The following is a 56216-nucleotide window of genomic DNA, read 5'->3' on the forward strand; positions in this document are numbered from 1 at the left end:
GGCCGATCGGCCGATCCCCCGAAAAACTCACACAAAGTTCACTGCTTACCCTCAGCAGGGTGAACTCCGTGACCGAGCTGGCGACATCAGGGCCGTTGCTGCTCGCCGCCGGAGTGGCCCTGCTCGCGGGCGCGATCTCGTTCGCCTCGCCGTGTGTGGTGCCTCTCGTCCCGGGTTACCTCGCCTACCTGGCCGCGCTGGTCGGCGCGGACGCGCCCGCGGTGACGGCGGACGAGGAACGCAAGCGTGGCCGCTTCGCCGTGGTCGGCGCGGCGGGACTGTTCGTGCTGGGGTTCACCGTGGTCTTCGTCGCCGGGCTGGGAAGCCTGGTCTGGCTCGCCGACGCCGTGCTCGGCAACGAGGTCCTGCTGCAGCGCATCGGCGGCGTGGTGACCATCGTCATGGGCCTGGTGTTCCTCGGCCTGGTTCCGTGGCTGCAACGCGACTTTCGGGCCCATCGTGTGCCCCGGGCCGGTCTGGCGGGCGCGCCGCTGCTGGGGGCGGTCTTCGGCCTGGGCTGGACACCTTGCATCGGGCCGACCCTCTCCGGTGTGCTGGCCCTCGCCACGGCGACCGGCACGGCGGGAGCACGCGGGTTCGTGCTGGTTCTCGTCTACTGCCTCGGGCTCGGGCTGCCGTTCCTGCTGATCGCGTTCGGTGCCCGGTGGGCCGTGCGGGCGACCGACTGGCTTCGCCGCAACGGCCGCCGGGTGCAGGTCTTCGGCGGTGGCCTGCTGATCGTGGTCGGCCTGCTGCTGGTCACCGGGCTGTGGGCGGAGTTGGTCGGCTGGCTGCGGAACGCCCTGGTCACGGACACGGTGCTGCCACTGTGACCACCACCGAAACGCCGCCCGAGCCCCGGTACCGCGACACGCCCGTCAAGCGCGTGCTGGCCTTCGCCCGCAACACCTGGCGTGGCCTGACCTCCATGCGTACCGCGCTGATCCTGTTGTTCCTGCTCGCGCTCGCCGCGATGCCCGGCGCGCTCCTGCCGCAGCGTGCGCTCAACGACCAGAAGACGCAGCAGTACATCACCTCACACGGCTGGTGGGGCACCCTGCTCGACCGGCTCCAGTTCTTCGGTGTCTATTCCAGCGTCTGGTTCTCGGCGATCTATCTGCTGTTGATGTTGTCGCTGATCGGCTGTCTCTTCCCGCGCAGCCTCGAGTACTTCCGCTCGATGCGGGCGAAGCCGGTGCTCACCCCGCGCAATCTCTCGCGGATGCCGCACTTCCGCGAGGCCAGGGTCGGCGCGGATGCCGGCGAAGTCCTGGACAAGGCGAGCGCGCGGCTCAAGGGCTGGCGCAGGGCCGAACGCGAGGAACCGGGCGGCGTCCGCACGATCAGCGCTGAGCGCGGCTACCTGCGCGAGACCGGCAACCTGCTGTTCCACTTCGCCATGCTCGGCCTGATCATCGCCTTCGCGCTGGGCAAGATGTACGGGTACGAGGGCCAGGTCGTGGTGCAGGCGGACGGCTCGCAGTTCTGCAACACGGGCGTGCTCAACTACGACTCGTTCAACCCGGGGCTGCGCGTCGACGGGACCGATCTCGACCCGTTCTGCGTCAAGATCGACGACTTCACCGCGCGCTACACCGAGGCCAACCAGCCGGTGCACTACCAGTCCCACATCGAGTACCAGTCCGGCTCGGATCTGGCGAACAACGTGTGGAAGCCCTTCCTGCTCGAGGTCAACTCGCCACTGCGCACCGCGGGGGACCGGCTGTACCTGCTCAACCACGGGTATTCGCCGACGTTCACGCTCACCTATCCCAACGGGGACAAGCGCACGCAGACGATCCAGTGGACCCCGGCGGACACCCAGACCTATCTGACCGAGGGCGCGACGAAGTTCGACCCGCCGGGCGTCACCGACGCCGCGGAGCGGCGCACGAAGCAGATCGCGGTCACCGGCCTGCTCGCGCCGACACCCTTCGTGCACGGCGGGGTGCTGACCTCCACCGCACCCGAGCTGAAGGACCCGATGGTCGCCGTGGACGTGCTGCGCGGTGATCTGGGGCTCGACTCCGGCCGCAGCCAGTCGATCTCCGAAGTCGACCAGTCGATGATCGCCGACGGCAGGCTCAAGCGGGTCGCGCGGCAGAACCTGTCGATCGGCCAGAGTCTCACCCTCGACGACGGCACCAAGGTCAGCTTCGACGGCGTGCGGCAATGGGTCGCGCTGCAGGTCTCGCACGACCCCGCGCAGGACTACGTGCTGGCCTTCGCCATCGTGATGCTGCTCGGGCTCGGCGCTTCGCTGCTGATCAAGCGGCGTCGCGTGTGGATCCGGGTGAGCCCGGGCGAGGACGGGGAAGCCGGTACCGTGGTCCAGGTGGGTGGTCTGGCCCGCACCGATCAGGCCGGGTACGGCGAGGAATTCAACCGAATAGCGGAAGCTGTCGTGAAATGAGGCGACAGCGCCCGTGGTACTCGTGGCAATCACCGCGGAAGCCCCGCGGGAGGGCTAGCGTGACGACCGCGCGGATCGGCCGGCATCGGCTCATTCCGGGCGAGAACAGGAAGAGGCAATGCCGGTGAACGAGACGTTGTCCCAGTACAGCGACTGGTCCTACACCACGGCGACGGCCGTCTACGTGCTGGCGCTGGTGTTCTTCCTCATCGAGCAGTCATTCGGTGCCAAGGGCAGGGTCGCCGCCGAGCGGTCGAAGGCACGGACCCGCGAGCTGGTCGGCGCGGGCGGCCCTCCGGCGGCCGAGTCCGTCACGCCGGCCACGCCGTCACCCGCGGGGGGACGGGCTGAGCGGATCGGCCGGATGGGTGTCTCGCTGGTCGTCCTGGGCGCGCTGCTGCACCTTGCCGCGCTGGTCCTGCGCGGGCTGGCGACGGACCGTGTGCCCTGGGGCAACATGTACGAGTACATCATGGCGGTGACCTTCATCGCCGTGGCGACTTGGCTGGTCGTGCTCAGGAAGTTCGAGGTCCGGCACCTGACGGGCTTCATGCTGCTGCCGGTGGTCATCCTGATGTTCGTCGGCGGAACCGCACTCTACGCGGTCGCCGCGCCGGTGCAGCCCGCGTTGCAGTCGTACTGGCTCTGGATCCACGTCACCGCCGCGATCATCGCCTCCGGCGTGTTCATGGTGCCGGGCGTGGCGAGCATCTGTTACCTCGTCCGCTCGGCCTACGAGCGTGACGAAACCCGCTTCGCGCGCTTCGCGCCGAGGCTGCCCGCCGCCGACGTGCTGGACCGTGTCGCCTACCGGGCGACCGTGTTCGCGTTCCCGCTGTTCACCTTCGGTGTGCTGTGCGGCGCGGTGTGGGCCGAGTCGGCCTGGGGCCGGTTCTGGGGCTGGGACCCGAAGGAGACGACGGCCTTCGTCGCCTGGGTGGTCTATGCGGCCTACCTGCACTCACGGGCGACGGCGGGCTGGCGTGGCACGCGCGCCGCGGTGATCAACATTCTCGGGTTCGCGGTGATGGTGTTCAACCTGTTCTTCGTCAACCTGGTCACCGCGGGGCTGCATTCCTACGCCGGGGTCGGCTGATGACCGGTCCATATCCCGATCCCTACTTCTCCGAGGAAAGCACCGACTCCACCGCACATCCCGCGCAGCCGCGCTACCCCTACCAGGACACGGCCGACGAGCAGGGCCTCCCGCCGCTGCGGCCCGACCCCGCCTACCCGCCGCTCCCGCAGCCGTCCGGGTCGCGGCGGGCCGCCGCCCACGCGCAGAATCCCGTGCGCGTGCCCAAACGGCCTCCGCGATCCGGCTGGCGCCGGGCGCTCTACCTGGGTTCCGGCAAGCTGGTCAACCCGGGGGAAAGCCCGGTCGAACGGTACGAGCGCGAACTGACCCTGCGGGTCAACCAGCCGCTGCGCGGGTGCTTCAAGATCGCGATGCTGAGCCTCAAGGGCGGCGTCGGCAAGACCACGGTGACCACGATCCTCGGGTCGGCGTTCGCGTTGCTGCGCGGCGACCGGGTGGTCGCGGTGGACGCCAACCCCGACCGTGGCACGCTCTCGCAGAAGATCCCGATCGAGACCACCGCGACCGTCCGGCACCTGCTGCGCGACGCCGACAAGATCACCCGGTACAGCGACGTGCGGGCGTACACCTCACAGGGCGCCGGCCGGCTGGAGATCCTCGCCAGCGAGCAGGATCCGGCGGTGTCCGAGGCCTTCTCCGAGGACGACTACCTGCGCACGATCAACCTGCTGGAGCACTACTACAGCATCGTGCTCACCGACTGCGGGACCGGCCTGATGCACTCGGCCATGAAGGGTGTGCTGGACCTCGCCGACGCACTGGTGATCGTTTCGTCCTCGTCGGTGGACGGCGCGCGCAGCGCTTCGGCGACGATCGACTGGCTGGAGGCGCACGGCTACGGCGACCTGGTCAAACGGTCCGTCGCGGTGATCAACTCGGTGCGCCCGCGGGCGGGCTCGGTCGACCTGGACAAGCTGGCCGCGCACTTCGCCGCACGGACCAGGGCGGTCTGCCGGATTCCGTTCGACCCCCACCTCGAGGAGGGGGCGGAGATCGAACTCGAGCGCATCAGCGACGACACCCGGATGGCCCTGCTGGAACTCGCCGCCACGGTGGCGGACGCCTTTCCCCTGAAGCCGTTCTGACTCGGACTATTCCGGGTCGTTGTCCTTGCGGCGCTGCTGCTCGCCGAGCTGGCGGAGGAAGTCCGGGTCGTCGTCCGGAGCGATGGGGGTGTGACGAGCGGACACGCCGACTCGCTCGGGGGCGAAGGCTCGCCACAACAGAACGGCGATGGTGAGCGCTCCGATCGCCGCGAGCAGGTAGATCATGCTCGCTCCCTTTCCCTCGTGCGATGATGAGAATTCTTCTCATCCCGCAGATTGACTGTCACGAGGGTAGCCCTTCGGCGGTGTTGAGGGGATGAGGCACCACGGCCGGCCGTCACGGCAAGGCCACCTTGGGGGGATCGGATGCCATCGGTGCGTGCGCCGGGTTGCCGAGGCCCCTAAGGTGGCCTTCGATGTCTTCGAGCTGATCCGCCTCAGCGGGTGGGTTCGCTGGCGTCCGTGGTGAGCTCGGCGAGCAGCGCGTTCACCTCGGACTCACGGAACCGCCGGTGGCCTCCGGGGGTGCGGATCGAACCGATCCGGCCCGCGGTCGCCCAGCGTGTCACTGTCTTGGGGTCCACCCGGAACAGCGCGGCGACTTCACCGGGCGTAAGCAGCCGCCCTCCCACGGTCGAGGTCATTTTCCGCCTCCTTCACGACGTCCGTGCCCTGACCGGAAGGGTTCCCGGCCAGTCAACGCGGCAATCGTCGCATCTCACCCGGCGAGTACTCGAACGGTTGTGGAAGAGTAAAGGGGTAGTAAGGGACAAATCGCCCAGGCTGGCGGGAGGTCCCCGGATGCCCCTCGGCCAGTGCTTCCGGGAGTGGAAGCTGGGCGTAACCTCGAAGTCTGTGAGTACTCCGCACCTGGCGCGTGACCTGACGCTTTACCTGCTGGCGCGGCTGGGACTGATCGCCGTCGTGGCCGGCGTACTGGTCTTGGTCAAGGTCCCTTTACTGGTCGCGTTCGCGGTCGCCGTCGTCGTCGGCTTCCCCCTCGGACTGCTCATCCTGCGGAAGCTCAACGCCCGGGTCACCGCCGGCCTCGCCGCGCGCAACGAGCACCGCGCCCGCGAGCGGGCCAAGCTGCGGGCACAGCTGCGGGGGGAGGAGTGAAGGCGTGGGTGCGTGAAGCGATCCGCCGCCTGGAGGCCGACGCCAATCGCAGCGCCGACACCCACCTCCACGTCTTCCCGCTGCCGCCGGAGTGGGGTGTCGACCTTTACCTCAAGGACGAGTCCGTGCATCCGACCGGCTCGCTCAAGCACCGGCTGGCGCGTTCCCTGTTGCTCTATGGCCTGGTCAACGGTCAGATCGGGCCCGAGACCACGCTGATCGAGGCGTCCAGCGGTTCGACGGCGGTCTCGGAGGCGTACTTCGCGCGCATGCTCGGCCTGGAGTTCGTGGCCGTCATGCCGAGGAAGACCAGCAAGGAAAAGGTCGCGCTGATCGAGTTCTACGGTGGCAAGTGTCACTTCGTCGACGTCCCGTCGGCGATGTACGGCGAAGCCGAGCGCTTGGCCGCGGAGTGCGGTGACCGCGCGGGTGTCGGCGCCGTGAAGGGTTACTACCTCGACCAGTTCACCTACGCCGAGCGTGCGACCGACTGGCGGGGCAACAACAACATCGCCGAGTCCGTCTTCGCCCAGATGCGGGCGGAACGGCATCCGGTCCCGGAGTGGATCGTGGTGGGCGCGGGCACCGGCGGCACGAGCGCGACCTTCGGCCGGTACGTCCGGTATCGCCGGTACGACACCAAGATCGCCGTGGTGGATCCGGAGAACTCGGCCTTCTTCGGCGCGTGGGAAACCGGCGCGATGGACTACGCGACCGGAATGCCGTCGCGGATCGAAGGAATCGGCCGTCCCCGGGTCGAACCCTCGTTCGTGCCCGGTGTCATCGACGAAATGCTGCCGGTCCCCGACGCAGGCTCCCTGGCGGCGATCCGGTTGCTGCGGGAGCGGACGGGGCACTGGGCGGGCGGCTCCACCGGGACGAACCTCTACGGAGCGTTCCAGCTCATCGCGAGGATGATCGCGGAGGGCCGGACGGGGAGCGTGGTGACCCTGCTGTGCGACGGCGGCGAACGGTACGCCAACACCTACTACGAGGACGGCTGGCTCGCCGAGCAGGGTTTGGACATCGCGCCGCATCTCGCCCGTCTGAACGGCTTCCTCGGCACCGGCCGCTGGGACGGATGAGGCCGGCTCAGGGCCGGTAGATCTCGGAGAGTTCGGCGATGTGGTCGGCCGCGTCGACCCGGATCCTGGCCAGCGACTTCTTGCCGGCGCGCAACGCGTCGAGGAGTTGGTCGGCCGTGCAGGGACGGACGCCGACCCCCTGGGAGTCCAGAGTCGGCTGACCGTTCGAGCAGATGTCCGCCGCCGAACGGATCTGCGGCTGGTCCGCCAGCGCGAGCCGATAGAGCGCCGAGTCGGCCGGATCGTTCTCGTAGTGGCCGTTGTCGGCGCCTCCGGGGCGGTAGACCTGCAGCCGGAAGCGCACCATGTGGACGCTCTCGTCGTAGCCGTCGAGCGCCACGGTCTCCACGCTGTTCGGGAACTTGAGCCGGCTCCGCGTGTCCGCCGACGCCGCCTGCCGCGGGCTCGACGTGACCGTTACCGCGGCGGTCGCCGAGCCGGTCGTGGTCTGCGTTGAACACGCCGCCGTCGCGAAGACGGCCAGTGCCGCGGCCGCGCACACCAGAATCCCGTGCCTGCTCACACTTTCCCTCCTGTTCGAATGGTTCGACGCTTGGACGAGCGAGGGGCCGGATGGGTTGCCGGGAATTCCCTTTTTTCGGGCCGGGCAGGAAATTTCCTGTTACGAGAGGGCCAGCGTGATCGCGGTGAGCACGGACCAGGCCAGCATGACCAGGCCGGTGTCCCGGAGCACGGGGATGAGCCGTGGCCCGGTGCCCCCGCTCGTCACCACTCGTACCGGCCGGATCACCAGGATCGCGCTGATCAACGCGGTCAGCACGGCGGGGTGTGCGGGCGCGAGCAGGATCGTGATCACATACGGCACGGCCATGAGGGCCAGGTAGAGGCGGCGGGTGCCGGCGTCGCCGAGGCGGACGGCGAGCGTGTTCTTGCCCACCTGGCGGTCGGTCGGGATGTCACGCAGGTTGTTCGCGGTCAGCACGCCGGTGGAAAAGCAGCCGACGGCGACCGCGGCGCCCAGGGCGGGCAGGCTGATCGTGCCCGCCTGGACGTAGACCGTACCGAGTACGGCCGCCAGCCCGAAGAACACGAAGACCGCGAGCTCGCCGAAACCCACGTAGCCGTAAGGTTTCCGGCCTCCCGTGTAGAACCAGGCACCGAGGACGCACGCCGCGCCCATCGCCAGAAGCCACCATCGGCCACTGGCGATCACCAGGAGCAGGCCGAGCACTCCGGCCACACCGAGGCAGCCCAGTGCCGCCGCGAGTACGGATTTCGGGGGCGCCGCTCCGGAACCGACCAGCCGTAGCGGACCGACCCGGTTCTCATCGGTGCCGCGGATGCCGTCCGAGTAGTCGTTGGCGAAGTTCACCCCGACGATCAGCGACAGCGCGACGAGCAGCGCCAGCAGCGAGCGCCACCATGAGAACGCTCCCAGTTGGATGGCCGCGCCGACACCCGCCAGCACCGGCGCCACCGCGTTGGGCAACGTTCGTGGCCGTGCCCCCTCGATCCACTCGGTCACCGTCGCCATGACGGCCATTGTGCTCCGGTGGCGGCGGTCACCTGGCCAAGGGGCTCGCCCAGGTCAGCGTGCCGCTGCCGGGGTCGGCGACGGCGGGTGTGGTGGTGACCAGGAGCCCGAGGAGGATCCCGAGGACGGCCGCGAGGATGCCACGTTTCGGCGAGGTCATGCGCCCGAATGAACACCGTCCTCGGGCTTTGTGTCAATGGCGTGGCCGAAGATCCCCGAAACGACCGAGGCGCGGTCGATCTTGCCGGGCCCGCGCAAGGGCAGCGAAGCGACGAATTCCAGGCGTTTCGGCACGGCCGCGGGCCCGGCGGCCTCGCGTACGGCGGCACGAAGACGATCGGCCGCCGGGGCCGTGGCCGAAGCGGCATCCGGCACGACGGCGGCCGCGACGATGTGTCCCCATTCGGCGTCGGGCAACCCCACTACGCACGACTCCCGCACCCCTTCGCAGCCGGCGAGCACACGTTCCACGGCGGCGGCCGAAACCTTGACCCCACCGGTGTTGATCACATCGTCGACGCGCCCGATCACTTCCAGCTTGCCGTCGCGGAACCGGCCCCGGTCGCCCGTGCGGAACCAGCCGCCGGTGAAGACCTCCGACGTCAGGCCGGGGCGGAGCCGGTAGCCGTGTGCCAGTACCGGGCCGGACAAGCGGATCCGCTCGTCCTCGCCGACTTCCGCGCGAACGCCGTCGAGTGGTACGCCGTCGTAGACGCAGCCGCTCGCGGTCTCGCTCATGCCGTACGCGGGAACGATCCGTACGCCGGCTTCGGCGGCCTGTTCGCGCAGTTTGGGGGGAGTGGCCGCGGCACCGATGACGATCGCGTCGAACGCCCTCGCCGCGTCGAGCCCGGCGCCGCCCGCCTCGATCAGCCGGGTGAGTTGTGTGGGAACCATCGCCGTATAGCGAGGGCCCTCACCACGCAGCGCGGTTTCGGCGGCTTCGGCGAACACATCGGGACGGAACGGCCCCGGCGGTACCACCGCGCACGGTGTCCCTGCGAGCAGGGAGCGCACCAGCACCTGCAGACCGCCGATGTAGTGCGCGGGAGTGGCGAGCAGCCATCTCCCGGGGCCGCCGAGACGGTCGTGCGTGGCGGTCGCCGACGAAGTGAGCGCTTTCACGGACAGCAGCACGCCTTTGGGTTCTCCCGTGGAACCCGAAGTCGCGATGATCACCGCGGTACCCGGTTCGACCGGTTGGTCCGGGGCCATGGCCGCCCGCAGTTTCTCCGCCGAGGGGTCGCGCGCGTCGAGGGGCAGCACGGTGGGCCCGCCGTCGAGGGCTTCGGCGAGCGCACTCCGCAGCTCGTCGATCGACGCCGGTTCACCCAGCCACACCTCGCGCACGATGACCTCGGTCTCTCTCAGTAGTAGTAAGGGAACTCCGACCAGTCGGGCGCTCGCTTTTCGAGGAAGGAGTCGCGTCCTTCCACCGCCTCGTCCTGCATGTAGGCGAGCCGGGTGGTCTCCCCGGCGAAGAGCTGCTGTCCGACCAGGCCGTCGTCGATCAGGTTGAACGCGTACTTGAGCATCCGTTGCGCGGTCGGCGACTTTCCGTTGATCTGCCAGGCCCACTCCAGCGCCTCGGTCTCGAGCCGTGCGTGGGGCACGACCGCGTTGACCGCCCCCATGGCGTGCATCTCCTGCGCCGAGTACGCGCGGCCGAGGAAGAAGATCTCCCGCGCGAACTTCTGTCCGACCTGACGGGCCAGGTAGGCCGAACCGAAGCCGCCGTCGAACGAACCGACGTCGGCGTCGGTCTGCTTGAACCGGGCGTGCTCGGCCGAGGCGAGGGTGAGATCGCACACGACGTGCAGCGAGTGGCCGCCGCCCGCGGCCCAGCCGGGCACCACCGCGATCACCACCTTCGGCATGAACCGGATCAGCCGTTGCACCTCCAGGATGTGCAGCCGGCCCGCCCGTGCGGGGTCCACCGTGTCCGATGTCTCGCCGGAGGCGTACTGGTAACCCGACCGGCCGCGAATACGCTGGTCACCACCGGAGCAAAAAGCCCAGCCCCCGTCCTTGGCCGAGGGGCCGTTCCCGGTGAGCAGGACGCAGCCCACGTCGGGGCTCATCCGGGCATGATCGAGCGCGCGGTGGAGCTCGTCCACCGTGTGCGGCCGGAAGGCGTTGCGAACGTCCGGACGATCGAACGCGACGCGCGCGACACGCTTGCCCGAACGGGCCTCGGCGGAGCGGTGATAGGTGATGTCGGTGAAGCCGAAACCTTCGACCTCGGTCCACGCGGCCTGGTCGAACAGCTCGGAAACGCGGTTGTCATGCACCTGGTGGACAATAGAACAAGCAACGAGCCGTAAGCCCGGCCCGCGGGCCTGTCGTCGGCCCCGAGAGCGTGTGTGGGGGCAGCAGTCCGGAGGAGGAGACCGCGTGACGCCAAAGTGCAGGCTGCCGGCGACGCGGTGCCGTGCCTCGGGCGCGACCGTGCGATCGGGGGCCGGCCGGTGAACCCGTCCACCGCCCAAGCACGCGTGATCGTCGACGAACTCGTCCGCAACACCGTCTCCCACGTCGTGCTCTGCCCGGGATCGCGCAATGCGCCGCTTTCCTTCGCGCTGCACGACGCCGCCACCGCCGGGCGGCTCCAGCTCCACGTCCGGATCGACGAGCGGGGAGCCGCCTTCCTGGCGCTCGGGATCGCCGCGCGGACCGGCCGTCCGGTCGCCGTGGTCTGCACCTCGGGCACCGCGGCCGCGAACTTCCATCCCGCCGTGCTGGAAGCCGACCGGGCCGGCGTGCCGCTGATCGTGCTCACCGCGGACCGGCCGCCCGAGTTGCGCGCGGCCGGCGCGAACCAGGTCATCGACCAGCAGCGGCTCTACGGCGACGCGATCCGGTACTACGACGAACTCGCCGTCGCCGAACGCCGCGCCGGACAGAACGCCTATTGGCGAAGCCAGATCTGCCGGGCCTGGAACGCGGCGTACGGCGAATGGCGGTGCGGGCCGGTTCACCTCAACGTCCCGTTCCGCGAGCCGCTCGTCCCGGACGACGAGGGCGACTGGTACGAGCCATTGGAGGGAAGGCCGGGCGGGGCGCGGTGGACCGAGTTGCCCGACTTCGGCGCGCTGCCGTCGTTCGTCGTGCCGTCGGCGCGGTGCGGGCTCGTCGTCGTGTGCGACAGCGGGGTACGGGCGGCCGGCGAATGGGCAGGCCAGCACGGCTGGCCGGTGGTGTCGGAGACCGGCGGACTGGGCCTTTCGGGTGCGGGGGCGATCGGGAGCGGGATCTGGCTGCTCGGCGCCGAGAAGTTCATCGCCGCGCACAAGCCCGAACAGGTCCTCTGCATCGGGCGTCCCACGGTGTTCCGGCAGATCCAGACGCTGTTGTCGGACGCCGATGTCGAGGTGCTGCTGGTGCGGCCGGACGCGGACTGGCCCGCGCCCGCGCACAACGTCCGCCAGGTGGGGCAGTGGTTCGACGAGCCGTCGAAGCCGGCCGATCCGGACTGGCTGAAGAGCTGGCGGCGGGCCGACCGCGCCGCGCTCGCCGCGGTCGGCGGAGCGCTCGAAGCGGAGCCGTGGCCGAGCGGCCTGCGGTTGGCGGCGGAGCTGGTCGACGCGCTTCCCCCGGACGCGCTGCTGGTCGTCGGCTCGTCCAATCCGGCGCGCGATGTCGCGCTCGCCGGTGGCGTCCGTCCGGACATCCTGGTGCACCGCAACCGCGGCGTGGCCGGCATCGACGGCACGCTCTCGACCGCGATCGGGGCCGCGACTGTCCATCGTGGACATTCGTACGCGCTGGTCGGCGACCTGACCTTCCTGCACGACGTGAACGGACTGCTGGCGGGTCCGGCGGAGGACGCGGCGCGCCCGGATCTGACGATCGTCGTGCTCAACGACGACGGGGGCGGCATCTTTTCGTTGCTGGAACAGGGCGCGCCGGAACACGGTGACGCCTTCGAACGGGTCTTCGGAACGCCGCACGGCGCGGATCTCGGGGCGTTGTGCCAGGGTTTCCGGGTCCCGCACGTACTCGCCCGGACGCGTGAGGAGTTCCGGGAGGCTCTTCGGCCGGAACCCGGGGTCCGCGTGGTCGAGGTGCGGGTGGACCGTTCGCGGCACCGGGATCTCCACGCTCGCGTCCGCGCCGCGGTGTCCGCGGCGTTGTAGGTCCACCCGGGCGGGTGGCGCTTTCCCTCCTTTCGTTCGTAGTGGCCTGATCACGGTCCGGATACGTTCGGCACCATGCTTTCTCGCATCAGAGTGGGTTCGGGATTGACCGTCGTCGCCGTGGCGCTCGCCATGTGTACCGCCGGTGCCAGCGCGGCTCCCGCCGCGGGCGCGTCAGGAGTGGGCGACCCGTACTACCCGTACGCGGGCAACGGGGGCTATCACGCGTCGCACTACGACGTCCGGCTGACCTACGACCCCGCGACGGATCTGCTGAAAGGCACCACCACGATCCTCGCCAGGACCACCCAGGAGCTGTCCTCCTTCGATCTCGACTTCGGGCTGCACACCAACTCGATCCTGGTGAACAACGTGCCCGCGAAGTTCCACAGCGATCCCAAGGAGAACGGCGAACTCGTCGTCGTCCCGGCCGCGCCGCTCAAGGCCGGGCAGGACATCACCGTGGTGGTCGCCTACGCGGACACCCCGTCGAAGGTCGTGATCGACGGCTACACGGCATGGAAGAAGACCCCGGACGGCGCGCTCGGCGTCGACGAGCCGCAGAACTCTCAGTGGTGGTATCCGGCCAACGACCATCCCACCGACAAGGCCACCTTCGACATCTCGGTCGAAGTGCCCGACAACGTGGTCGCCCTGTCCAACGGAACATTCCAGGGCAACGCCAAGCTGCGCACGGGCTGGACGTGGTGGCGCTGGCGCAGCAGGGTCCCCGAGACGACCTACTCGACCACGCTGGAGGTCGGGGCCTTCCAGGTGAAACAGGCGACGACTCCGGACGGGAAGCCGTTCATCACCGCCTACGACCCGACCCTGGGCGAATCGGCGGACGCGGCGACCGCGAGCGTCGAGCGGACTCCGGAGATCGACGGCTTCCTGGCCACCCAGTTCGGGCCGTACCCCTTCGAAGCCGAGGGCGGAGTGGTGTCGAACGGGCTGAACTTCGCGCTGGAAGCCCAGACACGCCCTGTCTACAGCGGCAAGTTCTTCGCGAAGGGCAGCAACACGTCGGTCATCGCGCACGAGAACGCGCATCAATGGTTCGGCGATGACGTCTCGTTGGGCCGGTGGAGCGACATCTGGCTGAACGAGGGTTTCGCCTCCTACGCCGAGTACCTGTGGGCCGAGCACGAAGGTGAAGGCACCGCGGCCGAGTTGGCGCAGTACGTCTACGACTCCCACCCGGCCGACGACAAGTTGTGGAAGGTGCTACCGGGTGACCCGGGCGCGGACAAGCAGTTCGACGACGCCGTGTACGACCGTGGGGCCGTGGCGTTGCAGGCACTGCGGACCCGTGTGGGTGACGACGCGTTCTTCAAGATCCTCCGGACCTGGGTCGTCGAGCACCGGGGTGGCGCGGCGCGGATCGACGATTTCATCGCGCTGTCCGAACGTGTCTCCGGAAAGTCGTTGCGGGACCTGTTCACCACCTGGCTGTTCACCGTGGGCAAGCCCGCGGTCGGGCCGAACGGGTCCGCGATGACCGGGGCCACGGTGACGTCACCCCCGAAGGCGTACGCGGAGATCGAGCGCACGCACCAGTTGCTGGGAGCCGCCCGGCACTCCTGACCGGCGTTGTGAAGTCCGTGCCGGCTACGGCCCCGAGGTGACATAAGGGCCTTGCTGCGCCGTTTGGTACCAATCCGACGGCAGCCACGGCGGAAACGGGTGTCTCCCAGCAGATCGGCCGCGGCCCGTGTCCGCCTACTTTCGGTCGGATCGCTACCGGTGCTCGATATGCTCGGTCACATGACACCCGTCCAGCGGCGGTTGCGGATCGCCCGGCGTGCCGTGTATGCCGTCGCCGGGCTGATCAGCGCCCTGTGTGTCGGGTTGCTCCTCGCGGCGATCCGCAACGACAACGCCATCACCGATCACCTCGGCGCGGCGAACGCCGAGGTGACGTCGGTGGCGTTCGACCGCACGATCATCCGGTTCGACACACCCGACGGCGTCGTGCACATCCCCGCCAACGGCGTGCTCTACCCGAAGGGCCTGGCCGCGGGTGACCTGGTGCGCATCGAATACGACACCGCGAACCCCGAACTGGCGCGCGTCGCGGGCCGGACCGCCACGCTCACGTTGCTGCCGCTCGGCATGACCGTGCTGGTCACCTGGCTGGTGGCGGCCGGCCTGCTGTTCTGGATCCGGCATCGCGACCGGCTCCCCCCGGCCACCGCGGTGCCCGCGGGGACCGGCGTTGGGGAGGAAGGTGGCTTTACTACGGATCATCGGTAGTAAAGCCACCTTGCTTGGGAAATCAGGCCGAGGCGGTTTCCCGCCACCAGTCGAGGACTTCTTCGGCCGCGCTCGGTGCGGCCACCAGCAGGCCGTCCGCGGGCAGCGCGGTGCCTGCGCCGCGGCGGTCCAGCACGGTGGCCCCGGCTTCGATCGCGATCGCGACCGAACCCGCCACGTCCCGTTCGTGGTAGCTGTGCAGCACCGCCGCGACCGCGTGCCCGAGCGCGACCTGGGCGATGGACAGCGCCGCCGAGCCGAGGATCCGGACGCCGGCGTGGGCCGCGCCCGCGCGCTGGATGAACTCGCCCATGCCGGGCCACGGGCCCTTCCGGGCGAGTTCGGTGCACACGATCGCACCGCCGGTGGCGCGACGGTCGGTGAGGTGGACGGGCTTGCCGTTCGCGCGGGCCCCGCGTCCGCGCGCCGCCGCGTAGATCTGGGCGCGGTAGGGGTCGGCGACCACCCCGACCACCGGGCCGGACTCGTCGACCAGCGCCAGGCTGTAGGCGCACCACGGGACTCCGGCCACGTAGTTCGCCGTTCCGTCGACCGGGTCCACCACCCACCGGTAGGGCGCGTCGAGCACGCCCACTTCGGCGCCGTACTCCTCGCCCACCACGGGAATCCCGGGGAACTCGGCGGTCAGCACCCGGCGGGTGTGCCGTTCCAGGGTGCGATCGGTGTCGGTGACCCAGTCGAAGGGCGAGTCCTTGACACCGGGGTGGGCGCCCCGCCCCGCGGTCGCGGTGATCACGTCGGTGGCTTCGTTGGCCAGCCGCCCGGCGACTTCGAGGGCCCTCGACAGCAGTCCTGGTTCGACCGGCTGGGGCGGTCGGGCGGAAAGAAGGGTCACGCCCGCCTAGTGTGGCCGCAGCGAGTGTCCGCAACGCTACGTGGAGATGAAGAGCGCAGTTTCAGAAGGTGAGGTTGCCCGTCGTGGTGAGACGCGGCGCGCCCGCCGCGTTCTGAACAACACAGAAGTTCGAAGAGTTAACCTGGGCGTTGGTGCGGACGCCGCGAGGCGGGTGCGATGGTCTGAAATGTGCGAGTCGCCATTGTCACCGAGAGCTTCCTCCCGCAGGTCAACGGCGTGACGAACTCCGTGCTCAGAGTGGTGGAACACCTGCGCGCGGGCGGCCACGACGTCATGATCATCGCACCGGGGCTGGCGGGCCCGGCGGAGTACCGGGGCGCGCCGGTGGTCCGGATCCCGGCGGTGGACCTGCCGGTGGTCAACTCGCTTCCGATCGGACTGCCGACCAGGACCGTGCTCACCGCGATGGCGGCTTTCGGGCCGGACGTGGTGCATCTGGCTTCCCCGTTCGTGGTCGGTGCCCGGGGACTCGCCGCGGCGCGGCGACTCCGGATCCCGTCGGTCGCGATCTACCAGACCGACATCGCCGGATTCGCCACCGCCTACGGTCTCGGCCTGGGCGCGCGGGCGGCCTGGCGGTGGGTGCGGCGGTTGCACTGCAAGGCGGACCGGACGCTGGCTCCCTCCAGCGCCTCCGTGGACGACCTGCGTGCCCATGGTGTGCCGAGGGTGCACCGGTGGGGGCGTGGTGTGGACATCGACCGCTTTTCGCCGGAACACGCGGATCCCGCGTTGCGGCGCGAACTCGCCCCGGATGGCGAGTTGCTGGTCGGCTTCGTCGGGCGGCTCGCACCGGAGAAGGAGGTCGCCCGGCTGGCCGCGCTCGCCGGAATGGAGGGAGTGCGGGTGGTCGTCGTAGGCGATGGGCCGGAGCGCGAGGTGTTGCGGGAAATGATTCCCGGCGCGGCCTTCCTCGGCGCACGCTACGGTCACGACCTCGCGGTGGCCTACGCCAGTCTCGACGTGTTCGTCCACACTGGACCGCACGAGACGTTTTGCCAGGCGGTGCAGGAAGCGATGGCCTCGGGCCTGCCGGTGCTGGCGCCGGACGCCGGTGGACCGAGGGATCTCGTCCTCCCCGGCCGGACCGGGTATCTGTTGCCGGCCGACCGGGCCGGGTTCGAGGCCGGACTTCCGGCGCGCGTGCGTGATTTGCGCGACCCGGTCCTGCGGGCACAACTGGGGCGGAAGGCCCGCCGCGTCGTGCTCGGCCGGACCTGGCCCGCGGTGTGTGAGGAACTGCTCGGGCACTACGACGCCGTGACCGGTGGAGTGGCCAAGGCAGCGTGAGGCGTGCACATCGTTCAGCTGGCGAACTTCTACGGGCCGCGATCGGGAGGGCTGCGCACGGCGTTGCACCATCTCGGCGCGGGTTACGTGGCCGGCGGCCATCGGGTCACTCTGGTGGTTCCCGGATCGCGGTACGCCGAGGAACTGCTGCCCACCGGGGTGCGCCGGTTTTCCCTGCCGGCACCGAAGATCCCGGGCACCGGCGGTTACCGGGCGGTCGATCCGTACCGCGTGCGGACGCTGCTGCGGCGGCTCGAGCCCGACCGTCTGGAGGTTTCCGACCGGCTGACCTTGCGCGGAATGGGCGTGTGGGCGCGGCGTCACGGCGTCCCCGGCATCGTGATCTCCCACGAGCGGCTCGACCGCCTGCTGCGCCAGTTCCTCGTGCCGGAACCGGTGGCGCGGCGGGTCGCCGACGTGGCCAACCGGCGCATGGCGGAAAGCTACGACAAAGTGGTGTGCACGACCGCGTTCGCCCGTGAGGAGTTCGACCGGATCAACGCGCCGAACGTGCAGCGTGTGCCGTTGGGTGTGGACCTCGCCGCGTTCGCGCCGGCGAACCGGGACGACGGCTGGCGGCGGACGCTGAGCCGCGGTGCCGACGCCTTGATCGTCCACTGTGGACGTCTGTCGCCGGAGAAGCACGTGGAGCGGAGCGTGGACACGGTCGCGGAACTGACCGAGTCGGGCGTGGCGGCCCGGTTGGTGATCGCCGGTGACGGCCCTCGCCGCCGCGCGCTGGAGCGCCGCGCCCGCGGCCTGCCGGTGACCTTTCTCGGCTTTCTCGCCGACCGGACAGAGGTCGCCCGGCTGCTGGCCACCGCGGACGTGTCGCTCGCCCCGGGTCCACATGAGACATTCGGCCTCGCCGCGCTGGAGGCGTTGGCTTCCGGCACCCCGGTCGTGGTTTCGGCGTCTTCGGCCCTGCGCGAAATCGTCCATCCCGGTTGTGGCATGGCCGTTCCGGACGCTCCGGCGGCGTTCGCTTCGGCCGTTACGGGCCTGCTGGAGCGCCCCGAGGACTTCCGCCGCGCGGCGGCCCGCGCCCGCGCGGAGCAGTTCACCTGGCCACTGTCGGTCCAAGGCATGCTGAACGCACTGTCGGTGCCCGGAACTCTCGCGCCGGACTGATCCCGCGCCGTGGACAGGTGGTGCTCGCCGACCGGTGACCGGCCTTGGCCCTGCGTCCGGCACGACGGAGCATCTAGGCTCGCGGCATGTCCCGAGCCAGTCTCGACAAGGATCCGCAAGAGGTCGCCGCCATGTTCGACGGCGTCGCCTCCCGTTACGACCGGGCGAATTCGGTCATGACCTTCGGTTTCGACCGCCGCTGGCGCTCGGCCACCGCACGCGTGCTGGACGCGCGCCCGGGGGAGAAGGTTCTCGACCTGGCGGCCGGTACGGCCGTCTCCACCAGTGAGTACGCCCGGAACGGTGCCTGGTGCCTGGCCGCGGACTTCTCCCTCGGCATGCTGCGCAACGGGGTCCACCGCGCGGTTCCGATGGTCGCCGCCGACGCGCTGCACCTGCCGTTCGCGGACGGCAGTTTCGACGCGGCGACGATCAGCTTCGGCATCCGCAACTTCGTCGACACCAAGGCCGCGCTGGTCGAAATCGCCCGCGTGGTCCGTCCCGGCGGGCGGCTGGTGATCTGCGAGGTGTCCACGCCCACCTTCGCGCCGATCCGGTTCCTGCACGCGAAGTTCCTGCGGCGCGCGACGACTCTGCTCGGCCGGTTCAGCTCGTCCAACCCCGACGCCTACACCTATCTCGCGGAGTCCATGGCGGCCTGGCCGGACCAGCGGGCACTGGCCCGGATCATCGCCGACGCGGGCTGGGCCGGGGTCGAGTGGATGAACCTGACCTTCGGCGTCGTCGCCATCCACCGGGCCACCAAGCCCTCCCTCTAGACTTGCGCCCATGACTGATGCCCAGGTGATCGTCGTCGGCGCCGGTCCCGCCGGTTCGACCGCGGCCACTTACCTGGCGCGAGCCGGGGTCGACGTCCTGCTGCTGGAGAAGACGGCCTTCCCTCGCGAAAAGGTCTGCGGCGACGGCCTCACTCCGCGTGGCGTGAAACAGCTGATCGACCTCGGTATCGACACCAGCGAGGGAGCGGGGTGGGTGCACAGCCGCGGCCTGCGCATCCTCACCGGAGAGCTCACGCTCGAACTCGACTGGCCCGAGCTGACCAGTTATCCGCCCTACGGCGTTTCCCGCACCCGGCGGGACTTCGACGACCTCTTGGCCAAGACCGCGGTCAAGGCCGGCGCACGGTTGATCGAACGGACCACGGTCACCGGTGCGCTCACCGACGAGCGCACCGGCCGCGTGATCGGCGTCGAGGCGAAGACCGGTCCGGACCGTGAGCCGGTGACCTACCGCGCGCCCCTGGTCCTGGCCTGCGACGGGGTTTCGGCGCGGCTCGCGTTGTCCGTCGGTATCGAAAAGAGCGAAAAGCGCCCGATGGGCGTGGCCGTCCGGCGCTACTACAAGAGCCCGCGCCACGACGAACCGTTCATCGAGGGGCATCTGGAGCTTTGGGACCGGAGCGACCCGCGGGAGCCCCGTCTGCTGCCCGGGTACGGCTGGGCGTTCCCGCTCGGCGACGGCACGGTGAACGTCGGGCTCGGCATCCTGTCCACGTCGAAGGCGTTCCGCAACACCGACTACCGCGCTCTCCTGCGGCAATGGCTGGATTCGACCCCCGAAGAGTGGGGTTTCCGCGAGGAGAACGCGGTCGGCAAGGTCGGGGGCGCGGGCCTGCCGATGGGTTTCAACCGGCGGCCGCACTACCGCGACGGGTTGTTGCTGCTCGGCGACGCCGGCGGCATGGTGAGCCCGTTCAACGGCGAGGGCATTTCGGCGGCGATGGAGTCGGCGCAGCTCGCCGCGGAGCACGTGGTGCAGGCACTGGCCCGCCGGGAAGGGCCGTCCCGTGAGCGCGCGTTGCACGGGTACCCGCGGGCGCTCGCGGATCTGATGGGCGGCTACTACCGGCTCGGCAATCTCTTCGCCAAGGCGATCGGTCATCCGAAGGTCATGCGCGCGGCCACCAAGTACGGGCTGCGGATCAACCCCCTGATCCCGTTGGTCTACAAGGGTCTTTCGGGTTGCTATGACGCGCGCGACGGCGACGGCGTCGACCGCCTGATCGCACTGGCCTCGCGGCTGACTCCGACCGCCTGAGAGCGGATGGGCACGTTCCGGGCAGGGCGACAGCGACACCTCTTGTGTCAACTTCATCCCGTGGCTGTCAAGGTGACTGCAGAGCGCGCCTTTTCTTTCCGCTATCGGGGCGGCAGGGCGCCCATCCACCCGACGTGAACTTGTGTCGGGAAGGAGCGCCCTGTCGACACGATCGCGGGGGGCGCGCAAACTCTCGGAGGAACAGCGTGACCGTGTGAATCATCACAGTCACCTCCGGGTACGGGGAGGTCTCGATGTCTTTGTCCTGGTCTGGGGCAGATGATCACCCGAGCGGACGTATCGGGGCTTGAGCACGGTTTAACCAAAGCCCCCGAGACAACGCTGTGAGCCTCGTCCTACACTGCACGCATGCTTTGTGAACGGCTTCACAACTGCCTCCGGCGGAAGCTTGTGAAGAATTTCACAAACCGGGAAGGTATGCGATGAGGCGGCACCCGGGAGAACCGGACACAGTGTCGTGGAAGGGGCAGTGCTGATGTCGTTGGCCCAATATCTGCCGCTGGTCCTGTTGTTCGTGCTCGCCGCGGGGTTCGCGGTGTTCTCCGTGCTGCTCGGCCCTCTGGTCGGGCCGACCCGCCACAACAAGGCGAAGCTCCAGGCCTACGAGTGCGGCATCGAGCCGTCGCCGCAGCCGCTCGTGGGCGGCGGGCGGATGCCGATCGCGTACTACATCACCGCGATGCTGTTCATCCTGTTCGACATCGAAATGGTCTTTCTCTACCCGTTCGCGGTGAACGCCGACGCGCTGGGCGTGTTCGGCCTGGTGGAGATCGTGTTGTTCATCGCCACCGTCGGCTTCGCCTACGCCTATGTGTGGCGGCGCGGCGGCCTGGACTGGAACTGAAAGCGGGAGAAGGGAGTCCGTCATGGGCCTGGAAGAGAAGCTCCCGAACGGCATCCTGCTGGCGAGCCTGGAGGGCCTGGTCAACTGGGCCCGGAAGAACTCGCTGTGGCCTGCCACCTTCGGTCTCGCCTGCTGTGCGATCGAGATGATGACCGTGGGCGGGTCCCGGTACGACATCGCGCGCTTCGGCATGGAGCGCTTCAGCGCCACGCCGCGGCAGGCCGATCTGATGATCGTGGCCGGGCGGGTGACCCAGAAGATGGCGCCGGTGCTCCGCCAGATCTACGACCAGATGGCCGAGCCGAAGTGGGTGCTCGCGATGGGCGTGTGCGCGTCGTCGGGCGGGATGTTCAACAACTACGCGGTGGTGCAGGGCGTGGACCACATCGTCCCGGTCGACATGTACCTGCCCGGCTGCCCGCCCCGGCCGGAAATGCTGCTGGACGCGATTCTCAAGCTGCACGCCAAGATCCAGGACGAGCCGATGGGGTCGCGCCGCGCCGCACTCAAGGCCGGTCACCGCACCGAACTCGTTCCGTCGTCGATCAAGTACGCGAAGAAGTGATGCGCGAATGCCTGAAGACAAACCGGTGACCGGCGGAGAGCAGTCGAGCGCCGAGCGCCCCGAGTCCGGCCTCGAAGCACGCGGCGCGCGGCCCGCCGAGCCCGTCGTCGCGGGCCGGGCCCGTAAAGGGATGTTCGGGGTCTCCGGCAGTGGGGACACCTCGGGCTTCGGCGGCCTGCGGCTGCCCGCCTTCATCCCGCCCCCGGCCGAGCGTCCCTACGGCGGTTGGTTCGACGAGTTCGCCGACCAGTTCTTCGCCGCGCTGGGCGAACACGGGATCCCGGCGGAAACGGTGCAGCAGATCACCGTCGACCGCGGCGAGATCACCCTCTACCTCGAGCGCGAACACCTCGCGCGGATCTGCCGGATCCTGCGGGACGACGCCGGGCTGCGGTTCGAGCTGTGCAGCTCGGTGTCCGGGGTCGACTACGGGCCGGATGTCCCGCAGCGGCTGCACTCGGTGTACCACCTGACTTCGATGACCTACCGGAGGCGGATCCGCCTCGAGGTCACGCTGGACATCGACGACCCCCACGTGCCTTCCGTGGTGGAGGTCTACCCGACCGCCGACTGGCAGGAACGGGAGGCCTACGACATGTTCGGCATCGTCTACGACGGCCACCCCGCGCTGACCCGCATCCTGATGCCCGACGACTGGGACGGGCATCCGCAGCGCAAGGACTACCCGCTCGGCGGGATCCCGGTGGAGTACAAGGGCGCCGAGATCCCGCCCCCGGACCAGCGGAGGTCTTACTCGTGAGCGACAACCCCCGGCTCTCGGACGTCACGACCGGAACCGACACCACCAACGGGCACGCCCGTCCGCGTGAGCAGGAGAACGGCGCCCCCTACGCCGAATCGCGGGAAACCACCGAAGGCCGCGTCTACCACGTCAGCGGCGGCGACTGGGACGACGTCCTCTCCGACGCCGAGCACGACGAGCGCATGGTCATCAACATGGGCCCGCAGCACCCGTCCACGCACGGCGTGCTCCGGCTCGTGCTGGAGCTGGAGGGCGAGACGGTCACCCAGCTCAGGTCGGTGATCGGCTACCTGCACACCGGCATCGAAAAGAACCTCGAATACCGCACGTGGACCCAGGGCGTCACGTTCGTGACGCGGATGGACTACCTGGCGCCGCTGGCCAACGAGATGGGCTACTGCCTGGCGGTGGAGAAGCTGCTGGGCATCAGTGTTCCGCGCCGGGCCGAGCTGATCCGGGTGCTGCTGCTGGAGATCAACCGGATCGGCTCCCACCTGGTCTACATCGCCACGGGCGGGATGGAGCTCGGCGCGACCACGGCCATGACCATCGGTTTCCGGGAGCGCGAAGAGGTCCTGCACCTGCTGGAGTACATCACCGGGCTGCGCATGAACCACGCGTTCATCCGGCCGGGCGGGGTCGCGCAGGACCTGCCGGAGGACTACCACGAGAAGATCAGCCAGTTCGTCAAGGTGATGGACAAGCGGCTTCCGTTGTACGACAAGCTGTTCACCGGCCAGCCGATCTGGCGCAACCGGCTCAAGGGCGTCGGTTACCTGCCCGTGGACGCCTGCCTCGCGCTCGGCGTGACCGGCCCGATCCTGCGCTCCGCAGGACTGCCGTGGGACCTGCGCAAGATCGAGCCCTACTCGTGCTACGACGAGTTCTCCTTCGACATCCCGACCTCGACCGAGGCGGACTGCTGGGCGCGCTACCTGTGCCGCGTCGAGGAGATGCACCAGTCGCTGCGGATCATCCGGCAGGTGCTCGACAAGCTCGAGCCCGGCCCGGTCATGGTCGAGGACAAGAAGATCGCGTGGCCGGCGCAGCTGTCCATCTCCAGCGACGGGATGGGCAACTCGCTGGAGCACGTGCGCAAGATCATGGGTCAGTCGATGGAGTCGCTGATCCACCACTTCAAGCTGGTCACCGAGGGCTTCAAGGTGCCGCCGGGGCAGGTGTACGTGCCGGTCGAGTCGCCGCGGGGTGAACTCGGCTACCACATGGTCTCCGACGGCGGCACCAGGCCGTTGCGCGTGCACGTCCGCGAACCCAGCTTCGTCAACCTGCAGTCGATGCCCGCGATGTCCGAGGGCGGCCTGGTCGCCGACGTGATCGCCGCGGTCGCCTCGATCGACCCTGTGATGGGGGGAGTGGACCGGTGACAACGAGCGAGATCGAGGTCTTCGGGCCCGACGTCGTGGAGAAGGCGCGGGCGCTCGTCGAGCGGTACACCGCCGATGCCAGGCCGGGCGCCGACGCCCAGCAGCGGGCGATGCGGGCGCGGTCGGCGTTGCTGCCGATGTTGCATCTGGTCCAGTCGGTGCAGGGATACGTCAGCCAGGAGGGCATCGACTTCTGCGCGGAGCACCTCGACATCGCCGCGGCGGAGGTCAGCGCGGTCGCCACCTTCTACACCATGTACAAGCGCCGCCCGTGCGGCGAGCACCTGGTGAGCGTGTGCACGAACACGCTGTGCGCGGCGCTCGGCGGGGACGCGATCTACGCGAAGCTGTCCGAGCACCTCGGGGTGGGCAACGAGGAAACGGCGGGCGAGCCCGGTGAACCGGGGTCGGTGACCCTGGAGCACGCGGAATGCCTTGCCGCCTGCGACCTCGCGCCGGTGCTCCAGGTCAACTACGAGTACTACGACAACCAGACGCCGGAATCGGCGGTCGAGCTGGTGGACGCCCTGCGGAGCGGCCAGAAGCCGGCCCCGTCGCGCGGCGCCCCGCTGACCGACTTCAAGAGCGTCGAGCTGCAGCTCGCCGGATTCTTCCCGGAGGACGAGGAAACCTACCGGTCCCAGGTGGACGGTTCCTCGCAGGCGGTGGAGACCCTCCGGGGTGCGGCGCTCGCCCAGGAGCGGGGGTGGACGGCACCGGTGATGGAAGACGTGCCACTCCCCGAGGCGGGTTCGAAATGACCCGCACCGCGCTCGCGTACGAGACAGTGGAGAAGAAGTAATGGCTGATCCGTTGACTCCGGTCCTCACCAAGCGGTGGCTCTCGCCGAACTCGTGGCGCCTGTCCACCTACGAGCAGCTCGAGGGCTACACCGCGATCCGCAAGGCGCTGAACGGCACGCCCGAGCAGCTCGTCCAGCTCATCAAGGACGCCGGCCTGCGCGGCCGTGGCGGCGCGGGTTTCCCGGCCGGGGTGAAGTGGTCGTTCATGCCGCCGAACGAGGACAAGCCCCATTACCTGGTCATCAACGCGGACGAGGGCGAGCCGGGAACCTGCAAGGACATTCCGCTGATGATGGCGGACCCGCACTCCCTCATCGAGGGCTGCGTCATCGCGGCCTACGCGATGCGTTCGCACCACTGCTACATCTACGTGCGCGGTGAGGCACTGCACTGCTTCCGCCGCTTGGACTCCGCGGTCCGCGAGGCCTACGCCGCCGGATACCTCGGCAAGGACATCCTCGGCTCTGGCTTCGATCTCGATATCACGGTGCACGCCGGCGCGGGTGCCTACATCTGCGGCGAAGAGACCGCCCTGCTGGACTCGTTGGAGGGCAAGCGCGGCCAGCCGCGGCTGAAGCCGCCGTTCCCGGCGGCCGCGGGACTGTACGCGGCGCCGACGACGGTCAACAACGTGGAGACCATCGCCAGCGTGCCGTTCATCGTCAACGCGGGCGCGGACTGGTTCCGGCAGATGGGGCGCGAGAAGTCGCCCGGTCCCAAGATCTTCTCGATCTCGGGTCACGTGGAGAAGCCGGGGCAGTACGAGGCCCCGCTCGGCACCACCCTGCGCGAACTGCTCGACCTGTGCGGTGGCATGAAGGACGGCATCCCGCTCAAGTTCTGGACGCCGGGCGGGTCGTCGACCCCGCTGTTCACCGCCGAGCACCTGGACGTGCCGCTCGACTTCGAGGGCGCGGCGGAAGCCGGCTCCATGCTCGGCACCACGGCGGTGCAGGTGTTCAACGAGACCGTTTCGGTGCCGTGGGCCGTGATGAAGTGGACGAAGTTCTACAAGCACGAGTCGTGCGGCAAATGCACGCCCTGCCGTGAGGGGACCTACTGGCTCGACCAGATCCTCGAGCGCATGGTGGACGGCCGGGGCACCGAGGAGGACATCGACACCCTTCTCGACCTCTGCGACAACATCTTCGGCCGCTCCTTCTGCGCGCTCGCCGACGGTGCGGTCAGCCCGGTCGTCAGCGGTATCAAGTACTTCCGGGACGAGTTCCTGGCCCTGTGCGAGAGCAACAAGACTCCGGGCACCACGGAGTCCGAGCTGGTGGGAGCGCACTCATGACGATGGCGCCCGAAGAGCCCCGCGTCGAAGTCCCCGAGGGGCACGTCAGGCTGACGATCGACGGTGAAGAGGTCATCGCGCCCAAGGGCGAGTTGCTGATCCGCACCGCCGAGCGGCTCGGCACGGTGATTCCGCGGTTCTGCGACCACCCGCTGCTCGACCCGGCGGGCGCGTGCCGTCAGTGCCTGGTCGAGGTCGAAATGGGCGGACGGCCGATGCCGAAACCCCAGGCGTCGTGCACCATGACGGTCGCCGACGGCATGGTGGTCAAGACTCAGCGGAGCTCGCCGGTCGCCGACAAGGCCCAGCACGGCGTGATGGAACTGCTGCTGATCAACCATCCGCTCGACTGCCCGGTCTGCGACAAGGGCGGCGAATGCCCGTTGCAGAACCAGGCGATGACCAACGGTCGCGCGGATTCGCGGTTCCGCGACACCAAGCGGACCTTCCCCAAGCCGCTGCCCATCTCCTCGCAGGTTCTGCTGGACCGGGAACGCTGCATCATGTGCCAGCGCTGCACCCGGTTCTCGGCGCAGATCGCCGGTGACCCGTTCATCGAGTTGCTGGAACGCGGCGCGGAACAGCAGATCGGCACGGCCGAGACGGCCGACGTGCTGGACATGGCTTCGCGGACCACTTCGGGCCAGCCGTTCCAGTCGTACTTCTCCGGGAACACCATCCAGATCTGCCCGGTGGGCGCGCTCACCAGCGCGCAGTACCGGTTCCGGTCCCGGCCGTTCGACCTGGTGTCGGCGCCGTCGGTGTGCGAGCACTGTGCGTCGGGCTGCGCGGAGCGGACCGACTTCCGGCGCGGCAAGGTGATGCGCAAGCTGGCGGGCAACGACCCGGACGTCAACGAGGAATGGCTCTGCGACAAGGGCCGCTTCGCCTTCCGGTACGCCCACGCCGATGACCGCCTGCGGCACCCGCTGGTCCGCGATTCCTCCGGAGCGCTGCGGGAAGCCTCATGGACCGAGGCGCTCCGGGTCGCGGCCGAAGGGCTGCTCAAGGCGCGCGAAGGCAACGGCGCGGGTGTGCTGGCCGGTGGGCGGCTCACCGTCGAGGACGCCTACGCCTACGCGAAGTTCGCCCGGATCGCCTTGCGTACCAACGACATCGACTTCCGCGCGCGGGCCCATTCCGACGAAGAACTCGGTTTCCTGGCCTCGACCGTGGCCGGCACGAACCCGGACAACGGGGTCACCTACGCGAGCCTCGAACACGCGCCGACGGTGTTGTGCGTGGCGTTCGAGCCGGAGGAGGAGTCGCCGATCGTCTTCCTCCGGCTGCGCAAGGCGGCTCGCAAGCGCATGCTCAAGGTGGTCCATTTAGGACAATGGACGACCCCGTCGGTGCGCAAGACCTTCGGTGAACTGCTCGCCTGCGTTCCGGGTACGGAGCCCGCCGCGCTCGATGGGCTCGCCAAGCACGCGCCGGATCTCGAGCAGGCGCTTTCCCAGCCGGGCGCGGTCGTCCTCGTCGGTGAACGGGCGGCCGAGGTGCCGGGCCTGTTCACCGCGGTGCGGTCGCTGTCCGCGCGGACGGGCGCCCGGGTGGCGTGGATCCCGCGCCGCGCGGGCGAGCGTGGCGCGATCGCGGCCGGCGCGGCCCCGGCGCTGCTGCCCGGCGGTCACCCGGTCACCGACGCGGCCGCCCGCGCGGTGGTCGAATCGCGCTGGAAGGCCACGATTCCGGCCGAGCCCGGTCGCGACACCTCGGGCATCCTCGCCGCCGCGGCCGACAAACGGCTGTCCGCGCTGGTGGTCGGCGGTGTCGACCCCGGCGACCTGCCCGATCCGGAGCTGGCACGGCGCGCCCTGGCCAATGCGGACTTCGTGGTGAGCCTCGAACTGCGGCCCAGCGAGGTGACCGAGTTCGCGGACGTCGTCCTTCCCATCGCGCCCGATGTCGAGAAGTCGGGCACCTACCTGAACTGGGAAGGCCGCGCACGCTGGTTCGACACGCGGATCGAGAACGCCGGAGCCCTCTCCGACTGCCGCGTTCTCGACACCCTTGCCGTGGAGATGGACGCGGATCTGTTCACCCAGACTCCCACGGCTTCCGCGGGAGACCTGGCGGCGCTCCAGGCCGAACTGGGATCGCCGCCGTCGTCCGCCGCGGTCGCCGGCGGGACGGTGTCGGCGATGAAGGTCGGTGACGGCCAGGCGCGGCTCGCCACCTGGCGGCAGTTGCTCGACGTGGGGTCGTTGCAGGTAGAAGAGCCGGATCTGGCGGGCACGGCCCGCGAGGTGGTCGCGCGACTGTCCGCCGCTACGGCCGCGGAGATCGGGGACACCGTGACGGTGTCGACCGAGCGCGGGGAAATCACCCTGCCGGTCGAGGTCGCGGACCTGCCCGACAACGTGGTGTGGCTCCCCGCCAACTCGCCCGGTTCCCGGGTGCGCGAGACGCTCGGCACCGGCCACGGCGGCGTGGTGTCGATCAAGGGAGGTGGGGCCGAGTGAACGACGCACAGGTGGCAACGCGCGGCTGTCAACCATTCCAGCACGCGCGCCCCGGCCGTCAGGCCCCGCTATCGGGGCGGCAGGGCGCCCATCCGCGCAGGGCGAGTCGAGTTCGGTCGGAGCGCCCTGGCGAACCGATCGCGGTCGCGCGCAAACTCGCGGAGGTGGAACAGTGACCGGGTTCATGATGCAGGAGCACCTGAGCCGGGCCGAGTTGCTGGCGAACGACCCGTGGTGGCTCATCCTGATCAAGACGGTCGTGATCCTGCTGATCGGCCCGATCCTGACGATCTTCCTGATCGTCTGGGAGCGCAAGGCCATCGGCCGGATGCAGAACCGGCCTGGCCCCAACCGGGTCGGTCCGGGCGGCTATCTCCAGTCCCTCGCGGACGCGCTGAAGCTGCCCTTCAAGGAACAGATCATCCCGGACAGCGCCGACCGCAAGGTCTACTTCCTCGCCCCGGTGCTTTCCGCCGTCCCCGCGCTGATCGCGCTTGCCGCGATCCCGTTCGGTCCCGAGGTGTCGATCTTCGGGCACCGCACCGTGCTGCAGCTGGTCGACCTGCCGGTCGGCGTGCTGGTGATCCTCGCCTGCTCGTCGGTCGGCGTGTACGGGATCGTGCTGGCCGGCTGGTCGTCGGGCTCGCCGTATCCGCTGCTCGGCGGGTTGCGCTCGGCGGCGCAGGTGATCTCCTACGAGATCGCGATGGGCCTGTCGCTGGTCGCGGTCGTGCTGTACGCGCACTCGCTGTCCACCGGGGACATCGTCAACGCCCAGCAGCACGGCTGGTTCTTCTACCTGCTGCTGCCCAGTTTCGTGATCTACATGATCTCGATGGTCGGCGAGACCAACCGGGCGCCGTTCGACCTGCCCGAGGCCGAGTCCGAACTGGTCGGCGGCTTCCACACCGAGTACTCGTCGATGAAGTTCGCGATGTTCTTCCTCGCCGAGTACGTCAACATGGTGATCGTCTCGGCGTTCGCGACCACCCTGTTCCTCGGCGGCTGGCTGTTCCCCTTCGTCAGCGCGAACTCCTCGCTGAACCAGGGATGGCTGCCGCTGATCTGGTTCTTCGCCAAGCTGTTCCTGCTGCTGTTCGGGTTCATCTGGCTGCGCGCCACGCTTCCGCGGCTGCGCTACGACCAGTTCATGAAGTTGGGCTGGAAGGTCCTGGTCCCGGTCAACCTGGTGTGGATCGTGGCCGTGGTCTCCTTCCGCGCGATCGACAACGTCGGCCTCCGGGTCGTGGTCGCGGTGGCCATCGTCGTCATCCTGGCCATCCCACTCGCGCTCAGCGTGGACTCGAAACAGGTGGCGGACGAAGACTCGGTGCCGATCACCGGTGGCGGTTATCCCCTTCCACCGCTGGACCTGAAGGTGCCGCCGGTGCCGGAGCGTGGGGCGCCGAAGAAGAAGCGCCGCCGCGTCGGCACCTCCGGCGAACCCGCGCAGATTGGGAGTTCCGATGGGAATGTTTGATCCGCTCAAGGGTTTCGGGGTCACCTTCTCGACGATGTTCAAGAAGGTGGCGACCGAGGAGTATCCCGAGGCCGGAGCCCCCGCCGCGCCCCGCTACCACGGACGGCACCAGCTCAACCGGCATCCGGACGGACTGGAGAAGTGCGTCGGCTGCGAGTTGTGCGCGTGGGCCTGCCCGGCGGACGCGATCTTCGTCGAGGGCGGCGACAACACCGAGGACGCCCGCTACTCGCCCGGTGAGCGCTACGGCAAGGACTACCAGATCAACTACCTGCGCTGCATCGGCTGCGGGTTGTGCGTCGAGGCCTGCCCGACCCGGTCGCTGACGATGATCAATTTCTACGAGATCGCCGACGACGACCGGCAGCGGCTGATCTACACCAAGGAGGACCTGCTCGCGCCCCTCCTGCCCGGCATGGAGCAGCCCCCGCACCCGATGCGCCTCGGCGACGACGAGCAGGACTACTACGTCAAGGGTCCCGAGCTGGCCCGCGGACGCGGTGTCCCGGCCGGGGAAACCGTCGAGACCTCGAAAGAGGAGGTCATCCAATGATGATGCTCGCGCTCGCGCCGTCCGCGGCCCAGCACGTCGCCGTCGGCGAAGCCATCGCGTTCTGGGTCCTCGGCCCGATCGCGCTGGCGGGCGCGCTGGGCCTGATCTTCGCGCGCAACGCCGTGCACTCCGCGCTGTTCCTCGCCATGACGATGTTCTCGCTCGGCGTGCTCTACATGGTGCAGCAGGCGCCGTTCCTGGGCTTCACCCAGATCATCGTCTACACCGGCGCGATCATGATGCTGTTCCTGTTCGTGCTCATGCTGGTCGGCCGCGAAAGCTCCGACTCGGTGGTGGAAGTCCTGCGGGGACAACGGCTCTGGGCCGGCATCCTCGGCGTCGGCATCGCCGGCCTGCTGGCCACCACGCTCACCCGTGCGCTGGCCAACGTCACCCCGGCGCCCCCGCCCAACGGCACGCCCGGCGGGCTCGGCCGGGCGATCTTCACCGACTACCTGTTCCCCTTCGAGCTCACCTCGGCGCTGCTGATCACCGCCGCGCTGGGCGCGATGGTGCTGGCGTTCACCGACAAGCGCGGTAATCGCCGGACCCAGAAGGAGCTCGTCGAAGCGCGGTTCCGCGGCGAGTACGAGCGCATCTCGCCGAAACCCGGCCCCGGCGTGTTCGCCACGTCCCACTCGGTCACCACCCCGGCCTTGCTGCCGGATGGTTCGGTGGCCGAGGAGTCGCTGTCGGCGATCATCGAGTCCACTCCCACCGCACGGCTGGAAGCCGAGCGGAAACAGGTGGCCGGTACCGAACCGGAGCCGGACGCGCACGCGCTCGTCGGGCCCGAAAGCGTGGAGGAAGAGTGACTCCCACCTACTACCTGTTGTTGTCGGGACTGCTGTTCACCATCGGCGCCGTCGGGGTTCTGGTGCGCCGCAACGCCATCGTGGTGTTCATGTGCATCGAACTGATGCTCAACGCGGTGAACCTCTCGCTCGTCACGTTCGCCCGCATCAACGGCGGGCTCGACGGACAGGTGATGGCGTTCTTCGTGATGGTCGTGGCCGCCGCCGAGGTCGTGGTCGGCCTGGCGATCATCATGGCGATCTTCCGCACCCGGCGTTCGGCTTCGGTCGACGACACCAACCTGCTCAAGTACTAGCACCGCCCGCAACGGAGAGTTGAATGATCGCATCATCGTGGTTGCTGGTCGCCTTCCCGGCCCTGGGCGCGCTGATCCTGCTGGCCGGCGGGAGGCGCACCGACCGATGGGGGCACCTGCTCGGCTGCGCGACCGTCATTCTGTCCTTTGTGTACGGTCTGGTGCTGTTCATCGGCAGTAGCGGCGACCCGGTCGACAAGAACTTCTTCCCGTGGATCAACGTCGGCCAGTTCCAGGTGGACTTCGGGTTCCGGATCGACGCGCTGTCGCTGGTCTTCGTCCTGCTGATCACCGGGGTCGGCTCGCTGATCCACATCTACTCGATCGGCTACATGGCCCACGACACGGCGGACGGGCCGGGCAACGAGGCACACGCGCGGCGCCGGTTCTTCGGCTACCTGAACCTGTTCGTCGCCTCGATGCTGGTTCTGGTGCTGGGCAACAACTTCGTGACCCTCTACCTCGGCTGGGAGGGCGTCGGCCTGGCGTCCTACCTGCTGATCGGCTGGTACACCGACCGTCCGTCCGCGGCGACCGCGGCGAAGAAGGCGTTCCTGATGAACCGGGTCGGCGACGTCGGCCTGGCCATCGCGATCTTCCTGATGTTCAAGTACCTCGGCACCGTCACCTACGCGGGCGTGTTCGCCAACATCGGCCACGCGCCGCCTGCCGCGATCACCGCGATGGCGTTGCTGCTCCTGCTCGGCGCCTGCGGCAAGTCCGGTCAGGTCCCGCTCCAGGCGTGGCTCCCGGACGCGATGGAGGGCCCGACCCCGGTGTCCGCCCTCATCCACGCGGCAACCATGGTCACCGCCGGGGTCTACCTGGTGGCCCGGTCCAACCCGATCTTCAACGACACCGCGACCGGACGGCTCGTGGTCGCCATCGTCGGGGCGGTGACCCTGCTGTTCGGGTCGATCGTCGGCTGCGCCTACGACGACATCAAGAAGGTGCTGGCCTACTCCACGGTGAGCCAGATCGGCTACATGATGCTGGCCGTCGGACTCGGCCCGTTCGGTTACGCGCTGGGCATCATGCACCTGCTCACCCACGGCTTCTTCAAGGCGGGGCTGTTCCTCGGCGCCGGGTCGGTCATGCACGGCATGAACGACGAGGTCGACATGCGCAAGTTCGGCGGCCTGGCCAGGTACATGCCGATCACGTTCGCCACCTTCGGGCTCGGCTACCTCGCGCTGATCGGTTTCCCGTTCCTGTCCGGCTACTTCTCCAAGGACGCGATCATCGAGGCCGCGTTCGGGCAGCCGGGCTGGCAGGGCTGGGTGTTCGGGCTGGCGGCGATGCTCGGCGCCGGGCTGACCGCGTTCTACATGACCCGCCTGATGCTGATGACGTTCTTCGGCAAGGCTCGCTGGAAGGACCTGCGCACCGCCGAGGGCAAGGAATTCCATCCGCACGAGTCGCCCCGCGTGATGACCGTGCCGATGATCATCCTGGCGATCGGCTCGGTCGGCGCGGGCGCGTTCTTCGCGCTCGGCAACCGGTTGAGCGACTGGCTCCAGCCCTCGCTGGGGCCGCTGGAGGAGTCCGCGCACACGGTGCTGCCCGCCGCGGCCATCCCGTGGCTCACGATCGCGCTGGCCGCGCTCGGCGTGCTCGTCGCGTGGCTGGTGGTCGGACGGCGCGAGACCCCGGTCGAGCGGCCCGTCGAGGTGTCCCCGTTCGTCCGGGCCGCCCGCAAGGACCTCTACGGCAACGCGTTCAACGAGACCTTCGTGGCGCGTCCGGGCCTGTGGCTCACCCGCTTCTCGGTGTACTTCGACAGCCGGGGGGTGGACGGTGCGGTCAACGGGCTGGCCGCCGCGCTCGGCGGTGGGTCGGGGCGGCTTCGCCGGTTGCAGACCGGTTTCGTCCGCTCCTACGCGCTGTCCATGCTGGCCGGTTCGTTCGTGCTGATCACGGCCTTGCTTCTGGTGAGGTTCTCATGACCGCCCAGGTTACTAATCCGACCAAAAGTAGGCGGCGACGGTCCGCAGCCGATCTGCTTGTAGACACCCGTGTCCGCCGTGGCTGTGGTCGGATTGGTAACGAACGGCACAGAGTGTTCCCTTCGTCGGACCTTTCCGGTCCCGCCGTGACAACGCTTTGCGAGGAATCATGACCTGGCCGCTCGCCCTCATCCTGCTGCCGCTGGTCGGCGCGCTCGTGCTGACGCCGCTGAAAGGCAACGACCGGCTCGCCACCCGCGTCGCGCTCGCCTTCGCGCTCGTGGAACTGCTGCTGATCATTCCACTGTGGACGATGTATTCACCGGGCGGCGCGCGCCTGCAGGAGACCAGCTCGATGGTCTGGATCCCGTCCTTCGGTGTGCACATCTCCTTCGGCGTGGACGGCATCGCGCTGATCATGATCGCGGTGATCGCGTTCCTGGTGCCGATCGTGATGGGCACCCTGGGCACCGCCGACAAGCTGCCCGAGGGCCGCAGCGTGGCCGGCTACTTCTCGCTGATCCTGGTGCAGGAGGCGCTGACCATCGGCGTGTTCGCGGCGACCGACGTGTTCCTGTTCTACGTGCTGTTCGAGATCATGCTGATCCCGATGTACTTCCTCATCGGCGGTTACGGTGGCGCGAACCGGCAGTACGCGGCGGTGAAGTTCTTCCTGTACTCCTTCCTCGGCGGCCTGATCATGCTGGCGTCGGCGATCGGCGCCTACGCGCTGGTGCCAGGCAAGGGCACCTTCGACTGGGCCACCTTGGTCTCGGTGGTCCACAACGCTCCGTTGTCCACGCAGATCTGGTTGTTCCTGGGCTTCTTCCTGGCCTTCGCGATCAAGGCACCGCTGGTCCCGTTCCACACCTGGCTTCCGGACGCGGCCGGTGAGGCGCCGTTCGGCGTGGCCGTGCTGCTGGTCGGCGTACTGGACAAGGTCGGCACGTTCGGATTCCTGCGTTACTGCCTGCCGATGTTCCCGGCGGCCAGTAGGACCCTGGCCCCGATGGTGCTCGTGCTGGCGGTGATCGGCGTGCTCTACGGCTCGATCCTCGCCGCGGGACAGCAGGACATGAAGCGGTTCGTGGCCTACGTGTCGATCGCCCACTTCGGCTTCATCGCACTGGGCATCTTCGCGTTCACCAGCCAGGCACAGGTCGGCTCGGTGACCTACATGCTCAACCACAGCCTCGCCACCGGCATGCTGATCGTCGTGCTCGGCCTGGTCGTCGCCCGCGGTGGCTCCACCCGCGTGTCCGACTACGGCGGGATGGCCAAGGCGACCCCGTTGCTGGGCGGCATGTTGCTCATCGCCGGTCTGTCCACTTTGTCCTTGCCCGGCACGAACTCGTTCGTGAGCGAGTTCCTGGTGCTGGTCGGGTCGTTCACGACACAGCCGGTGTACGCGATCCTCGCCACCGTCGGCATGGTGCTGGCGGCGGCGTACGTGCTGTGGCTGTACCAGCGCGTGATGACCGGGCCGCTGCGCGGAAACGCGCTGGCGGGTCTCGCCGGAGGCCCCGGTGCCGCGACCGCGCCCGACGTCGCGGCGAAGAAGTCCCTGCGCGATCTCGGAGGCCGGGAGCTGGCGATCCTGGTGCCGCTGGTCGTGCTGATCATCGGGCTGGGGTTCTATCCGAAACCCTTGCTGGACACGGTAAGCCCGTCCGTCGACGCGACCTTGTCGGCCGTCCAGGCAGGAGTGGCGAAATGACTTTCCCCGACTCCGAGGCTTATGAACACGGAGGCCACTGAATGTATCTCGCGCAACAGATCTCGATCCCGCAGATCGAGTATCCGGCGGTCCTGCCGGTACTGATCGTCCTCGGTGCGGCCTGCGTGAGCGTGCTCGTCGAAGCCTTCCTGCCGAAGCCTCAGCGCTGGGCGGCCCAGGTGGTGGTGAGCCTGACCGCGATCGTGGTGGCGGGAATCGCGCTGATTCTCTACGTCAGCGGCTCGCCGAAGGCCGGGCTGACCACGCTGGCCGGTGCGGTGTCGGTGGACAAGCCCGCGCTGTTCCTGTGGGGCACGCTGCTGGCCCTGGCGCTCGGCGCGGTGCTGCTCATCGCCGACCGGACGGTCGAGCGTGGCGGGGCCTTCGCCGCGCAGGCGTCGATCCGTCCCGGCACCGTGCAGGACCAGGCGCAGGCGACCGCCGTGATGCAGACCGAGGTCTTCCCGCTGACGCTGTTCGCGCTCGGCGGGATGATGACCTTCTGCGCGGCGAACGACCTGCTCACCATGTTCATCGCGCTGGAAGTGCTCAGCCTCCCGCTGTACCTGATGTGCGGTCTCGCGCGTCGCCGCCGCCTGCTGTCGCAGGAAGCCGCGGTCAAGTACTTCCTGCTCGGCGCGTTCTCCTCCGCCTTCTTCCTCTACGGCCTCGCCCTGCTCTACGGGTACGCGAACTCGGTGAAGCTGGCCGACATCGCGCGGGCCGCCGCCGGTTCGGACCGCTCCGACATCCTGCTGTTCGCCGGGCTCGGCCTGCTCGTGGTCGGCCTGCTGTTCAAGGGCTCGGTCGGTCCGTTCCACACCTGGACGCCCGACGTGTACCAGGGCGCGCCCACCCCGGTGACCGCGTTCATGGCCGCCTGCACCAAGGTCGCCGCGTTCGGCGGGATCCTGCGGGTGCTCACGGTCGGTTTCGAGTCGACGAGCTGGCAGTGGCGCGGGGTGATGTGGGCGGTGGCGATCGTCTCGATGGTGATCGGCGCGATCCTGGGCCTGACCCAGACCGACATCAAGCGCATGATCGCCTACTCGTCGATCGCGCACGCCGGCTTCCTGCTCGTCGGCACCATCGCGATGACCGGCGAGGGCCTGTCCGGGACGCTGTTCTACCTGCTGGCCTACGGGTTCACCACGCTGGCCGCGTTCGCGGTCGTCTCGCTCGTGCGCGATTCGACCGGCGAGGCGACGCACCTGTCGGCCTGGGCCGGTCTGGCGAAGCGGTCGCCGCTGCTGGCGGGGGTGTTCACCTTCCTCCTGCTCGCCCTCGCGGGTATCCCGCTGACCAGCGGTTTCGTCGGGAAGTTCGTGGTCTTTTCGGCCGCGTTGCGGGACGGCATGGCGCCGCTGGTGGTCGTCGCGCTCGTCTTCAGCGCGGTCGCGGCGTTCTTCTACCTCCGCGTGGTCGTGCTGATGTACTTCTCGCAGCCTTCCCCCGAGGGACCGACCGTGAGCGTGCCGGGCGCGTTCACCACGGTCGCCATCACTCTGGGCGTGGTCGTCACCCTGGTACTGGGCGTCATCCCGTCGATCGCCCTGAACTGGGCGGGCGCGGGCGGCTTCGCCTTCTGAGACTCGACTACGCTGTCGCCTTGATCACCTTGTCCGGGACCGAGCGGCGAACGGCCGCCCATGCCTTCCCATTACGCTGGTGACGACCGGTAGCCGGAGTGCGGAGGGCGAGGACGTTGTCGGTTCAGAGTGAGGCCATCGAGGATCTGCGCGCGAGCGTGGGCCTGCGGATCGCCGATGAGCACTTGCTGCGCACGCTGGCCGGCGGGCTCACTGACGTGGAGAAGCTGCTGCGTGAGACGGCCCGCAGTGAGGTCAAGGAGGTGCACGAGGCCGCCTCGCACCTCGTGGAAGCCGGGGGCAAGCGCTTTCGGCCGCTGTTCACCCTGCTGGCGGCCCAGTTCGGCAAGGGCAACCACGAGGGCGTGGTGACCGCCGCCGCGGCGGTCGAACTGGTGCACCTGGCCACCCTGTACCACGACGACGTCATGGACGAGGCCACCATGCGCCGGGGCGCGACCAGCGTGAACGCGCGCTGGGGCAACAGCATCGCGATCCTGACCGGTGACTTTCTGTTCGCGCACGCTTCGAGGCTGGTCTCCGAGTTGGGCACGGACGCCGCGCGGATCATCGCGGAGACCTTCGCCGAACTCGTCACCGGGCAGATGCGGGAGACCGCGGGCCCGGCCGACGGTGAGGATCCGGTCCGGCACTACCTGAGTGTCATCGCACAGAAGACCGGGTCCCTGATCGCGACCGCGGGGCGGTTCGGCGGCATGGTCTCCGGTGCCGAACCCGAGCAGGTGGAGGCGCTGCGGCGGTTCGGCGCGACCATCGGCACGGCGTTCCAGATCTCCGACGACATCATCGACATCGCGTCGCCGTCGCACGAGTCGGGCAAGACTCCCGGCACCGACCTGCGCGAGGGCGTGCGGACCCTGCCGGTGCTCTACGCGCTCGCGGACGCGGACACGGAGCCGAGGCTGGTGGAACTGCTGGCAGGCCCGATCACCGACGACGACCTGGTCGAGGAGGCCCTGCGACTGTTGCGGGTTTCAACCGGACTTGACCGCGCCATGACAACCTTGTCGGACTACGCTCACCGGGCGAGTAAAGAGTTGTCCACGTTGCCTGCCTCGGCCGCGCGGGACGCATGTGAATCGGTCGCCGAGTACCTGATAGCACGCACAAAGTGACCATCGACGCCGCCGCCTGACGCGGTGTGTCGTGGAGCGTTACTTCAAGCGTGATCACTCCGCGGCCAGATAGGAAGGACCTGACGGATGTCCATCTTCGGACAGGTTTGGTTGTGGAGTATCGCGGCATTCCTGATCGGGGTGTTGCTGACCTGGATGATGCTTGTCCGTCCCGTCCAGGCCCGTAACCGCAAGCTCGAGAGAAGACTGCGAGAAGCCCGTACGGCCGTTTCCGCACCGCCACGCAGGCCCGTGCGCCCGGCCGCCCCGGTCGAGGACAAGCGCCAGCCGGCCGACCGGTACCCGCCGGGGCCCGGGTTCCCCGATCGTTACCAGCCGGATCCCGTCCTGGCCGACGTGTACCAGCCGGATCCGGGGTTGACGGATCGGTTCGAGCCGGAACCGCGGCCGACCGCGCAGTTCGACCGGCATCAGGCCGAGCCTCAGCCGGTCGACGGCTACCTCGCGGAACCGGGGATGCCTCCGGGGTATCGGCCCGAGCCTCAGCCGGCCGACGTGTATCCGGCCGAACCCGGGATGCCTCCGGGGTACCAGCCCGAACCCCAGACGACCGACCGGAACCAGCCGGAATCCGAGCCCTTCTGGGCCACGTTCGACCCGGAACCGGAGCCCGAACCCGAGCCCGAGGCGGGCGAACAATCGCGCGAACTCGCCTGGTTCGAGCAGGAGCGTGCGGCCAAGCCGGGTGCGGACAAATCGGGTGCCGACAAGGAAGACGCTCAACCGCTTCCTTCGCCGGCCACCGAGTTCGTCGGCCTCAACTCGGTGCTGGAGCCGGACAATCCGGCGGACGCCGGCGTCACCTCGGTCTTCAAGAAGATCGACGACGCGCCGGGTGAAGAACGCGGATCCGAGCGGGGCTCGCTGTTCCCTACCGACACCCCCGCCCCCGAGCAGGCTTCGCCCACCTACGCCTTCGGCGGGGACCAGAAGTCGGCAGGCAACGAGGAGGCGACCGAGGTCACCCAGGTGCTACCCCGGCGCAAGCCGCAGAAAACGCCCCGCTCGGCCTTCGAGCCGCCGAGGAAGCGTGCCGAGCCGTCCATGCGGCCGATCGAACGCCGCGAACCGGTGCTCCTCGACGAAGGGGGCCAAAGCGGTTCTCTCTTCGAACCGGTGACTCCGGCAAACTCGGCGCAGGCCTCCGGGGACAAGGCGTCCGCGGAAGGCTCCGCTCGCGAAGCCTCGGTGCCCTCGGGCCCGTTCGGGCCCGGCTCGGCCATGCCGCGTCCCGGCGGCGGGCGTCCGGCCGACGACTTCGCCGTCAAGGCGAGTGTCACGGCGTTGCGGTACTGCACCGAGGACTCGCCCCAGTATCCGCGGATGGTGGCGGAAGTGTGGTTCCGCACCACCGCCGACGCCGAACGCGTCGGCTTCCGCCCGGTCACTTAAACGGAAGGAAGGTGGCTTTGCTAGGCCGGAGGCGGCAACGGCAGCTACTCAGCGCATTAGCCGCCCGCCGGAGGCCCGCCGCACGCGGCCGGACATGCTTTTCGTCCGGCCGCCGATCAGGCAGAGCCTATTCGTAGTAAAGCCACCTTGCTCGTTAAACCACGGTCCAGGTGTCCTTGCCGGTGAGCAGCCCTTGCAGGTCCGGGGTTTTCGCCGACCGCGCCTGTTCGACCTGGGCGCGGGCCTGGTCGTCGTAGGTGGGGCGCTCGACCTGGCGGAAGATGCCGGTCGGGGTGTGGTTGAGGTTCTGGTCGCCGATCCGGGAGAGCGCGAAGGCGTAGGCCGTGTCGGCGATGGCAGGGTCGTGAACGACGAGGTTGTCCTCGCCGATCTCGGAGACCTTGGCCGTTTCCAGGCCGCCCCAGCCGGTCGTGGTGACGCCGTATTCGCCTTCGGGCCCGAACCGGATCGGTTCGCCCGGCTTGAGCGGGATGATGCGGCGGGCGGCCTCGTCGGAGTCCTTGAGGACGTCGAAGGCGCCGTCGTTGAAGATCGGGCAGTTCTGGTAGATCTCCACCAGGGCGGAGCCACGGTGGCGGGCGGCGGCGGTGAGGACCTCGGTGAGGCCCTTCTTGTCGCTGTCCAGCGCGCGGCCGACGAAGGTCGCCTCGGCGCCCAGGGCCAGTGAGATCGGGTTGAACGGCGTGTCCACCGAGCCCATCGGGGTCGACTTGGTGATCTTGCCCGCTTCGCTGGTGGGGGAGTACTGCCCCTTGGTCAGCCCGTAGATCCGGTTGTTGAACAGCAGGATCTTGAGGTTGACGTTGCGCCGCAGGGCGTGGATGAGGTGGTTGCCGCCGATGGACAGCGCGTCGCCGTCACCGGTGATCACCCAGACCGACAGGTCCGGGCGCGTGGTGGCCAGCCCGGTCGCGATCGCGGGCGCGCGGCCGTGGATCGAGTGCATCCCGTAGGTGTTGAGGTAGTACGGGAACCGGGACGAGCAGCCGATCCCGGAGATGAACACGATGTTCTCGCGCTTGAGGCCCAGGGTCGGCAGGAACGACTGCACCGTGTTGAGCACGATGTAGTCCCCGCAGCCGGGACACCAGCGGACCTCCTGGTCGGACTTGTAGTCCTTGGCCTTCTGCGGTTCGTCGGTGGTCGGCACGAGGTCCAGGCCACCCGAGGGCATGCCCAGGTCGATCGCGGTCATGCGACTGCTCCCCCCTCCATCTTGTCGGACACCCACATCCGGTTTACCCGCGTACCCGAAGCTTCGCCATGGTGGGTCATGGACGCCCCGCCACGAGGCCGGTGAACAGGTGTTCCAGCTCTTCGGCCTTGAAGGGCAGGCCCGCGACCTTGGTGTGGGAATGGATGTCGACCAGGTATTTCGCACGCAGCAACAGCGCGAGCTGGCCGAGGTTCATCTCCGGCACGACGACCTTGTCGTAGCGGGCCAGCAGTTCGCCCAGGTTGCCCGGCAGCGGGTTCAGGTAGCGCAGGTGGGCCTGCGCGATGGGCAGGCCCTTCTTCCGAACCCGGCGGCAGGCGGCACCGATCGGCCCGAACGAGGATCCCCAGCCCAGCGCCAGTACCCGCGCCTGGCCGCTCGGGTCGTCCACCTCGATGTCCGGCACGTCGATCCCGTCGATCTTCGCCTGACGGAGCCGGACCATGTGGTCGTGGTTGTCCGGGTCGTAGGAGATGTTGCCCTTGCCGTCGGCCTTCTCCAGACCACCGATGCGGTGCTCCAGACCGGGCGTGCCCGGAACGGCCCACTCGCGGGCCAGGGTCTGCGGATCCCGCACGTAGGGCCAGAACTCGCCGGAGGCATCGGCGGCGTTGGGCTCGGAGGCGAAGGCCACCGTGAGGTCGGGCAGGCTGTCCACGTCCGGGATGAGCCACGGTTCGCTGCCGTTGGCGATCGCGCCGTCGGACAGCAGCAGCACCGGCGTCCGGTAGGTCAGCGCGATGCGCGTGGCCTCCAGCGCGATGGCGAAACAGTCGGCGGGTGTGGCGGGCGCCACGATCGGCACGGGCGACTCGCCGTTGCGGCCGAACATCGCCTGCAGCAGGTCCGCCTGCTCGGTCTTGGTCGGCAGGCCGGTGGACGGGCCGCCGCGCTGCACGTCGATGACCACCAGCGGGAGTTCCATCATCACGCCCAGACCGATCGTCTCGCTCTTGAGCGCGATACCCGGGCCCGACGTCGAGGTCACCCCGAGCGCGCCGCCGTAGCTCGCGCCCAGCGCCGCGCCGATCCCCGCGATCTCGTCCTCGGCCTGGAAGGTGGTGACACCGAAGTTCTTGTGCTTGGACAGCTCATGCAGGATGTCCGACGCCGGGGTGATCGGGTAGGTGCCCAGCAGGATCCGCAGTCCCGACCGCTGCCCGGCCGCCACGATCCCGTACGCCAGCGCGGTGTTGCCGGTGATCTGCCGGTAGGTGCCGCGCGCCAGTTTCGCCGGCGCCACCTCGAAGGTGGTGGCGAAGGACTCGGTGGTCTCGCCGTAGTTCCAGCCGGCCCGGAAGGCCAGGATGTTGGCCTCGGCGATGTCGGGCTTGCGGGCGAACTTCTCCCGCAGGAACCGCTCCGTGCCCTCGGTGGGCCGGTGGTACATCCACGACAGCAACCCGAGCGCGAACATGTTCTTGCAGCGCTCGGCGTCCTTCTTGCCCAGGCCGGTCTCCGCCAGCGCGCCCTGGGTCAGCGTGGACATCGCCACCCGGTGCACCTGGAAGGGCGACAGCGTGTCGTCCTCCAGGGGGTCCGAGTCGTAACCGACCTTGGTGAGGTTGCGCTTGGAGAACTCGTCGGTGTTGACGATCAACGTCCCCCCGTGCGGGAGGTCGGCCAGGTTCGCCTTCAACGCCGCCGGGTTCATCACGACCAGCACGTCCGGCCGGTCGCCGGGGGTCAGAATGTCGTAGTCGGCGAAATGCACCTGAAAGGACGAAACCCCCGGGATGGTGCCCTGAGGCGCCCGGATCTCCGCCGGGAAGTTCGGCAGGGTGGCCAGGTCGTTGCCGAAGGCCGCCGCTTCGGAGGTGAACCTGTCGCCGGTCAACTGCATGCCGTCGCCGGAGTCGCCCGCGAAACGGATCACGACACGATCCAGTTTGGCGATTTCGGTGCGACGGGTGGAGGGCAAGACCCCGTTGCCGTTAGCCGTCGTGCTCATGGGTTGGGCGATCCCTCTCTCGCGGCGCAGATAGCTCTACCTTACTTCGCCTATTTTCCCGCGATGCCGGCATGTGATCCGACTTACTGTGACCTCGGGTCACAGGTGGCTTTCCGGCCCGGACGGTTGCCTTGGTCAACGGTACTTGGTCGTCCGGACCTGTCCGGATGCTGAGACCGGGAGACGTCATTCGCCGGGCACGGGTGGCCGTTCCAGGAGCCGGGACAACACGACGGTGGAGACGGTGCGGTCGACGATATCGAGACCGCGGAGACGTTCCAGTGCCGTTTCGAGCTGGTGGATGTCCGCGGCGCGCAGGTGCACGATCGCGTCGGCGGCGCCGGTCACGGTGTAGGCGGCGACCACCTCGGGCAGGGGCTCGAGCCGGGCCCGGATCCGTGACGGTGCCACGTTGCCGCGGCAGTGCACCTCGACGAACGCTTCCGTGCCCCAGCCGAGCGCCTCCGGGTCGACCACCGCGGTGAATCCCCTCAGCACGCCGGTGCCGAGCAGCCGGTCCACCCGCCGCTTCACCGCCGGGGCGGACAGCCCGACGACCTTTCCCACGTCGGCGTAGCTCGACCTGGCATTGGCCACCAGGCACGAAACGATTCGCTGATCTATCGGGTTCACACGCAATGTTTAGCACGTGATCGCGCATGAAAGGATGATTGTCGACGGTTCGAGCAGCATTTACCGTGGGATCATGCCGGTTCGAGTGCCGACCACCCGCAGGTATCTCATGTGCCCGCCGCGGTACTTCGCGGTCGAATACGCGATCAACCCCTGGATGGACCCGGCGCGGCCGGTGGACACCGAGGCGGCCATGGCGCAGTGGACGGAACTGCGCGACACCTATCGCCGGCTCGGGCACACCGTCGAGGAGATCGACCCGCGGCCCGGCCTGCCCGACATGGTCTTCGCCGCGAACTCGGCGACCGTCGTGCACGGCCGCGTGCTCGGCGCGCGGTTCCGGGCACGGCAACGCGCGGCCGAGGCCGAGCACTACCGCCGCTGGTTCGTCGAGCACGGTTACTCCGATGTGGTGATGCCCGCCCGGATCAACGAGGGCGAGGGCGACTTCGTCTGGACCGGTCGGATGCTGCTGGCCGGCACCGGGTTCCGGACCGACCCGGCCGCGCACGCCGAGGCACAGGAGACGCTCGGCGTGCCGGTGCTCTCGTTGCGCCTGGTCGACCCGCGCTACTACCACCTGGACACCGCGCTGTTCGTGCTCAGTGAGACCACCGAGGGTTCGCCGGGGCAGATCGCGTACTACCCCGAAGCGTTCTCGCCGGGGTCGCGTCAGGTGCTCGCCCGGCTGTTCCCGGACGCGGTCCTCGCCGGTGCCGAGGACGCCGCGTGCTTCGGGCTCAACGGTGTCTCCGACGGGCGCAACGTGGTGCTGCCGGCCGGGGCGGGCGCGCTGGCCGACCGCCTCGCCGACCGGGGCTATTTCCCCGTTCTCGTGGACGCGTCGGAGTTCCGCAAGTCCGGCGGCGGGCCGAAATGCTGCACGCTGGAGATCCGTAAGTAGGCTCCGCCGTCGAATGATCGAATTCCGGTGACCGGTGGGTGTACCGGGTGTCGGGCAACGGACCACAAACCCGGTTTGTCGGTGAATTTCAATTCCCCGGTCCGTTGGTCCCGGAATTGATCACCCAGGGTGACGCGTCTCATTTCCTGCAGGGGCACCGCCCCCGCAACCCCCGCAGGGGGCAAGCCCCCAGACCCCCTTGAGGATTAGGTGGGGCGGGACTGTAACAAGGCCCGGGCGGGCTCCGAATCATCGAATGCACTCCCCGCCACGTTCCCCCAGTCAAGGAGACTTCGATCATGAGCGCCTGCCGCCTCTGCGGATCGGTAAGCCTGGCAGGCGTGGTCGATCTCGGCGCGACTCCGCCCTGTGAACGTTTCCTCACCGCCGAACAACTCGACGAACCGGAAATCACCTATCCGCTGCACCTGAAGGTGTGCACCGGTTGCTGGCTCGCGCAGATTCCTCCGTTGATCACGCCGGAGGACACGTTCACCGATTACGCGTATTTCTCTTCCTACTCCGCCAGCTGGGTGGACCACGCGCGGAATTTCGTGGAAACCGCGACCGGAAAGCTCGGGCTGAACGAGGGCTCGTTTGTCGTCGAGGTGGCCAGCAACGACGGTTACCTTCTCAAGCACGTGGTCGCCAGGGGTATCCGGTGCCTCGGTGTGGAACCGTCGGTGAACGTCGGGGAGGCCGCCCGGGCGGACGGTGTGCCGACCACCACCGCGTTCCTGAACCCGAGGACGGGAGCGGCGGTGCGGGCCGAGCACGGGCCGGCGGACCTCGTCGTGGCCAACAACGTCTACGCGCACATTCCCGATGTGCTCGGCTTCACCCGGGGGCTGCGTGAACTCGTCGCGGACGACGGCTGGGTGAGCATCGAGGTGCAGCACCTGCTCACGCTCATCCAGCAGGTCCAGTACGACACCATCTATCACGAGCATTTCCAGTACTACACGGTGGAATCGGCGCGCCGCGCGCTGGCCACCGGCGGACTGTCCGTTGTGGACGTCGAGCGACTGCCGACGCACGGTGGCTCGATCCGGCTGTGGGCTCGGCCCACCGAGGTCGCCGGTGAGCCGAGCGCCAGGATGACCGAGGTGCTGGCCGAGGAGAAGGCGGCGGGGCTGCACGAGCTGTCCGGCTACGCCGAATTCGCCGCCCGGGTCACCAAGGTGCGCCTCGACCTGCTGCGCTTCCTCGTCGATGCCGCGGACGAGGGAAAGACGGTGGTCGGGTACGGCGCGCCGGGCAAGGGCAACACGTTGCTCAACCACTGTGGGATCCGGAGCGACCTGCTCGCCTACACCGTCGACAAGAATCCGTACAAGCACGGGCGGTTCACGCCCGGTGCCCGTATCCCGGTCCTGCCGCCGGAACGCATCGCCGAGGACCGGCCCGACTACGTCCTCGTCCTGCCCTGGAACCTCAGGAACGAACTGGTTCCCCAACTGTCCTATGTGGAGCAATGGGGCGGCAGGCTGGTCTTCGCAATCCCGCGCCTGGAGGTGCTCTAAGAGTGAAGGTCGTCCTGTTCTGTGGCGGATACGGCATGCGCATGCGCAACGGCGCCGCCGACGACGCGCCCAAGCCGATGGCGATGGTCGGACCGCGGCCGTTGATCTGGCACGTCATGCGTTACTACGCCCACTTCGGGCACACCGAGTTCGTGCTGTGCCTGGGCTACGGCGCGCATCACATCAAGAACTTCTTCCTCAACTACGAGGAGACGGCCTCCAACGACTTCGTGCTCCGCGGTGGCCGGACCGAGCTGCTCTCCACCGACATCGCGGACTGGTCGATCTCGTTCGTCAACACCGGTGTCGACTCGCCGATCGGCGAGCGGCTGCGGCGGGTGCGCGCGCATCTCGAGGGCGAAGAGATGTTCCTCGCCAACTACGCCGACGTGCTCACCGATGCCCCACTGCCGGAGATGATCGAACGGTTCTCGCACCGGGATGCCGGCGCCTCCATGATGGTGGTGCCACCCCAGTCGTCGTTCCACTGCGTGGAACTGGGAGAGGGCTCCATGATCGGCTCGATCACCGCGGTCAACGAGATGCCACTGTGGGAGAACGGCGGCTATTTCGTGCTGAGGCAGGAGATCTTCGACCACATCCCGGAGAACGGGGACCTGGTCGTCGACGGATGCGGTGAACTGGCCAAACGGGGCCGTCTGCTCGCCTACCCCTATCGCGGGTTCTGGAAGCCCACCGACACGGTGAAGGAACGCGCGGCACTCGATCAGGACTACGCGCAGGGCTACCGCCCGTGGGCGTTGTGGGAGCGGGCGGTTCCAGCATGAGGCCGATGCGGGTTCTGTTGACGGGGCACCAGGGGTACCTGGGCAGCGTGATGGCCCCGGTGCTCGCCGCCGCCGGTCACGAGGTGATCGGGCTGGACTCCGGCCTGTTCGCGAACTGCCTGCTGGGACCGCGGCCCGATGACCCGGCGGGCCACCAGGTCGACCTCCGGGACACGACCGTCCGGCATCTGTCCGAAGTGGACGCCGTGATCCACCTCGCCGCGTTGTCCAACGATCCACTCGGCGCGCTCGATCCCGACCTCACCTACGCGATCAACCACCGGTCGTCGGTGTGGCTTGCCCGGCTGGCCAGGGACGCCGGTGTCAGCCGGTTCCTCTACGCCTCGACCTGCTCCGTCTACGGGGCTTCCGGCGGCGACGACCTGGTCGGCGAGGACGCGCCGCTGCGGCCGGTGACGCCGTACGCCGAGTCGAAGGTCCGCGTCGAGGATGACCTGCACGAGCTGGCCGACGAACGGTTCACCCCGGTGTTCCTCCGCAATGCCACCGCGTTCGGCTTTTCGCCGCGGCTGCGCGCCGACATCGTGCTCAACAACCTGGTCGGTCACGCGTTCCTGACCGGCGTGGTGCGAGTGCTTTCCGACGGGACTCCGTGGCGGCCGCTCGTGCACGCCCACGACATCGCCCGTGCCTTCGCCGCCGCTCTGGTCGCGCCCCGGGAGGCCGTGCACGCCAAGGCGTTCAACATCGGCACCGAACGGAACAACGTGACCGTCGCGCAGATCGCCGAGCAGGTCGTCGAGGCGGTGCCCGGCTCGCGGTTGACGATCACCGGGGAGGCCGGCGCGGACCCGCGTTCCTACCGGGTGGACTTCTCGCGGTTCCGCCAGGCGGTCCCGGAATTCGAGTGCGAGTGGACGGTCAAGGACGGCGCCATCGAGTTGGCCGACGCCTACCAGCGGCTCGGGCTGACCACGCACAACTTCGATCGCCGTTTCACACGGCTGGCCTGGCTGCGTGACCAGGTGGAGGCGGGCAAGGTGGACGCGACGCTGCGGCCGCTCCCGTGACACCCCCCGTGCCGGCTCTCGGCGGACTCGCGGAGGAAACACGGTGACCATTCAGGGAGCTGGTTCCTCTCGTCGCTACCAGGGCAGGCATCGCCTTCGTGGCCAGAGACGGCACAGCCTGCCCGTGGGTTCGTGGCCGACCCATGCCGCGAAGGGGACGCTGCGCAGCGCCCGGCGGGCGATGGCGGGGCGAGTGAGCTGGGGACTCGCCGACCAAGCGGTGTCCAGTCTGACCAACTTCGCCGTCGGCAGTTATGTCGCGCGGTCGCTGGGGGCCACCGCGTTCGGCATCTTCGGGCTCGCCATGGTCACTTACAGTGTCTCGCTCAACGTGTCGCGAGGGCTCGCCACCGACCCGCTCATGGTGCGGTTCAGCGGAGTGAGCACCCAGCTCTGGCGGCGCGCGGTGGCACGATCCGGTGGCACGGCCTTGGCCGCCGGTGCGGCAGCCGGCGCCGTGTGCCTCGTCATCGGGGCCTTCCTGCACGGCTCGCTCGCGCACGCCTTCATCTGCCTGGGGATCATGCTGCCGGCGTTGCTGATGCAGGACAGCTGGCGGTTCGCCTTCTTCGCCGCCGGAGCGGGCCGGAAGGCCTTCGCCAACGATCTGGTCTGGGGAATCATGCTGATTCCCGCGATGGTCCTCGCCGACCGCTTCGGCACCATCTCGTCGTTCGTACTGGCCTGGGGGGCCTCCGCCGCCATCGCCGCGGCTTTCGGCTGTATCCAGACCGGAATTTTCCCGCGCGTCGCCGCGACTCGTGACTGGCTACGGGAACAGCGTGAGCTCGCACCGCGCTATCTGCTCGAAAACGTCAGCAACAGTGGTGCCTACCAGTTGCGGATGTACGGTCTGGGCGGGATCGCGGGGCTGGCCGCGGTGGGCACGGTCCGTGGGGCGGAACTCCTGCTCGGGCCGTTCACGGCGGTCCTCATGGGACTGTCGCTGGTCACCGTCGGTGAAGCGTCGCGAGTGTTGCGCAGGGCCCCGCACAAGCTGCGCCAGTTCTGTTTCCTGCTGGGTGCCGCTCAGGCGGTCGCCGCGCTCGTGTGGGGGCTGGCCTTGCTTGTACTGCCCGACCGGGCGGGCTGGTTCGTGCTCGGCCCGGTCTGGCCGCTGGCGTCGGCGTTGATCGTGCCGGCGACGTTGTCCATCGCCGGGGCCAGCTTCATCACCGGCGCGCAGGTCGGCCTCCGCGCACTCGGAGCCGCGCGGCGAAGCATGCCGACGCAGCTGCTGGCGTCCAGCTTCTACGTCGTCGGCGGCCTGCTCGGCGCGGTGGTGGCCGGTGCGGCCGGGTCGGCCTGGGGCGCCGCCGTCGCGACGACGAGCGGGGCGCTCGTGTGGTGGTTCCAGCTTTCCCGCGGACTCAAGGAAAGGACCATGACCGTGCGCGCCAGGCAAAGCGTTCCGCCATCAGGCCCGCGCGAAGTCGAGGAGAGACGAGCATGAGACACATTCCCCGGCTGAGCGTCGGCCTCCCGGTCTACAACGGCGAAAACTACCTCGCCGAGGCGATCGAGGCGCTGCTCGGCCAGACGTATGCCGACTTCGAGCTGATCATCGGTGACAACGCCTCGACGGACGGAACGGAGGAGATCTGCCGTCACTACGCGGCGCGCGATCCGCGGATCCGTTACTTCCGGCAGCCGCGGAACATCGGGCTCGCGCCCAACCACGGTTTCGTCTTCCGGCAGTCGGAGTCCGAACTGTTCAAGTGGGCGTGCCACGACGACCTTTTCGGTCGTGAGCTGCTGCGACGCTGTGTCGACGCGCTCGACGAGTACCCGCACGTGGTGGCCGCGCACGCCTGGACCGCGATGATCGACGGGACGGGCGCGGTCACTCGCGCGATCGCCTACCCGCTCGCGACGGCTTCGCCGAGCGCCGCCGAGCGGTTCCGGAGCATGCTCTTCGCCAACGGTGGTGACGACGACGGCGCGGTCTTCCGGTCGGAGGTGCTGCGCCGGGCGAAGCCACTCGGCAGCCACCACCACGCGGATCGCACCTTCGTCACCGAACTCGCCCTGCAAGGTCCGTTCCACCAGGTTCCCGACTGGCTCTATTTCCGGCGGGACCACCCGGACCGAGCGGAACGCGCCTGCCCGACGGTGCGCAGACGATGCGCGAACCTCGACCCGCGCCGCGCCAACCGGTTCCGGCATCCGGTCGCTCGCCTGTTCGGGGAGTACGTGTGGGCCTACATCTCGATGATCCGGCGCGCGCCGCTGACCACCGCCGAGCGCCGCGAGTGCTACCGCGCCCTCGCGCAATGGACCGTGAGCCGGGCCGGCCGTGACTCCTGGGGAGAGGTGACCGACCAGCCCGCCGCCGAGGTCGACCTCACCGCCATGTCCGTCGCCACGGTCGTCGCCGGACAGGAGGCGGCGTGATCCACAATGGTGGAGCCCTGATCGCCCGGACCCGGAACCGCACGGCGCTGCGAGTCGGTCTGTTCGGACTACTGGGGTCGGGCAACCTCGGCAATGACGGCTCGGCCAAGGCGCTGGTCCGATTCCTCGAGGAGCGGCATCCCGATGTCGTCGTGGATTTCATGTGCATGGGACCGGAGGCGATGCGGGAGCGCTACGGTCTGCCCGCGATCCCACTGAACTGGTATCACGGGAAGCGTCGCTCCGGGTCGCGACTGACCCTGAACATCCTGAAGGCGCTGGGGAAAGCCGTCGACGCGGTCCGGACGGCGCGGTGGGTCGCGCGCCATGACGTCGTGATCGTGCCGGGCATGGGCACGCTGGAGGCGACGCTTCCGTTGCGCGCCTGGGGTTTTCCCTACGCCGTGTGCGTGTTGTGCGTGGCGGGACGGTTGTTCCGGACGAAGGTCTCGCTGGTGGCCGTCGGAGCCATGGTGATCAACAAGCGGTTGACGCGACTGATGTTCACCACAGCCGCGAAACTGGCGTACTACCGGTCCTTCCGTGACGTCATGTCCAAGGAAGCGTTGCGCCGCATGGGCGTCGACACCTCACGGGACGAGGTCTACCCCGACCTGGTGTTCTCGTTACCGATGCCCGTCGCCGAACCGGGTGGTGCGGACATCGTCGGCGTCGGCGTGATGGACTACCACGGCGGTAACGACGACCGCGCCCACGCGCGCCAGATTCGCGCCAACTACCTCACGGAGATCAAGAAGTTCGTCCGCTGGCTGGTCGACAACGGCCATCAGGTCCGGCTGTTCATCGGGGACAGGACCGATCAGGTCGTGGTACGGGAGATTCTCGCGGACGTGCGATCCGGCAGGCCCGACCTCGACCCGGCGTGGGTGACCGCGCCGGCGGTGTCCTCGTTGGACGATCTCATGCGCGAGATGTCGGCCGTGCGCACGGTCGTGGCCACCCGGTACCACAACGTGTTGTGCGCGGTGAAGCTCGCCAAACCCACGCTGTCGATCGGTTATGCGCAGAAGAACGACGTGCTGATGGCGGAAATGGGTCTCGCCGAGTACTGCCAGCGGGCCGATTCGGTCGACTTCCGGTTGCTGGTCGAGCAGTTCACCGCGCTCGAACGCGAACGGGATAAGCTGATCCGCACCATGGCGGAACGAAACCAGGCCAACGCGGGGGAGTTGCGGCGGCAGTTCGACGTCCTTTCGAAGGTGATGTCATGAAGACCGTGCCGGTTCCGCGCGTCGCCGGTGCCTGTTTGTTCGTGCCCACCCCGCATTCGGACGAGCGGGGGTTCTTCTCCCGCACCTTCGACGCGGCCGTCGTCCGCTCGGCGGGCATCGACCCCTGGTCGTTCGTCCAGGACAGCGTTTCCCGGTCACGGCAAGGAGTCGTGCGCGGAATGCACCTGCGTTCGGGGGCGGGCGAGTCGAAGCTCGTCCGCTGTTCCTACGGCGCGGTCTTCGACGTGATCGTCGACCTGCGCCCGGATTCGCCCACCTACGGCAACCGGGAAATCGTCGAACTGTCGGGCCGCACGCAGTTCACGCTCTACGTCCCCGCCGGATGCGCGCACGGCTTCCAGGCACTGACCGAGCCGGCCGACGTGTCGTACCGGATCGACCGCGAACACGACCCTGCCGAAGACGTCACCATCGCCTTCGACGATCCCGAACTCGCCATCCCCTGGCCGCTTCCGGTGACCCTGATGTCCGAGCGGGACGCCAAGGCGCCGACGCTGGCCGAGGTCAGGCTGAAGATGGGCTGGCCGAACCCGCGCTGAGACTGGCCTTCCTCATCCTTGGACGGGCCGGCTTCGTGGATTTCCCGCGCAGGGCGGACGGTTCAGGCCATCGGCCCTCTTCTCTGCCGTTCGGCATAGCATTCCTGGCAAATTCTGCGTGTCCGCAGCGCTTCTGACGCTTCTTCGTGGCGGTAGAGCGGCCCTACCGGCAGTTCGTCATCACACACAGGCACCCACGACCCGATCGGCGCGTTACGCCACGCCGCGGGGTCTATCCCGGTCGGCACCCAGTGCAGGGTCTTGTTGGGGTCCCTCGTGGGCAACTCGCTCATCCACTGGAGGAGATCGGTATTGGCGGAAGTCGGAGGCCTGGCGTTGCCATGCCGGACGCCGTAGACGGCTTCGGCCACCTCCACCCAGAGCGCGTCGTCCGCCATTGTGATCACCATCCGTCTTACAGATGTAACTGCTTGTCACAATGGTACTTGCTACACCTACCTATAGCTACCTATACCTGTATATAACAGCGTATTGGTGACCGGCACTTCCTATGGTCACGTTATGTCATGGGACGACCGGGCCATCCGCATCGACAGGGACAGCCCGACACCCGTATGGGTCCAGGTAGCCGACGACCTGCGGAGTGACATCGCATCCGGCGCGCTCCCCGCGAAGTCGCGCCTCCCGTCCGGGCCGGAACTGGGAGAGATCTACGGGGTAGCCCGCGACACCGCCGTCAAGGCCGTGCGGAAGCTGCGAGATGAGGGTCTGGTCGTGGTCACCAACGGCAAGGGCACGTATGTGGCCGACCAGTGAGCAATGAAGCCTGCGGCCACCGGCCGAGGTCGACTGGTCCGCACCTGACTTTCAAGGGCGGGAATATCACCGAACCGCGTCAGTCCGCGTCAGTCCGCTGCTACCTTGAGTTCGCGGACACGGGCAGGGAGGTACCGAGATGGCGATTATCGAGGACGGCGGCAGCTCGACGGGCCTGTTTGGCGGCGTCATCGGCGCGGCAGTCCAGGCCGTCGATGCCGGGGTCAGCAGCGCGGCTCTCGCTCAGGCGCAGCAGGCCGCACAGGGCCTGAAGGACGCCGCGTCGGCGGGCAAGATCCGCATCAGCGAGGCAGGCTTCAACTCCTTCATGCAAGCCCTCAACGACTGCGACGCGCATCTGCAGGATCTCCGGCGCAACGTATCCACCGTGGCGCAGGCACCGAAACTCGGCACTAGCGACTATGCGCAGAAGGTTGCCGCACACGTGCAGAAGGGCGGCACGGGTCTGACCCAGTCCGCTGATGCGGTAGCGGACCAACTTGGCGAGATTCTGAACACGACTCGGGACGCCCTGAACCAGGCCAGAAAGGCGTACCAGGAGAACGAGCACGGTAACGTCCAGGTTCTCAAGTAGCCACAGTCGACGCGGAGGATACGGGTGCGCCGAGCAGCCCTCACCACAGTCATTGCGGCCGCAGGACTGTTTGTCGCCGCCTGCACCAATACGCAGACGGGGCAGGCTGTGCCGAGCGCCGGCCAGTCGGCCGCGTCGTCATCCGGCACAGTGGTGCCTGGTCTTAGTGGCCTCAAAGCGTGCAGCCTCCTCACCGATGACGAAGCCAAGCAGGCAGTGCCGAACGCCGGACCCCATGTGGACCAGGGGGAACAGGGCGGCCCGGGTACCAGTGACTGCAAATGGAGCGGTTCGGTGACGAATGGTTCTCATGCGATAACGTTCGGCGTCACGGTGCGTCCTGGTCAGAGGATTGATGACATGGTCATCAAACCGGGTGGTGCGGCTTCGGACGCGCGGACAACGGGCGGGCGTCCGGCAAAAGAAATAAAGAGAAACGAAGGAAATGGCACGTGTATCGTCGGCATCGCTGTTGGCTCTGGCCGTGTTGACATCAACGCGGCGACCAGTGATACGACCAATGTCGCGTGTTCCGTGGTGAGTAAGGTCTCCGACTTTGTCGAGCCGAGGTTGCCTGCGTCCTGAGTCGCGGCTCAGCGTCGTGGGATCCGGACGCGCCCCATGAGCCAGGCCGTGGCCGGGACAACCGCGAGGGCGGTGCAGAAGCCGCCGACGGTGTCGGTCGGGTAGTGGGCGCTGACGACGACTTCGGTCCAGCCCATCGCGGCTCCGGCGGGGAGCACCATGGCCACCAGGACAATGGCGGCCGTACGCGTGCCAAGTCGTAGTACGTCGATGGCCAGCAGGGCCAGGAGCAGGGCGAGCGCGGTCGCGAAGGCGGTGTGGCCGCTGGGGAACGACAGGTAGACGCCGTGGATGGTGCGGCCGACCAAGGGCTTGAGCAGCGCGGTCGCCGCGACCGACAGGCCGACGCCGAGAACCGTGAGGACGGCCATCCGGACCCGGTGTGCCACGAGGCAGGCGGCTACCGCACCGGCGGTCAGAATCGTCGAGCCGATCGGTTCGCCGCAGAAGTCGATGAGGACCGCGAAATCGTGCCATGGGGGGCGTGGGCCCGCGAGCGGTTCGGCGTGGTTGTCGAACGCGCCGAGGGTGCCGCCGGCGAAGTACAGCGTCCCCAAGGTGATCACCACGAGCGTGGCGGCGAGCGCGACGATGGTCAGCGCGCGCCGCAGCCTCGGGTCGAGCGCGACGGGCAGCGGGTCGCGGATCTCGCTGCGCGTCACCCGATCACCCCTCTTTGATCGCTGATTCGTAGCCCGACAGTAGGCGCTCCAGGCCTGCGGCGGGGGTGAAGTCGCGTTCGTAGCGGCGCCTGGCCTCGGTACCCATGGTGTGGTTGCGCTCTGACCCGATCCGGCGAAGGCAGTCGGCCAGCGACGCGGGATCATGCGGCCGGTGCAGGAGCCCGGTCACACCGTCCTCGACGAGTTCGGGGAACGCGCCGTGCGCGGGGGCGACCGCGGGCACGGCGGCCGCCATCGCTTCCACCACCACCAGTCCGAACGCTTCCAGCCACGTCGATGGTGCGACCACCGCGACGGATCGGGCGAGCAGTTCGCGGCATTCCGCGGGGTCCTTCAAGCCCAGATATCGCACGTCACCGCGGCTGGCCACCCACTGTTCGACCTCGGTCCGCATCGGACCGGCTCCGGCGATGACCAGCGGCACGCCGAGTTCACCCGCGCACGCTTCCCACGCGGTCATCAGCAGGCGAACGCCCTTCTCCTCGGTGAGCCTGCCGAGGAAGAGCACGTGCTCCCCGGTTCCGTGGCGCCGGGTTCCGGGGTCGGCGACGAAGTTGTGTTTCACGATCATCTTCTCGGCGGGCATCCCGCCCTGGACCAGGATTTCCCGCTGTGCGCCGGAAATGCAGAAGAACCGGGTGATGCCGGACCACCATCGCCGCCGGTTCACCGCCAGTCCGACCGCCATCGGCACGGTCGCCAGCGCCGAGCCGCGATAACACCCGTGCCGCACGGCCGGTATCGGGTGGCTGCCAGCGCATTCGCCGCAGATCCGGCCGTCACGGTAGAGCGTCCCCGGCGGGCAGATCTGCGTGTAGTTGTGCAGGGTCGCCACGGCGGGCACACCGACATCGGTGCAGGCCGCCAGGACCGACGGCGACAACAGCGGAAACGTGTTGTGGATGTGCACCACGTCCGGCCGGTCCCGGTGCAGACGGGCGGTCAAGTCGGCGCGAGCCCGCGCGTTCCACGGAACGCGCAGGGGAACGGTCGCCTTGCGCGGCAGCGACATCGTGGCGATGTCGTCGCTGCGCCGTTCGAAAACGCCGACCTCATGGCCGGCGCCGGCGAGCAACGCGACCTCCTGGTCGACGACGTTGTTCTCCCCGCTCGGTTGTTCCGACCGGTACCGGTTGTGCACCACGAGCACCTTCACGTCGCCGTCTCCCGTCCCGCGAGCAGGGACCCGGCGATGGCCAGGTTCAGCAGATACGGTGACGCGTCACCCAGGCCGGCTTCGGTGTAGGAGGCGCTCAGGCAGTACACGATCAGGAACAACGCGCACGCCCGCGAGAGTGAAGGCGGCTGCAGCAGCGCGACGGTGAGCAGGACGAGCAGGAAGGCCGCGACGAGCACCACGCCCGCGTAACCCTGTTCGTGGAAGACCGCGAGCCAGCTGCTGTCGATGGGCAGTCCCCCATACGACTTGTCGCCGAGCCCGAAGCCGAGCAGGTTTTCCAGCGTGGTGCGCGGTGCGCTGAGCAGTGCGTCCCAGACCTTGGCTCGCCCGGTCAGGCTCGAGAGGTTTTCCTGGCTCTGCCCGCGCTGAAACCATGCGACCAGCAGCGGACCGGCGACCATCGCCACCAGCACGGCCGAGAGCGTGCCCCAGGTGAACACTCTCCGCGCGCGGACGCTGGTCGGGACGAGCGACACGGCGGCGATCACCAGCCCGATGACCAGGCCGAGGGTGGCGGTCCGGGTGTGACTCAGCATCAGCACACCCAGCGCGGGCACGACGATCGCGAGCGCGCTGAACCTGGTGGTTTCCCGGCCCAGCCACAGCAGCAAGGTGAGCCCCGCGGCGATGGCGGCGTAGTGCGCCACCTGGGGCGGGGTGAGCGGCCAGATCGCGTCGATCAACCGGCCCTCGTAGGTGCCCGGCATCGCCTTTCCGGGTGAGATCAGCAGGCCCGCCACCACCGAAGCGAGGACCACGGTGAGCATCCGGACGTGGTAGCGGACGAAGGTCGGCCGCCCGTCCCACCAACGGGTGAGCAACCACAGCGTCGCGATGAACACGAACAGGCGGAAACAGCGGAACAGCGACCCGTACCCGGATTCCAGCCGCAGGCTGGACACCACGCTCACCGCGAGCAGCAGCGAGAGCAACGTCAGGTAGGCGCTGGGCCGGATCCGGATCCGGGGATTGAGGGCCAGCGCCAGCCCGAACGCGGCCATCAGCGATCCCATCGTGATCAGCTGGATGAGCGACCGGGGAATCCGGACG

At 68.6% G+C, this 56216-nt stretch carries 55 protein-coding genes (1 of these 55 cut by a window edge); 40 read left to right on the top strand and 15 right to left on the bottom strand.

Features of this window, described 5'->3' with window-relative positions:
* Positions 1-59: 59 nt before the first annotated feature.
* The 4 genes from ACFSXZ_RS19040 to ACFSXZ_RS19055 all read left to right on the top strand — a co-directional run bounded on the left by ACFSXZ_RS19040 (position 60) and on the right by ACFSXZ_RS19055 (position 4597).
* Positions 60-833, top strand: a complete 774-nt coding sequence (locus tag ACFSXZ_RS19040) for a cytochrome c biogenesis CcdA family protein (RefSeq protein WP_378266359.1) — start codon at positions 60-62, stop codon at positions 831-833.
* On the top strand, positions 830-2413 hold the full coding sequence (resB, locus tag ACFSXZ_RS19045; RefSeq protein WP_378266360.1) for a cytochrome c biogenesis protein ResB: 1584 nt from the start codon (positions 830-832) through the stop codon (positions 2411-2413). The genes ACFSXZ_RS19040 and resB overlap by 4 nt, the downstream gene beginning before the upstream one ends.
* 118 nt (positions 2414-2531) lie before the next feature.
* Positions 2532-3509, top strand: a complete 978-nt coding sequence (ccsB, locus tag ACFSXZ_RS19050; protein WP_378266361.1) for a c-type cytochrome biogenesis protein CcsB — start codon at positions 2532-2534, stop codon at positions 3507-3509.
* Positions 3509-4597: a MinD/ParA family ATP-binding protein gene (locus ACFSXZ_RS19055; protein WP_378266362.1), complete on the top strand. Its 1089-nt coding sequence runs from the start codon at positions 3509-3511 to the stop codon at positions 4595-4597. The genes ccsB and ACFSXZ_RS19055 overlap by 1 nt, the downstream gene beginning before the upstream one ends.
* 6 nt (positions 4598-4603) lie before the next feature.
* On the opposite strand, the gene ACFSXZ_RS19060 is transcribed toward ACFSXZ_RS19055, so the two are convergent.
* On the bottom strand, positions 4604-4783 hold the full coding sequence (locus ACFSXZ_RS19060) for a hypothetical protein (RefSeq protein WP_378266363.1): 180 nt from the start codon (positions 4781-4783) through the stop codon (positions 4604-4606).
* A gap of 212 nt (positions 4784-4995) precedes the next feature.
* A complete protein-coding gene (locus ACFSXZ_RS19065) occupies positions 4996-5202 on the bottom strand; it encodes a BldC family transcriptional regulator (protein WP_378266364.1) in 207 nt (68 codons plus the stop codon).
* A gap of 211 nt (positions 5203-5413) precedes the next feature.
* On the opposite strand from ACFSXZ_RS19065, the gene ACFSXZ_RS19070 reads away from it, so the two are divergent.
* Entirely contained in the window at positions 5414-5677 is a 264-nt protein-coding gene (locus ACFSXZ_RS19070) for a DUF4229 domain-containing protein (RefSeq protein WP_378266365.1), read from the top strand.
* A gap of 8 nt (positions 5678-5685) precedes the next feature.
* The gene (locus ACFSXZ_RS19075; protein ID WP_378266366.1) at positions 5686-6762 is read left to right on the top strand and encodes a PLP-dependent cysteine synthase family protein; all 1077 of its coding nucleotides are present in this window, start codon (positions 5686-5688) and stop codon (positions 6760-6762) included.
* Between the two features lie 7 nt (positions 6763-6769).
* Here ACFSXZ_RS19075 and ACFSXZ_RS19080 read toward each other — a convergent pair whose 3' ends face one another.
* The 5 genes from ACFSXZ_RS19080 to ACFSXZ_RS19100 form a co-directional block, all read right to left on the bottom strand.
* The gene (locus tag ACFSXZ_RS19080) at positions 6770-7285 is read right to left on the bottom strand and encodes a hypothetical protein (RefSeq protein ID WP_378266367.1); all 516 of its coding nucleotides are present in this window, start codon (positions 7283-7285) and stop codon (positions 6770-6772) included.
* A gap of 99 nt (positions 7286-7384) precedes the next feature.
* On the bottom strand, positions 7385-8257 hold the full coding sequence (locus ACFSXZ_RS19085) for a 1,4-dihydroxy-2-naphthoate polyprenyltransferase (RefSeq protein WP_378266368.1): 873 nt from the start codon (positions 8255-8257) through the stop codon (positions 7385-7387).
* A gap of 28 nt (positions 8258-8285) precedes the next feature.
* Positions 8286-8417 (bottom strand): hypothetical protein, encoded by a 132-nt coding sequence (locus tag ACFSXZ_RS19090; protein ID WP_378266369.1) that lies wholly within the window; start codon positions 8415-8417, stop codon positions 8286-8288.
* Positions 8414-9607 carry an o-succinylbenzoate--CoA ligase gene (gene menE / locus ACFSXZ_RS19095; RefSeq protein WP_378266370.1) on the bottom strand — a complete coding sequence of 398 codons (1194 nt, stop codon included), beginning with the start codon at positions 9605-9607 and terminating at the stop codon, positions 8414-8416. The genes ACFSXZ_RS19090 and menE overlap by 4 nt, the downstream gene beginning before the upstream one ends.
* Before the next feature lie 17 nt (positions 9608-9624).
* Positions 9625-10548: a 1,4-dihydroxy-2-naphthoyl-CoA synthase gene (locus ACFSXZ_RS19100; RefSeq protein WP_378266371.1), complete on the bottom strand. Its 924-nt coding sequence runs from the start codon at positions 10546-10548 to the stop codon at positions 9625-9627.
* Positions 10549-10725: 177 nt separating this feature from the next.
* On the opposite strand from ACFSXZ_RS19100, the gene menD reads away from it, so the two are divergent.
* From menD to ACFSXZ_RS19115, 3 genes are all read left to right on the top strand, one after another.
* Positions 10726-12393, top strand: a complete 1668-nt coding sequence (gene menD / locus ACFSXZ_RS19105; RefSeq protein WP_378266372.1) for a 2-succinyl-5-enolpyruvyl-6-hydroxy-3-cyclohexene-1-carboxylic-acid synthase — start codon at positions 10726-10728, stop codon at positions 12391-12393.
* A 75-nt stretch (positions 12394-12468) separates the two neighbouring features.
* Positions 12469-13980 (top strand): M1 family metallopeptidase, encoded by a 1512-nt coding sequence (locus ACFSXZ_RS19110; protein ID WP_378266373.1) that lies wholly within the window; start codon positions 12469-12471, stop codon positions 13978-13980.
* A 180-nt stretch (positions 13981-14160) separates the two neighbouring features.
* Positions 14161-14649: a DUF3592 domain-containing protein gene (locus ACFSXZ_RS19115; RefSeq protein WP_378266374.1), complete on the top strand. Its 489-nt coding sequence runs from the start codon at positions 14161-14163 to the stop codon at positions 14647-14649.
* Between the two features lie 22 nt (positions 14650-14671).
* Here the strand turns inward: ACFSXZ_RS19115 and ACFSXZ_RS19120 are convergent, their stop codons facing one another.
* Complete coding sequence (locus ACFSXZ_RS19120) at positions 14672-15505, bottom strand: inositol monophosphatase family protein (protein WP_378266375.1); 834 nt, start codon at positions 15503-15505, stop codon at positions 14672-14674.
* A gap of 189 nt (positions 15506-15694) precedes the next feature.
* Between ACFSXZ_RS19120 and ACFSXZ_RS19125 the strand changes: the two genes are divergently transcribed.
* The 20 genes from ACFSXZ_RS19125 to ACFSXZ_RS19220 all read left to right on the top strand — a co-directional run bounded on the left by ACFSXZ_RS19125 (position 15695) and on the right by ACFSXZ_RS19220 (position 39093).
* Positions 15695-16816 carry a glycosyltransferase family 4 protein gene (locus ACFSXZ_RS19125; RefSeq protein WP_378266376.1) on the top strand — a complete coding sequence of 374 codons (1122 nt, stop codon included), beginning with the start codon at positions 15695-15697 and terminating at the stop codon, positions 16814-16816.
* Between the two features lie 3 nt (positions 16817-16819).
* Positions 16820-17947 carry a glycosyltransferase gene (locus ACFSXZ_RS19130; protein ID WP_378266377.1) on the top strand — a complete coding sequence of 376 codons (1128 nt, stop codon included), beginning with the start codon at positions 16820-16822 and terminating at the stop codon, positions 17945-17947.
* Positions 17948-18033: 86 nt separating this feature from the next.
* Complete coding sequence (locus ACFSXZ_RS19135) at positions 18034-18726, top strand: demethylmenaquinone methyltransferase (RefSeq protein WP_378266378.1); 693 nt, start codon at positions 18034-18036, stop codon at positions 18724-18726.
* A 10-nt stretch (positions 18727-18736) separates the two neighbouring features.
* Positions 18737-20005 (top strand): geranylgeranyl reductase family protein, encoded by a 1269-nt coding sequence (locus ACFSXZ_RS19140; RefSeq protein WP_378266379.1) that lies wholly within the window; start codon positions 18737-18739, stop codon positions 20003-20005.
* 496 nt (positions 20006-20501) lie between these two features.
* Positions 20502-20870: an NADH-quinone oxidoreductase subunit A gene (locus ACFSXZ_RS19145; protein ID WP_378266380.1), complete on the top strand. Its 369-nt coding sequence runs from the start codon at positions 20502-20504 to the stop codon at positions 20868-20870.
* Between the two features lie 22 nt (positions 20871-20892).
* The gene (locus ACFSXZ_RS19150) at positions 20893-21435 is read left to right on the top strand and encodes a NuoB/complex I 20 kDa subunit family protein (protein ID WP_378266381.1); all 543 of its coding nucleotides are present in this window, start codon (positions 20893-20895) and stop codon (positions 21433-21435) included.
* Between the two features lie 7 nt (positions 21436-21442).
* Positions 21443-22195, top strand: a complete 753-nt coding sequence (locus tag ACFSXZ_RS19155; protein WP_378266382.1) for an NADH-quinone oxidoreductase subunit C — start codon at positions 21443-21445, stop codon at positions 22193-22195.
* Positions 22192-23583 carry an NADH-quinone oxidoreductase subunit D gene (locus ACFSXZ_RS19160; protein ID WP_378266383.1) on the top strand — a complete coding sequence of 464 codons (1392 nt, stop codon included), beginning with the start codon at positions 22192-22194 and terminating at the stop codon, positions 23581-23583. Before ACFSXZ_RS19155 ends, ACFSXZ_RS19160 begins: the two co-directional genes overlap by 4 nt.
* Entirely contained in the window at positions 23580-24344 is a 765-nt protein-coding gene (gene nuoE, locus ACFSXZ_RS19165; RefSeq protein ID WP_378266384.1) for an NADH-quinone oxidoreductase subunit NuoE, read from the top strand. The genes ACFSXZ_RS19160 and nuoE overlap by 4 nt, the downstream gene beginning before the upstream one ends.
* A 40-nt stretch (positions 24345-24384) precedes the next feature.
* Positions 24385-25683 carry an NADH-quinone oxidoreductase subunit NuoF gene (gene nuoF / locus ACFSXZ_RS19170; protein ID WP_378266385.1) on the top strand — a complete coding sequence of 433 codons (1299 nt, stop codon included), beginning with the start codon at positions 24385-24387 and terminating at the stop codon, positions 25681-25683.
* A complete protein-coding gene (locus ACFSXZ_RS19175; RefSeq protein WP_378266386.1) occupies positions 25680-28148 on the top strand; it encodes an NADH-quinone oxidoreductase subunit G in 2469 nt (822 codons plus the stop codon). Before nuoF ends, ACFSXZ_RS19175 begins: the two co-directional genes overlap by 4 nt.
* 184 nt (positions 28149-28332) lie before the next feature.
* On the top strand, positions 28333-29628 hold the full coding sequence (gene nuoH / locus ACFSXZ_RS19180; protein ID WP_378266524.1) for an NADH-quinone oxidoreductase subunit NuoH: 1296 nt from the start codon (positions 28333-28335) through the stop codon (positions 29626-29628).
* The gene (gene nuoI, locus ACFSXZ_RS19185) at positions 29615-30181 is read left to right on the top strand and encodes an NADH-quinone oxidoreductase subunit NuoI (protein WP_378266387.1); all 567 of its coding nucleotides are present in this window, start codon (positions 29615-29617) and stop codon (positions 30179-30181) included. The genes nuoH and nuoI overlap by 14 nt, the downstream gene beginning before the upstream one ends.
* A complete protein-coding gene (locus ACFSXZ_RS19190) occupies positions 30178-30996 on the top strand; it encodes an NADH-quinone oxidoreductase subunit J (protein ID WP_378266388.1) in 819 nt (272 codons plus the stop codon). Before nuoI ends, ACFSXZ_RS19190 begins: the two co-directional genes overlap by 4 nt.
* Entirely contained in the window at positions 30993-31292 is a 300-nt protein-coding gene (gene nuoK / locus ACFSXZ_RS19195; RefSeq protein ID WP_378266389.1) for an NADH-quinone oxidoreductase subunit NuoK, read from the top strand. The genes ACFSXZ_RS19190 and nuoK overlap by 4 nt, the downstream gene beginning before the upstream one ends.
* Before the next feature lie 23 nt (positions 31293-31315).
* Complete coding sequence (nuoL, locus tag ACFSXZ_RS19200; RefSeq protein WP_378266390.1) at positions 31316-33238, top strand: NADH-quinone oxidoreductase subunit L; 1923 nt, start codon at positions 31316-31318, stop codon at positions 33236-33238.
* Positions 33239-33407: 169 nt separating this feature from the next.
* On the top strand, positions 33408-34955 hold the full coding sequence (locus ACFSXZ_RS19205; RefSeq protein ID WP_378266391.1) for an NADH-quinone oxidoreductase subunit M: 1548 nt from the start codon (positions 33408-33410) through the stop codon (positions 34953-34955).
* 41 nt (positions 34956-34996) lie between these two features.
* Complete coding sequence (nuoN, locus tag ACFSXZ_RS19210) at positions 34997-36544, top strand: NADH-quinone oxidoreductase subunit NuoN (protein WP_378266392.1); 1548 nt, start codon at positions 34997-34999, stop codon at positions 36542-36544.
* Positions 36545-36660: 116 nt separating this feature from the next.
* On the top strand, positions 36661-37680 hold the full coding sequence (locus ACFSXZ_RS19215) for a polyprenyl synthetase family protein (RefSeq protein WP_378266393.1): 1020 nt from the start codon (positions 36661-36663) through the stop codon (positions 37678-37680).
* 87 nt (positions 37681-37767) lie between these two features.
* Positions 37768-39093, top strand: a complete 1326-nt coding sequence (locus ACFSXZ_RS19220; RefSeq protein ID WP_378266394.1) for a sunset domain-containing protein — start codon at positions 37768-37770, stop codon at positions 39091-39093.
* Between the two features lie 154 nt (positions 39094-39247).
* Here the strand turns inward: ACFSXZ_RS19220 and ACFSXZ_RS19225 are convergent, their stop codons facing one another.
* The 3 genes from ACFSXZ_RS19225 to ACFSXZ_RS19235 all read right to left on the bottom strand — a co-directional run bounded on the left by ACFSXZ_RS19225 (position 39248) and on the right by ACFSXZ_RS19235 (position 42914).
* Positions 39248-40309 (bottom strand): 2-oxoacid:ferredoxin oxidoreductase subunit beta, encoded by a 1062-nt coding sequence (locus ACFSXZ_RS19225; protein WP_378266395.1) that lies wholly within the window; start codon positions 40307-40309, stop codon positions 39248-39250.
* 76 nt (positions 40310-40385) lie between these two features.
* Positions 40386-42281, bottom strand: a complete 1896-nt coding sequence (locus ACFSXZ_RS19230) for a 2-oxoacid:acceptor oxidoreductase subunit alpha (protein ID WP_378266396.1) — start codon at positions 42279-42281, stop codon at positions 40386-40388.
* Between the two features lie 186 nt (positions 42282-42467).
* Positions 42468-42914, bottom strand: a complete 447-nt coding sequence (locus tag ACFSXZ_RS19235; RefSeq protein WP_378266397.1) for an Lrp/AsnC family transcriptional regulator — start codon at positions 42912-42914, stop codon at positions 42468-42470.
* A 73-nt stretch (positions 42915-42987) separates the two neighbouring features.
* Here ACFSXZ_RS19235 and ddaH point away from each other — a divergent pair, with 73 nt between their 5' ends.
* From ddaH to rfbC, 8 genes are all read left to right on the top strand, one after another.
* Positions 42988-43818, top strand: a complete 831-nt coding sequence (gene ddaH, locus ACFSXZ_RS19240) for a dimethylargininase (RefSeq protein WP_378266398.1) — start codon at positions 42988-42990, stop codon at positions 43816-43818.
* A gap of 299 nt (positions 43819-44117) precedes the next feature.
* Positions 44118-45341, top strand: coding sequence for a class I SAM-dependent methyltransferase (locus ACFSXZ_RS19245; RefSeq protein ID WP_378266399.1), 1224 nt, complete (start codon positions 44118-44120; stop codon positions 45339-45341).
* A 2-nt stretch (positions 45342-45343) separates the two neighbouring features.
* A complete protein-coding gene (locus ACFSXZ_RS19250; protein ID WP_378266400.1) occupies positions 45344-46129 on the top strand; it encodes a glucose-1-phosphate cytidylyltransferase in 786 nt (261 codons plus the stop codon).
* 5 nt (positions 46130-46134) lie between these two features.
* On the top strand, positions 46135-47160 hold the full coding sequence (locus ACFSXZ_RS19255) for an NAD-dependent epimerase/dehydratase family protein (protein WP_378266401.1): 1026 nt from the start codon (positions 46135-46137) through the stop codon (positions 47158-47160).
* Positions 47161-47341: 181 nt separating this feature from the next.
* The gene (locus tag ACFSXZ_RS19260; RefSeq protein ID WP_378266525.1) at positions 47342-48613 is read left to right on the top strand and encodes a hypothetical protein; all 1272 of its coding nucleotides are present in this window, start codon (positions 47342-47344) and stop codon (positions 48611-48613) included.
* The gene (locus ACFSXZ_RS19265; protein WP_378266402.1) at positions 48610-49554 is read left to right on the top strand and encodes a glycosyltransferase family 2 protein; all 945 of its coding nucleotides are present in this window, start codon (positions 48610-48612) and stop codon (positions 49552-49554) included. Before ACFSXZ_RS19260 ends, ACFSXZ_RS19265 begins: the two co-directional genes overlap by 4 nt.
* Positions 49551-50786: a polysaccharide pyruvyl transferase family protein gene (locus tag ACFSXZ_RS19270; protein ID WP_378266403.1), complete on the top strand. Its 1236-nt coding sequence runs from the start codon at positions 49551-49553 to the stop codon at positions 50784-50786. The genes ACFSXZ_RS19265 and ACFSXZ_RS19270 overlap by 4 nt, the downstream gene beginning before the upstream one ends.
* The gene (gene rfbC, locus ACFSXZ_RS19275) at positions 50783-51346 is read left to right on the top strand and encodes a dTDP-4-dehydrorhamnose 3,5-epimerase (protein ID WP_378266404.1); all 564 of its coding nucleotides are present in this window, start codon (positions 50783-50785) and stop codon (positions 51344-51346) included. Before ACFSXZ_RS19270 ends, rfbC begins: the two co-directional genes overlap by 4 nt.
* A 62-nt stretch (positions 51347-51408) precedes the next feature.
* On the opposite strand, the gene ACFSXZ_RS19280 is transcribed toward rfbC, so the two are convergent.
* Positions 51409-51744 (bottom strand): hypothetical protein, encoded by a 336-nt coding sequence (locus tag ACFSXZ_RS19280; RefSeq protein ID WP_378266405.1) that lies wholly within the window; start codon positions 51742-51744, stop codon positions 51409-51411.
* 124 nt (positions 51745-51868) lie between these two features.
* Here ACFSXZ_RS19280 and ACFSXZ_RS19285 point away from each other — a divergent pair, with 124 nt between their 5' ends.
* The 3 genes from ACFSXZ_RS19285 to ACFSXZ_RS19295 all read left to right on the top strand — a co-directional run bounded on the left by ACFSXZ_RS19285 (position 51869) and on the right by ACFSXZ_RS19295 (position 53303).
* Entirely contained in the window at positions 51869-52123 is a 255-nt protein-coding gene (locus ACFSXZ_RS19285; RefSeq protein ID WP_378266406.1) for a GntR family transcriptional regulator, read from the top strand.
* 139 nt (positions 52124-52262) lie between these two features.
* Positions 52263-52718: a hypothetical protein gene (locus ACFSXZ_RS19290; RefSeq protein ID WP_378266407.1), complete on the top strand. Its 456-nt coding sequence runs from the start codon at positions 52263-52265 to the stop codon at positions 52716-52718.
* Positions 52719-52742: 24 nt separating this feature from the next.
* A complete protein-coding gene (locus tag ACFSXZ_RS19295) occupies positions 52743-53303 on the top strand; it encodes a DUF3558 family protein (RefSeq protein ID WP_378266408.1) in 561 nt (186 codons plus the stop codon).
* An 8-nt stretch (positions 53304-53311) separates the two neighbouring features.
* On the opposite strand, the gene ACFSXZ_RS19300 is transcribed toward ACFSXZ_RS19295, so the two are convergent.
* The 3 genes in view from ACFSXZ_RS19300 to ACFSXZ_RS19310 are tightly spaced (at most 4 nt apart) and all read right to left on the bottom strand, a layout consistent with a single transcriptional unit that may run on beyond the window.
* The gene (locus ACFSXZ_RS19300) at positions 53312-53965 is read right to left on the bottom strand and encodes a phosphatase PAP2 family protein (protein WP_378266409.1); all 654 of its coding nucleotides are present in this window, start codon (positions 53963-53965) and stop codon (positions 53312-53314) included.
* Between the two features lie 4 nt (positions 53966-53969).
* Positions 53970-55142, bottom strand: a complete 1173-nt coding sequence (locus ACFSXZ_RS19305) for a glycosyltransferase (RefSeq protein WP_378266410.1) — start codon at positions 55140-55142, stop codon at positions 53970-53972.
* Positions 55139-56216, bottom strand: the 3' portion of a protein-coding gene (locus ACFSXZ_RS19310) for an O-antigen ligase domain-containing protein (RefSeq protein WP_378266411.1). It continues 128 nt past the right edge of the window; only the last 1078 of its 1206 coding nucleotides appear in the window; its start codon lies beyond the right edge, outside the window — the gene reads right to left on this strand; the stop codon is at positions 55139-55141. The genes ACFSXZ_RS19305 and ACFSXZ_RS19310 overlap by 4 nt, the downstream gene beginning before the upstream one ends.

Source organism: Amycolatopsis pigmentata, from assembly GCF_042684065.1.
Taxonomy (GTDB): Bacteria; Actinomycetota; Actinomycetes; order Mycobacteriales; family Pseudonocardiaceae; genus Amycolatopsis_E; species Amycolatopsis_E pigmentata.

What these genes read in the sequence shown, in the direction of transcription:
- ccsB (WP_378266361.1), top strand. Translation starts at nt 2,532, where the DNA reads ATGCCGGTGAACGAGACGTTGTCCCAGTACAGCGACTGGTCCTACACC.
- ACFSXZ_RS19055 (WP_378266362.1), top strand. Translation starts at nt 3,509, where the DNA reads ATGACCGGTCCATATCCCGATCCCTACTTCTCCGAGGAAAGCACCGAC.
- ACFSXZ_RS19060 (WP_378266363.1), bottom strand. Translation starts at nt 4,783, where the DNA reads ATGATCTACCTGCTCGCGGCGATCGGAGCGCTCACCATCGCCGTTCTG.
- ACFSXZ_RS19065 (WP_378266364.1), bottom strand. Translation starts at nt 5,202, where the DNA reads ATGACCTCGACCGTGGGAGGGCGGCTGCTTACGCCCGGTGAAGTCGCC.
- ACFSXZ_RS19085 (WP_378266368.1), bottom strand. Translation starts at nt 8,257, where the DNA reads ATGGCGACGGTGACCGAGTGGATCGAGGGGGCACGGCCACGAACGTTG.
- ACFSXZ_RS19090 (WP_378266369.1), bottom strand. Translation starts at nt 8,417, where the DNA reads ATGACCTCGCCGAAACGTGGCATCCTCGCGGCCGTCCTCGGGATCCTC.
- ACFSXZ_RS19110 (WP_378266373.1), top strand. Translation starts at nt 12,469, where the DNA reads ATGCTTTCTCGCATCAGAGTGGGTTCGGGATTGACCGTCGTCGCCGTG.
- ACFSXZ_RS19115 (WP_378266374.1), top strand. Translation starts at nt 14,161, where the DNA reads ATGACACCCGTCCAGCGGCGGTTGCGGATCGCCCGGCGTGCCGTGTAT.
- ACFSXZ_RS19135 (WP_378266378.1), top strand. Translation starts at nt 18,034, where the DNA reads ATGTCCCGAGCCAGTCTCGACAAGGATCCGCAAGAGGTCGCCGCCATG.
- ACFSXZ_RS19140 (WP_378266379.1), top strand. Translation starts at nt 18,737, where the DNA reads ATGACTGATGCCCAGGTGATCGTCGTCGGCGCCGGTCCCGCCGGTTCG.
- ACFSXZ_RS19145 (WP_378266380.1), top strand. Translation starts at nt 20,502, where the DNA reads ATGTCGTTGGCCCAATATCTGCCGCTGGTCCTGTTGTTCGTGCTCGCC.
- ACFSXZ_RS19150 (WP_378266381.1), top strand. Translation starts at nt 20,893, where the DNA reads ATGGGCCTGGAAGAGAAGCTCCCGAACGGCATCCTGCTGGCGAGCCTG.
- ACFSXZ_RS19155 (WP_378266382.1), top strand. Translation starts at nt 21,443, where the DNA reads ATGCCTGAAGACAAACCGGTGACCGGCGGAGAGCAGTCGAGCGCCGAG.
- nuoF (WP_378266385.1), top strand. Translation starts at nt 24,385, where the DNA reads ATGGCTGATCCGTTGACTCCGGTCCTCACCAAGCGGTGGCTCTCGCCG.
- ACFSXZ_RS19175 (WP_378266386.1), top strand. Translation starts at nt 25,680, where the DNA reads ATGACGATGGCGCCCGAAGAGCCCCGCGTCGAAGTCCCCGAGGGGCAC.
- nuoH (WP_378266524.1), top strand. Translation starts at nt 28,333, where the DNA reads ATGATGCAGGAGCACCTGAGCCGGGCCGAGTTGCTGGCGAACGACCCG.
- nuoI (WP_378266387.1), top strand. Translation starts at nt 29,615, where the DNA reads ATGGGAATGTTTGATCCGCTCAAGGGTTTCGGGGTCACCTTCTCGACG.
- ACFSXZ_RS19190 (WP_378266388.1), top strand. Translation starts at nt 30,178, where the DNA reads ATGATGATGCTCGCGCTCGCGCCGTCCGCGGCCCAGCACGTCGCCGTC.
- nuoL (WP_378266390.1), top strand. Translation starts at nt 31,316, where the DNA reads ATGATCGCATCATCGTGGTTGCTGGTCGCCTTCCCGGCCCTGGGCGCG.
- ACFSXZ_RS19205 (WP_378266391.1), top strand. Translation starts at nt 33,408, where the DNA reads ATGACCTGGCCGCTCGCCCTCATCCTGCTGCCGCTGGTCGGCGCGCTC.
- nuoN (WP_378266392.1), top strand. Translation starts at nt 34,997, where the DNA reads ATGTATCTCGCGCAACAGATCTCGATCCCGCAGATCGAGTATCCGGCG.
- ACFSXZ_RS19220 (WP_378266394.1), top strand. Translation starts at nt 37,768, where the DNA reads ATGTCCATCTTCGGACAGGTTTGGTTGTGGAGTATCGCGGCATTCCTG.
- ACFSXZ_RS19225 (WP_378266395.1), bottom strand. Translation starts at nt 40,309, where the DNA reads ATGACCGCGATCGACCTGGGCATGCCCTCGGGTGGCCTGGACCTCGTG.
- ACFSXZ_RS19230 (WP_378266396.1), bottom strand. Translation starts at nt 42,281, where the DNA reads ATGAGCACGACGGCTAACGGCAACGGGGTCTTGCCCTCCACCCGTCGC.
- ddaH (WP_378266398.1), top strand. Translation starts at nt 42,988, where the DNA reads ATGCCGGTTCGAGTGCCGACCACCCGCAGGTATCTCATGTGCCCGCCG.
- ACFSXZ_RS19245 (WP_378266399.1), top strand. Translation starts at nt 44,118, where the DNA reads ATGAGCGCCTGCCGCCTCTGCGGATCGGTAAGCCTGGCAGGCGTGGTC.
- ACFSXZ_RS19255 (WP_378266401.1), top strand. Translation starts at nt 46,135, where the DNA reads ATGCGGGTTCTGTTGACGGGGCACCAGGGGTACCTGGGCAGCGTGATG.
- ACFSXZ_RS19260 (WP_378266525.1), top strand. Translation starts at nt 47,342, where the DNA reads ATGGCGGGGCGAGTGAGCTGGGGACTCGCCGACCAAGCGGTGTCCAGT.
- ACFSXZ_RS19265 (WP_378266402.1), top strand. Translation starts at nt 48,610, where the DNA reads ATGAGACACATTCCCCGGCTGAGCGTCGGCCTCCCGGTCTACAACGGC.
- rfbC (WP_378266404.1), top strand. Translation starts at nt 50,783, where the DNA reads ATGAAGACCGTGCCGGTTCCGCGCGTCGCCGGTGCCTGTTTGTTCGTG.
- ACFSXZ_RS19280 (WP_378266405.1), bottom strand. Translation starts at nt 51,744, where the DNA reads ATGGCGGACGACGCGCTCTGGGTGGAGGTGGCCGAAGCCGTCTACGGC.
- ACFSXZ_RS19285 (WP_378266406.1), top strand. Translation starts at nt 51,869, where the DNA reads ATGTCATGGGACGACCGGGCCATCCGCATCGACAGGGACAGCCCGACA.
- ACFSXZ_RS19290 (WP_378266407.1), top strand. Translation starts at nt 52,263, where the DNA reads ATGGCGATTATCGAGGACGGCGGCAGCTCGACGGGCCTGTTTGGCGGC.